General features: G+C 51.1%; 63 protein-coding genes, 5 tRNA genes and 1 pseudogene (1 of these 69 cut by a window edge). 2 read left to right on the forward strand and 67 right to left on the reverse strand.

Annotation, left to right across the window (positions count from 1 at the left end):
* The first annotated feature begins 642 nt into the window (after positions 1–642).
* On the forward strand, positions 643–2,853 hold the full coding sequence (rlmKL, locus tag JWG43_RS02110) for a bifunctional 23S rRNA (guanine(2069)-N(7))-methyltransferase RlmK/23S rRNA (guanine(2445)-N(2))-methyltransferase RlmL (RefSeq protein ID WP_205241166.1): 2,211 nt from the start codon (positions 643–645) through the stop codon (positions 2,851–2,853).
* Positions 2,850–3,368 carry an NUDIX hydrolase YfcD gene (gene yfcD, locus JWG43_RS02115; protein ID WP_205241167.1) on the forward strand — a complete coding sequence of 173 codons (519 nt, stop codon included), beginning with the start codon at positions 2,850–2,852 and terminating at the stop codon, positions 3,366–3,368. The genes rlmKL and yfcD overlap by 4 nt, the downstream gene beginning before the upstream one ends.
* Positions 3,369–3,430: 62 nt before the next feature.
* Here yfcD and rph read toward each other — a convergent pair whose 3' ends face one another.
* From rph to JWG43_RS02450, 67 genes and pseudogenes are all read right to left on the reverse strand, one after another.
* Entirely contained in the window at positions 3,431–4,147 is a 717-nt protein-coding gene (gene rph, locus JWG43_RS02120) for a ribonuclease PH (RefSeq protein ID WP_205241168.1), read from the reverse strand.
* 144 nt (positions 4,148–4,291) lie between these two features.
* Positions 4,292–4,741 carry a hypothetical protein gene (locus JWG43_RS02125; protein WP_205241169.1) on the reverse strand — a complete coding sequence of 150 codons (450 nt, stop codon included), beginning with the start codon at positions 4,739–4,741 and terminating at the stop codon, positions 4,292–4,294.
* 273 nt (positions 4,742–5,014) lie between these two features.
* Positions 5,015–7,180 carry a RelA/SpoT family protein gene (locus JWG43_RS02130; RefSeq protein ID WP_205241170.1) on the reverse strand — a complete coding sequence of 722 codons (2,166 nt, stop codon included), beginning with the start codon at positions 7,178–7,180 and terminating at the stop codon, positions 5,015–5,017.
* A 176-nt stretch (positions 7,181–7,356) separates the two neighbouring features.
* Positions 7,357–9,066, reverse strand: coding sequence for a proline--tRNA ligase (locus JWG43_RS02135; protein ID WP_205241171.1), 1,710 nt, complete (start codon positions 9,064–9,066; stop codon positions 7,357–7,359).
* Positions 9,067–9,113: 47 nt separating this feature from the next.
* Entirely contained in the window at positions 9,114–10,211 is a 1,098-nt protein-coding gene (gene ispG, locus JWG43_RS02140) for a flavodoxin-dependent (E)-4-hydroxy-3-methylbut-2-enyl-diphosphate synthase (protein WP_205241172.1), read from the reverse strand.
* Positions 10,204–10,938, reverse strand: a complete 735-nt coding sequence (gene tsaB, locus JWG43_RS02145) for a tRNA (adenosine(37)-N6)-threonylcarbamoyltransferase complex dimerization subunit type 1 TsaB (protein ID WP_205241173.1) — start codon at positions 10,936–10,938, stop codon at positions 10,204–10,206. Before tsaB ends, ispG begins: the two co-directional genes overlap by 8 nt.
* Positions 10,923–12,008: an RIP metalloprotease RseP gene (gene rseP / locus JWG43_RS02150; RefSeq protein ID WP_205241174.1), complete on the reverse strand. Its 1,086-nt coding sequence runs from the start codon at positions 12,006–12,008 to the stop codon at positions 10,923–10,925. The genes tsaB and rseP overlap by 16 nt, the downstream gene beginning before the upstream one ends.
* Before the next feature lie 360 nt (positions 12,009–12,368).
* Positions 12,369–13,526: a 1-deoxy-D-xylulose-5-phosphate reductoisomerase gene (locus JWG43_RS02155; RefSeq protein ID WP_205241175.1), complete on the reverse strand. Its 1,158-nt coding sequence runs from the start codon at positions 13,524–13,526 to the stop codon at positions 12,369–12,371.
* Complete coding sequence (locus JWG43_RS02160) at positions 13,523–14,320, reverse strand: phosphatidate cytidylyltransferase (protein WP_205241176.1); 798 nt, start codon at positions 14,318–14,320, stop codon at positions 13,523–13,525. Before JWG43_RS02160 ends, JWG43_RS02155 begins: the two co-directional genes overlap by 4 nt.
* A 6-nt stretch (positions 14,321–14,326) precedes the next feature.
* Entirely contained in the window at positions 14,327–15,067 is a 741-nt protein-coding gene (gene uppS / locus JWG43_RS02165; RefSeq protein WP_205241177.1) for an undecaprenyl pyrophosphate synthase, read from the reverse strand.
* Positions 15,068–15,099: 32 nt separating this feature from the next.
* Positions 15,100–15,657, reverse strand: coding sequence for a ribosome recycling factor (gene frr / locus JWG43_RS02170; RefSeq protein WP_205241178.1), 558 nt, complete (start codon positions 15,655–15,657; stop codon positions 15,100–15,102).
* Positions 15,658–15,757: 100 nt separating this feature from the next.
* Positions 15,758–16,465, reverse strand: coding sequence for a UMP kinase (pyrH, locus tag JWG43_RS02175; RefSeq protein ID WP_205241179.1), 708 nt, complete (start codon positions 16,463–16,465; stop codon positions 15,758–15,760).
* Positions 16,466–16,508: 43 nt separating this feature from the next.
* Positions 16,509–17,111 (reverse strand): annotated as a pseudogene (gene tsf / locus JWG43_RS02180) (translation elongation factor Ts); the annotation flags it as partial.
* Positions 17,112–17,569: 458 nt separating this feature from the next.
* Positions 17,570–18,346, reverse strand: a complete 777-nt coding sequence (gene rpsB, locus JWG43_RS02185; protein WP_205241181.1) for a 30S ribosomal protein S2 — start codon at positions 18,344–18,346, stop codon at positions 17,570–17,572.
* Positions 18,347–18,702: 356 nt separating this feature from the next.
* On the reverse strand, positions 18,703–19,503 hold the full coding sequence (locus JWG43_RS02190) for a YkgJ family cysteine cluster protein (protein ID WP_240193326.1): 801 nt from the start codon (positions 19,501–19,503) through the stop codon (positions 18,703–18,705).
* Positions 19,504–19,542: 39 nt separating this feature from the next.
* Positions 19,543–19,938, reverse strand: a complete 396-nt coding sequence (gene rplQ, locus JWG43_RS02195; RefSeq protein ID WP_205241182.1) for a 50S ribosomal protein L17 — start codon at positions 19,936–19,938, stop codon at positions 19,543–19,545.
* 56 nt (positions 19,939–19,994) lie between these two features.
* A complete protein-coding gene (locus JWG43_RS02200) occupies positions 19,995–21,035 on the reverse strand; it encodes a DNA-directed RNA polymerase subunit alpha (protein ID WP_205241183.1) in 1,041 nt (346 codons plus the stop codon).
* Positions 21,036–21,055: 20 nt separating this feature from the next.
* Positions 21,056–21,685 carry a 30S ribosomal protein S4 gene (gene rpsD / locus JWG43_RS02205; RefSeq protein ID WP_205241184.1) on the reverse strand — a complete coding sequence of 210 codons (630 nt, stop codon included), beginning with the start codon at positions 21,683–21,685 and terminating at the stop codon, positions 21,056–21,058.
* Positions 21,686–21,745: 60 nt separating this feature from the next.
* Complete coding sequence (gene rpsK / locus JWG43_RS02210) at positions 21,746–22,144, reverse strand: 30S ribosomal protein S11 (RefSeq protein ID WP_205241185.1); 399 nt, start codon at positions 22,142–22,144, stop codon at positions 21,746–21,748.
* 44 nt (positions 22,145–22,188) lie between these two features.
* Entirely contained in the window at positions 22,189–22,557 is a 369-nt protein-coding gene (gene rpsM, locus JWG43_RS02215) for a 30S ribosomal protein S13 (protein ID WP_205241186.1), read from the reverse strand.
* A 49-nt stretch (positions 22,558–22,606) separates the two neighbouring features.
* A complete protein-coding gene (rpmJ, locus tag JWG43_RS02220) occupies positions 22,607–22,720 on the reverse strand; it encodes a 50S ribosomal protein L36 (RefSeq protein WP_205241187.1) in 114 nt (37 codons plus the stop codon).
* Between the two features lie 24 nt (positions 22,721–22,744).
* On the reverse strand, positions 22,745–22,981 hold the full coding sequence (gene infA, locus JWG43_RS02225) for a translation initiation factor IF-1 (protein ID WP_205241188.1): 237 nt from the start codon (positions 22,979–22,981) through the stop codon (positions 22,745–22,747).
* A 119-nt stretch (positions 22,982–23,100) separates the two neighbouring features.
* On the reverse strand, positions 23,101–23,895 hold the full coding sequence (map, locus tag JWG43_RS02230) for a type I methionyl aminopeptidase (RefSeq protein ID WP_338033216.1): 795 nt from the start codon (positions 23,893–23,895) through the stop codon (positions 23,101–23,103).
* A 7-nt stretch (positions 23,896–23,902) separates the two neighbouring features.
* On the reverse strand, positions 23,903–25,207 hold the full coding sequence (secY, locus tag JWG43_RS02235; protein ID WP_205241189.1) for a preprotein translocase subunit SecY: 1,305 nt from the start codon (positions 25,205–25,207) through the stop codon (positions 23,903–23,905).
* Between the two features lie 3 nt (positions 25,208–25,210).
* A complete protein-coding gene (gene rplO / locus JWG43_RS02240) occupies positions 25,211–25,645 on the reverse strand; it encodes a 50S ribosomal protein L15 (RefSeq protein ID WP_205241349.1) in 435 nt (144 codons plus the stop codon).
* A 5-nt stretch (positions 25,646–25,650) separates the two neighbouring features.
* Entirely contained in the window at positions 25,651–25,830 is a 180-nt protein-coding gene (gene rpmD / locus JWG43_RS02245; RefSeq protein WP_205241190.1) for a 50S ribosomal protein L30, read from the reverse strand.
* A 27-nt stretch (positions 25,831–25,857) separates the two neighbouring features.
* Positions 25,858–26,370, reverse strand: coding sequence for a 30S ribosomal protein S5 (gene rpsE, locus JWG43_RS02250; protein WP_240193340.1), 513 nt, complete (start codon positions 26,368–26,370; stop codon positions 25,858–25,860).
* Positions 26,371–26,407: 37 nt separating this feature from the next.
* Positions 26,408–26,773, reverse strand: a complete 366-nt coding sequence (rplR, locus tag JWG43_RS02255; protein ID WP_205241192.1) for a 50S ribosomal protein L18 — start codon at positions 26,771–26,773, stop codon at positions 26,408–26,410.
* A gap of 33 nt (positions 26,774–26,806) precedes the next feature.
* Positions 26,807–27,346 (reverse strand): 50S ribosomal protein L6, encoded by a 540-nt coding sequence (gene rplF, locus JWG43_RS02260; RefSeq protein WP_205241193.1) that lies wholly within the window; start codon positions 27,344–27,346, stop codon positions 26,807–26,809.
* 32 nt (positions 27,347–27,378) lie between these two features.
* The gene (gene rpsH, locus JWG43_RS02265) at positions 27,379–27,777 is read right to left on the reverse strand and encodes a 30S ribosomal protein S8 (RefSeq protein ID WP_205241194.1); all 399 of its coding nucleotides are present in this window, start codon (positions 27,775–27,777) and stop codon (positions 27,379–27,381) included.
* A gap of 71 nt (positions 27,778–27,848) precedes the next feature.
* Positions 27,849–28,034: a type Z 30S ribosomal protein S14 gene (locus JWG43_RS02270; protein ID WP_205241195.1), complete on the reverse strand. Its 186-nt coding sequence runs from the start codon at positions 28,032–28,034 to the stop codon at positions 27,849–27,851.
* Between the two features lie 43 nt (positions 28,035–28,077).
* Positions 28,078–28,620 carry a 50S ribosomal protein L5 gene (gene rplE, locus JWG43_RS02275; RefSeq protein WP_205241350.1) on the reverse strand — a complete coding sequence of 181 codons (543 nt, stop codon included), beginning with the start codon at positions 28,618–28,620 and terminating at the stop codon, positions 28,078–28,080.
* Between the two features lie 26 nt (positions 28,621–28,646).
* Positions 28,647–28,982: a 50S ribosomal protein L24 gene (gene rplX, locus JWG43_RS02280; RefSeq protein ID WP_205241196.1), complete on the reverse strand. Its 336-nt coding sequence runs from the start codon at positions 28,980–28,982 to the stop codon at positions 28,647–28,649.
* Positions 28,983–29,016: 34 nt separating this feature from the next.
* Positions 29,017–29,385: a 50S ribosomal protein L14 gene (rplN, locus tag JWG43_RS02285; protein ID WP_205241197.1), complete on the reverse strand. Its 369-nt coding sequence runs from the start codon at positions 29,383–29,385 to the stop codon at positions 29,017–29,019.
* A 61-nt stretch (positions 29,386–29,446) separates the two neighbouring features.
* Entirely contained in the window at positions 29,447–29,701 is a 255-nt protein-coding gene (gene rpsQ, locus JWG43_RS02290) for a 30S ribosomal protein S17 (protein ID WP_205241198.1), read from the reverse strand.
* A gap of 34 nt (positions 29,702–29,735) precedes the next feature.
* Entirely contained in the window at positions 29,736–29,924 is a 189-nt protein-coding gene (gene rpmC, locus JWG43_RS02295; RefSeq protein WP_205241199.1) for a 50S ribosomal protein L29, read from the reverse strand.
* Positions 29,921–30,337 (reverse strand): 50S ribosomal protein L16, encoded by a 417-nt coding sequence (gene rplP, locus JWG43_RS02300; RefSeq protein ID WP_205241200.1) that lies wholly within the window; start codon positions 30,335–30,337, stop codon positions 29,921–29,923. The genes rpmC and rplP overlap by 4 nt, the downstream gene beginning before the upstream one ends.
* Positions 30,338–30,360: 23 nt before the next feature.
* Entirely contained in the window at positions 30,361–31,029 is a 669-nt protein-coding gene (rpsC, locus tag JWG43_RS02305) for a 30S ribosomal protein S3 (RefSeq protein WP_205241201.1), read from the reverse strand.
* A 59-nt stretch (positions 31,030–31,088) separates the two neighbouring features.
* Positions 31,089–31,421, reverse strand: coding sequence for a 50S ribosomal protein L22 (gene rplV / locus JWG43_RS02310; RefSeq protein WP_205241202.1), 333 nt, complete (start codon positions 31,419–31,421; stop codon positions 31,089–31,091).
* Positions 31,422–31,465: 44 nt separating this feature from the next.
* Positions 31,466–31,738, reverse strand: a complete 273-nt coding sequence (gene rpsS / locus JWG43_RS02315; protein WP_205241203.1) for a 30S ribosomal protein S19 — start codon at positions 31,736–31,738, stop codon at positions 31,466–31,468.
* A gap of 17 nt (positions 31,739–31,755) precedes the next feature.
* The gene (rplB, locus tag JWG43_RS02320; protein WP_205241204.1) at positions 31,756–32,577 is read right to left on the reverse strand and encodes a 50S ribosomal protein L2; all 822 of its coding nucleotides are present in this window, start codon (positions 32,575–32,577) and stop codon (positions 31,756–31,758) included.
* A 51-nt stretch (positions 32,578–32,628) separates the two neighbouring features.
* The gene (gene rplW / locus JWG43_RS02325) at positions 32,629–32,919 is read right to left on the reverse strand and encodes a 50S ribosomal protein L23 (protein WP_205241205.1); all 291 of its coding nucleotides are present in this window, start codon (positions 32,917–32,919) and stop codon (positions 32,629–32,631) included.
* Positions 32,916–33,539, reverse strand: a complete 624-nt coding sequence (gene rplD / locus JWG43_RS02330) for a 50S ribosomal protein L4 (protein ID WP_205241206.1) — start codon at positions 33,537–33,539, stop codon at positions 32,916–32,918. Before rplD ends, rplW begins: the two co-directional genes overlap by 4 nt.
* A 29-nt stretch (positions 33,540–33,568) precedes the next feature.
* Positions 33,569–34,201 carry a 50S ribosomal protein L3 gene (gene rplC, locus JWG43_RS02335; protein ID WP_205241207.1) on the reverse strand — a complete coding sequence of 211 codons (633 nt, stop codon included), beginning with the start codon at positions 34,199–34,201 and terminating at the stop codon, positions 33,569–33,571.
* Between the two features lie 78 nt (positions 34,202–34,279).
* The gene (rpsJ, locus tag JWG43_RS02340; RefSeq protein ID WP_205241351.1) at positions 34,280–34,591 is read right to left on the reverse strand and encodes a 30S ribosomal protein S10; all 312 of its coding nucleotides are present in this window, start codon (positions 34,589–34,591) and stop codon (positions 34,280–34,282) included.
* A 13-nt stretch (positions 34,592–34,604) separates the two neighbouring features.
* Positions 34,605–35,795: an elongation factor Tu gene (gene tuf / locus JWG43_RS02345; protein ID WP_205241208.1), complete on the reverse strand. Its 1,191-nt coding sequence runs from the start codon at positions 35,793–35,795 to the stop codon at positions 34,605–34,607.
* A gap of 29 nt (positions 35,796–35,824) precedes the next feature.
* Complete coding sequence (fusA, locus tag JWG43_RS02350; RefSeq protein WP_205241209.1) at positions 35,825–37,906, reverse strand: elongation factor G; 2,082 nt, start codon at positions 37,904–37,906, stop codon at positions 35,825–35,827.
* Positions 37,907–38,021: 115 nt separating this feature from the next.
* Entirely contained in the window at positions 38,022–38,495 is a 474-nt protein-coding gene (gene rpsG / locus JWG43_RS02355; protein ID WP_205241210.1) for a 30S ribosomal protein S7, read from the reverse strand.
* Positions 38,496–38,524: 29 nt separating this feature from the next.
* The gene (rpsL, locus tag JWG43_RS02360) at positions 38,525–38,896 is read right to left on the reverse strand and encodes a 30S ribosomal protein S12 (protein ID WP_205241211.1); all 372 of its coding nucleotides are present in this window, start codon (positions 38,894–38,896) and stop codon (positions 38,525–38,527) included.
* Positions 38,897–39,006: 110 nt separating this feature from the next.
* Positions 39,007–43,071 carry a DNA-directed RNA polymerase subunit beta' gene (gene rpoC / locus JWG43_RS02365; RefSeq protein ID WP_205241212.1) on the reverse strand — a complete coding sequence of 1,355 codons (4,065 nt, stop codon included), beginning with the start codon at positions 43,069–43,071 and terminating at the stop codon, positions 39,007–39,009.
* 86 nt (positions 43,072–43,157) lie between these two features.
* Entirely contained in the window at positions 43,158–47,234 is a 4,077-nt protein-coding gene (rpoB, locus tag JWG43_RS02370) for a DNA-directed RNA polymerase subunit beta (RefSeq protein ID WP_205241213.1), read from the reverse strand.
* Positions 47,235–47,431: 197 nt separating this feature from the next.
* On the reverse strand, positions 47,432–47,809 hold the full coding sequence (gene rplL / locus JWG43_RS02375; RefSeq protein ID WP_205241214.1) for a 50S ribosomal protein L7/L12: 378 nt from the start codon (positions 47,807–47,809) through the stop codon (positions 47,432–47,434).
* Positions 47,810–47,875: 66 nt separating this feature from the next.
* Positions 47,876–48,394, reverse strand: a complete 519-nt coding sequence (rplJ, locus tag JWG43_RS02380; protein ID WP_205241215.1) for a 50S ribosomal protein L10 — start codon at positions 48,392–48,394, stop codon at positions 47,876–47,878.
* Positions 48,395–48,642: 248 nt separating this feature from the next.
* Entirely contained in the window at positions 48,643–49,353 is a 711-nt protein-coding gene (gene rplA, locus JWG43_RS02385) for a 50S ribosomal protein L1 (RefSeq protein WP_205241216.1), read from the reverse strand.
* Between the two features lie 62 nt (positions 49,354–49,415).
* Positions 49,416–49,841: a 50S ribosomal protein L11 gene (gene rplK, locus JWG43_RS02390; RefSeq protein WP_205241217.1), complete on the reverse strand. Its 426-nt coding sequence runs from the start codon at positions 49,839–49,841 to the stop codon at positions 49,416–49,418.
* 27 nt (positions 49,842–49,868) lie between these two features.
* On the reverse strand, positions 49,869–50,432 hold the full coding sequence (gene nusG / locus JWG43_RS02395; RefSeq protein ID WP_205241218.1) for a transcription termination/antitermination protein NusG: 564 nt from the start codon (positions 50,430–50,432) through the stop codon (positions 49,869–49,871).
* Positions 50,433–50,454: 22 nt separating this feature from the next.
* Entirely contained in the window at positions 50,455–50,730 is a 276-nt protein-coding gene (secE, locus tag JWG43_RS02400; RefSeq protein ID WP_205241219.1) for a preprotein translocase subunit SecE, read from the reverse strand.
* A gap of 35 nt (positions 50,731–50,765) precedes the next feature.
* Positions 50,766–50,841, reverse strand: a tRNA-Trp gene (locus tag JWG43_RS02405).
* 3 nt (positions 50,842–50,844) lie between these two features.
* Positions 50,845–50,994, reverse strand: coding sequence for a 50S ribosomal protein L33 (rpmG, locus tag JWG43_RS02410; protein ID WP_205241220.1), 150 nt, complete (start codon positions 50,992–50,994; stop codon positions 50,845–50,847).
* 82 nt (positions 50,995–51,076) lie between these two features.
* Positions 51,077–52,267, reverse strand: a complete 1,191-nt coding sequence (tuf, locus tag JWG43_RS02415) for an elongation factor Tu (protein WP_205241221.1) — start codon at positions 52,265–52,267, stop codon at positions 51,077–51,079.
* A gap of 66 nt (positions 52,268–52,333) precedes the next feature.
* Positions 52,334–52,408, reverse strand: a tRNA-Thr gene (locus JWG43_RS02420).
* 54 nt (positions 52,409–52,462) lie between these two features.
* Positions 52,463–52,537 (reverse strand) — tRNA-Gly (locus JWG43_RS02425).
* A gap of 53 nt (positions 52,538–52,590) precedes the next feature.
* A tRNA-Tyr gene (locus JWG43_RS02430) sits at positions 52,591–52,675 on the reverse strand.
* Between the two features lie 82 nt (positions 52,676–52,757).
* Positions 52,758–52,833 (reverse strand) — tRNA-Thr (locus JWG43_RS02435).
* 227 nt (positions 52,834–53,060) lie between these two features.
* The gene (gene qmoC / locus JWG43_RS02440) at positions 53,061–54,263 is read right to left on the reverse strand and encodes a quinone-interacting membrane-bound oxidoreductase complex subunit QmoC (RefSeq protein WP_240193328.1); all 1,203 of its coding nucleotides are present in this window, start codon (positions 54,261–54,263) and stop codon (positions 53,061–53,063) included.
* Positions 54,264–54,393: 130 nt separating this feature from the next.
* On the reverse strand, positions 54,394–56,643 hold the full coding sequence (locus JWG43_RS02445; protein ID WP_205241223.1) for an FAD-dependent oxidoreductase: 2,250 nt from the start codon (positions 56,641–56,643) through the stop codon (positions 54,394–54,396).
* An 11-nt stretch (positions 56,644–56,654) separates the two neighbouring features.
* Positions 56,655–57,415: the 3' portion of an FAD-dependent oxidoreductase gene (locus JWG43_RS02450; RefSeq protein ID WP_205241224.1), read on the reverse strand. It continues 493 nt past the right edge of the window; the window shows 761 of its 1,254 coding nt (coding positions 494–1,254); the start codon falls outside the window, past its right edge; the stop codon is at positions 56,655–56,657.

Here is a 57,415-nt window from a genome sequence, read left to right on the forward strand (position 1 = left end):
TGTCTCGACCACGGCATCAAGGGCTTCAAACGCTACGTCGCCATGGCGGTATTGGCACGGAACATACAGCGCCTGGGTGCGGTGTTGCGCCAGCAGGAGCAAGAAGCCGCTCAACGAAAGCGCGGCCAGTACAAAAAAGCGGCCTGAGTTGAACAGGCTGCCCCGGCTTTGCAGACGACGGGAGAACTCTGTCCTCTGATCGCTCTACATGGGAACCGTTCTCATTTTTAGCGCGTTAAAGCTAAAAACCAACACCAGAAAGAAAACCATTCTCATTAGCGATGACCCCGCCGAGGCGCCGTTGGGTAAAAAATGGGGGTTTTCTTTCAGGCACTAATTATCGACGACCGGCTTGCAACCACCAAACGGGGACAAATGAAGCAGTCCGGGAAGAAACGATGGCAAAGCACGTTGTTCCTGTTTACTTCCCCCGGGAGAGTGGCTATTGTGCGCCGCGTAGTCGCAAGACTGCTGATCAGCCGAGCGGTTCAACCTTTCACGGGATAAACAGGTTCTACGCTGTCTTCTTCCATTTTCATTGCGTACCAACGGTTTCCATCCGACTCAGCTCATGTGCTGCCGTATTCGGATTATCCATCCGCTCAATCCCTCGGATTTGCTGTCAGAACTGAGACCAAACCCATGTACCCACCACGCCCTCTCCCCAGAAAGAAAAAACGCAGCCCACTACAATTCACCGCCACCTGTGCCATTGGCCTGGAAACTCTGGTCAGTGAGGAGATCACGGCTTTCGGCGGAGAGGCGCTGCTGTCCCGTGCCGGGGCGGTCTCATGGTCAGGCAATCTGGAAACCGGTTACCGGGCATGCCTATGGTCACGTTTCGCCTCACGCATTCTCCTTGAACTCAGCCAATTCGATGCCCCTGATACCGACTCCGTGTACAACCATGCCGGCGATATTCTCTGGGATGACCATTTTACCGCGAGTTCGACCTTTGCCGTCCATACCACTCTGGTGGACGCAACCCTCAGTCACAGCCAGTTTGCCTCATTACGGGTCAAGGATGCCATTGTCGACCAATTCCGTAAACGATTCGGCAAACGGCCGGACGTCAACCCACAACAGCCTGATATCCGTATCAATCTTCATGTTCGGGGCAGCGAAGCATCCCTGTCCCTCGACCTCTCGGGAGAAAGCTTGCATCGGCGTGGATATCGCACCGGTAGCGGCGAGGCCCCTCTCAAGGAAACTCTGGCAGCTGCTCTTGTCCGCCTATCCGGCTGGCCGGATCGGGTCGCGAGTGAACCGGTCCTCCTCGACCCGATGTGCGGTGGCGGCACCCTGTTGATTGAGGCTGCCCTCATGTTCAGCAACAGCCCCCCGGGCCTGCTTCGCAAAACCTTTGGCTTCATGGGCTGGAATAAGCATGACCACCAGCTCTGGGAACGCCTGGTTCAGGAGGCCCTGGAGCTGGAAGGCCAATCGATTCCGGAATGCTGGCCACGGTTCATCGGTTACGATGCCGACCCCAAGGCCGTGGCCGCGGCTCGAAAAAACGTGATCGCCGCGGGCCTCCGTGACGTGGTGATCATCAAACAAGGCCAATTGGCGCACCTGCGGAGCCCTGCACCCAGGGGTTGTTTGCTCACCAATCCACCTTATGGGGATCGGCTCTCGGAAAAGGAAACGGTCAAGTATCTGTACCGCTGTATAGGACGTATCTTCCGTGAACAGTTCCAGGACTGGACCCTGGGGGTTTTCACCGCCAACCCCGATTTAGCCGATGGCATGGGTATGGTCTGGGAGCAGCGCCACCGGCTGTTCAACGGTCCGATTCCATGCCGGCTGCTGACCGGCAGAAAAAATCATTTGGTTGAACGACCACCTGCCGTATGGATACCAAAACCGCTGCAGAGTACCGAACCAGGCCAGGATCTGGCCAACCGACTCCTGAAAAATTGCGCCGCTATCCTGCCTTGGGCACAACGGGAACAGATCACCTGTTTCCGCGTCTACGACGGCGATATCCCTGAATTCAATCTGGCCGTCGATCTGTATGAGGAATGGGTGCACGTCCAGGAGTATGCCCCACCGTCCTCCATCAATCCGCAAAAAGCCCGGGAGCGATTCAGCCTGGCGCTGCAGGTGATCCGCACAGTGTTCGATGTGCCCCGCAGCCGAGTTTTCATCAAAACCAGGCAGAAGCAGAAAGGCTCCCAGCAGTATCAGAAAAAGCCGGGATCCGGCACCCTGTATGAAGTTCGCGAAGGCGGCGCTCGGTTTCTGGTCAACTTCACCGATTATCTGGACACCGGTCTCTTTCTTGATCACCGGATCACCAGGGCCAGGCTTGGTATGCTTTCCCGGAGCAGGAGCTTTCTCAATCTGTTTGCCTATACTGGCTCGGCCACGGTCTATGCCGCCCTTGGCGGAGCCATCGGTACAACCACGGTCGATATCTCCGAGAGCTATCTTGGTCGAGCCCGTGCCAATCTGGCGCTCAACGGTTTTGGCGGCCCCCTGCATCAGACCGTTGCCGCCGATTGCCTGGAATGGCTTAAAAGCAACCGGGAACGCTATGGTGTTATCTTTCTCGATCCACCCACCTTTTCCAACGCCCGCCACCGCAAGCAGACCTTCTCTGTCCAGAACGATCACAGCACGTTGATACGTCTGGCCATGCAGCATCTGTCCCGAAGTGGTGTGCTCATCTTTTCTACTAATTATCGTCACTTTACAATGAACGAACACCTTTTTGACCAATATGAGGTGGTGGAGATAAGCGACCAGACCCTGCCCCGCGATTTCCAACGCAACCGTCGTATCCACCGGTGCTGGGAATTCAGGCATCAGCAGCAGCAAGTGCTCGAAGCGGAGCAAGAACAGCTATGAACATCGATCCCGGTGCGGAATCCGTTGTCATCGTTGATCAAGAAAACCACATCATCGGCACGGTTTCCCGCCGGATCATGCGACAGCAGCGGCTCATTCACCGGGCCGCATACATCTTTGTCTTCAACAGTGAAGGAGAATTGTTCGTGCAGAAACGGACAGCCAGCAAGGACATCTATCCGGGGTACTGGGATCTGGCAGCCGGCGGCGTTGTCCTTGCCGGAGAGAATTATGAAGATTCAGCCCGACGTGAACTGGCTGAAGAACTGGGGATCAAAGGTGGACGTCTGCGCCGTCTCTTTGATCACTATTATGAAGACGCGGACAACAGAGTCTGGGGCCGTATTTTTGTCTGCACCCACAACGGCCCGTTCAGCCTCCAGGCGGAGGAGATCGATGAAGGCTGCTTCATGCCCCTCACAGACATTGTCAGCCTGCAGAACACCGAACCGATCACCCCGGACGGGGTGCAGATTCTTCACCGTTTGACACAATTCGGTGGCGATATTGATTGATACGTTGGAACGAGATACCTAAAGCACAGGACCCACTGTTCAGGTCGGCAGTGATCAACGGATCAAAGCATGCTTGCCGGCGTCTTCCATAAACTCAGGAGTTCTCTGACGCCTTTGTCCGCCAGCTCCGCCATGGAGGTAAATAACTCCGGGTGAAACGGCTTCCCCTCGGCGGTCGTCTGCACCTCAATCCAGCGGCCATCGCCGCTCATGACAAAATTAGCGTCAACATCGGCGGATGAATCTTCTCCATAATCAAGATCAAGCAGCGGTCGACCGGCAACCACCCCGGCGCTGACCGCGGCTACCGGAAGGAGTGCGGGCGAGAAAGAGAGCTGTTGCCGCTCCACCATGTTAGTCAGCGCCTGTCGAATTGCCAGGGCACCGCCGGTGATGGCCGCGCAACGGGTACCGCCGTCGGCATTGATGACATCGCAATCAACCCGCAGTGTATACTCCCCCAGCAGGTTCAAATCGAGCATCATCCGCAGAGATCGGCCGATCAGCCGCTGGATTTCATAGGTTCGGCCGCTCCGGCCGGAAATGGCCTCCCTTCTCCCTCGACTGTGTGTTGCACAGGGGAGCATACCGTACTCAGCGGTGATCCAACCCTGACCCGTTCCCTTGAGAAAAGGAGGGACCGTCTCTTCGACGGTCACCGCGCAGAGTACATGGGTCTGACCCATTTTGATAAGGACCGAACCCTCGGCTGCGGGTTGCACCCCGTATTCGACCTGTACAGGTCGCAGGCCATCTTCGCGACGTTGATCACGGCGCATACCTCCTCCTTTATCAATAAACCTGGATCCGTGAGGGTTTCTCCGGACGCCCCGAAAGACGGCGGGCGACGCTGCATTACAAGAGATTGCGCCACATTTATAAGGAAACTACAGTAAAATATATCCCAAAACCAATTTCTGCCGTTACGGATTCAGGAGTATAACCAGGGTGATGCCAGGGTTGCCGCGGTTGAGGTCACGGTGAGCAGCCAGCACAGGAAAGCGGCGGAGCAATTGCCGGCCACGACCGGAACGGCCTTCAAACTCCTCGCCATAGACAACTTCCTGGATTTTTCCCTGATGGCGGAAAAAATCCAGCTGATGGCGCACCGCGGCCTTAATGGCACCACCGGCCCCGCTGGACCCGTACCCATGGATCAGGGTCAGCACTTTGAAACCCTGGCTTGCGGCGATCTTGAGCTCCATGTCCATCCTGGCCAGGGCCTGACGAACCATTGGTCTGCCTTTTTCCAGGTTGACCAGACGATGAACCGGTCCGGTCCACAATGGGGGCTCGACAGGCTTTTCAATCCGACAGTGGGGACAGAAAGTCGGTATTTCCTCTATTTCATTGCCGCACACACGGCACAGCATCACCCCCATCCTAACCGGACCCACCCAGCCATGTTGTCACCCCTGAATCCGTGAGCGTTTGTCCATACGTCAGTTTCGCTGTTGGTGGCCGTCCGATTACAGTTCATTTTATCGGACGGGTACAGGCGATGAAGATGAGGTGAGGACAGATGCCCCGAAGGACGGCCGGTGAGACGAAGTGTCAAAGATGACGTCACAAGTATCACCTGAGCACAGCACCATCCATCAAAAACAAGCGTCCTGTCGTCACGGATGCAGGGTCACCCTCACCTGTCATCGCCTGCGGACTTCAATGACCTCGGGCATCTGCAGCAGGTGCTGCTGAACCACCTGCAGATGCTTGAGGTCCACCACCTTGAGGATCACATCCAACTCGGCGATATTCTCGACCGTTGTACGCGCATTGAGTTCAACAATGTCGGCATCGTCGGCGCTGATCGTACCGCTGATTTCCGTCAGCAGACTTTTGCGATCCTCGGCCCGGATCAATAAAGCAGCCCGATGCGTTCTTTGCGGCGAGGAGGTCCAGGAAACATCCAGCCAGCGGTCGGGATCAGTGGCAAGGAGATTGGCACAGTCGGCCTTGTGGATGGAAATTCCCGAGCCAGTGGTAATGAATCCGATGATGGCATCACCCGGCACTGGACGACAGCACTGGGAAATTTTAACCAGCATGCCCTCCACTCCCTGAATATCAAAGGACTCGCTCTTGGCAACGTGCACCTTGCTCTCCTGAGCCGCATGCTGAGCCCTTTCCACCATCTCTGCTGCCCGCCGCTTTTCTTCGGCATCACGAAACTCCTCCGGTTGCAGGGCGCGCATCAACTGAGGTATAGTTAATGAACCGTTCCCCACCCGGATAAGCATATCATCCAGGGAGGCACAATGAAGCTGCTTGAGCAGCAATCGGAGATGGCCCCCCTTGAGCAGGCCTCGCAGATTGATATTGTATTTTTTCAGTTCCTTTTCGCAGATCTCCCGCCCGATTTTCAGCGATCGTTCCTTTTCTTCCAGCCGGAGATACTGACGAATCCGGTTGCGGGCCCTGCTGGTCTTGACCATCTGCAGCCAGGCCCGGCGGGGATGCTGCTGCTTTTGCGTAAGAATTTCGACAATATCGCCGTTTTGGAGTTCATATTTCAGTTGAACGATCTGTCCATTGACCTTGGCCCCGACACAGGTATCACCAACAGCGGAGTGGATGGCATAGGCAAAATCAATGGGCGTGCTGCCCCGGGGCAGTTCCCGGACTTCTCCGGTGGGCGTCAGGGCATAGATATCCGGTTCAAACAATTCGCCCCGCAGCGACTCCATAAATTCGGAGGGGTCTTCGACATCCTGGAGAGTTTGCACCAACTGCTTCAAGCTGTTGACCAGACGGGCATCACCACTGCTGATTTTCTGTCCTTCCTTATAGGCCCAATGGGCTGCCACCCCCTCCTGGGCGATGCGATCCATTTCCTCGGTGCGGATCTGAATTTCGATGAAATGACCACGGGGACCAGATACGGTGGTATGCAGGGATTGATAATTGTTCGACTTGGGTGCGCTGATGAAATCCTTGATCCGACCAGGAACCGGTGTCCATTCGGCATGCACCGTACCCAGAGCCTGGTAGCAATCCTTAACCGTGCCGACAATTATCCTGAAGGCCACCTTATCGTACACCCGCTCCAGCGGGATCTTCTGGACCACCAGCTTTTTATAGATCGAATACATATGCTTGGGACGGCCGATAATCCGGATCGGGACAACATTGCTGGTCTTGAGTTTTTCGTGCAGAATTGCGATGACTTCATCGACATAGGCCCGACGCTCAGCCAAGGTACTTTCAAGGTGCCTGTTAAGGTCAGCATATTCGACCGGAAACAAGTACTTGAAGGCGAGATCCTCCAACTCACGCTTGAGCCATTCGATGCCGATGCGACTGGCCAGCGGTGCATAGAGATCCATGGTTTCTCTAGCCTTGGCCCGCCTTTCCTCTTCGTCAAGAGCATCCAGGAAGAGCATGTCCTGTAACCGGTCTGCGAGCTTAACCAACAGTACCCGGATATCAGCCCCCATGGCCAGGAGAAGTTTACGAATATTTTCAGCCTGATGCGTCAGCTTGGAATTATAGCGGACATTGGTGATCCGAGTTGCCCCGTCCACGATATGAGCAACATCATTGCCGAATTTCTTGCGTACTTCCTCAAGGGTGGCCACGTTTTCCTTAAGGGTGCCATGGAGCAATCCGGCAATAATGCTGTCAAGGTCCAGCCTCATGGCGGCCAGACTTGAAGCCACCATCAACAGGTGGTCGACATAGGGTTCGCCGTTGACAAATTCCTGTCCGGCGTGCCGCTCGACCACAAATTCGTAGGCCTCGGTCAACGGGGCCAGATCAACGCCCTGGAGATGCCCGGAGGCCAGGGACAGAAGATGCTTGATATCCGACATCTTTTTCTTTTGTTTGCAGGGAGACGTCTGTCTCCTTTCTGTTCAAAAAAACAACGTGCGCAGTTACCACCAGTTCCGGGGTTGCAGTTGTGTGCCTTGCCGCGAATCTCCATCGTAAGCAGTCACAGGTACCCAGGCTGGTGGAACCTTGCAACGGAGCCCCAATAAATCGAGGATCAAAGGGCGGATTGTATCAGGTCGGCAAGGTATGCTCCGCTTCCTTCAAGGGCCAGAACCTCCATTGCCCCCGTTTTTCTGGACCGCAACTCGACCTTCCCCTCTTCCGCAAATATTTTTCCCACCGTAAGACGATAAGGAATGCCGAGCAGATCGGCGTCGTTGAACTTGGATCCCGGCCGCTCGTCACGATCATCGAGAAGAACATCCAATCCGTGGGAGCGCAAATCAGTATACAATTGCTCCGCCGCCTGACAGTAGCGTTCATCCTTGGGGCCGAGATTGAGGATAATCACCTGGAAAGGGGCCAGGGGCAGAGGGAAAATAATTCCTTTACTGTCATGATTCTGTTCAATGGCCGCCGCCACCACTCGACTGACGCCGATGCCGTAGCACCCCATAACAAAGGATTTTTCCTGCCCGTCGCTGTCCTGAAAAGTAGCATGCATGGCATCTGAATAGCCGGTGCCCAGTTTAAATATATGCCCGACCTCGATGCCTTCTTTGAGTTCCAGATCGCCGCCACAGGAAGGACAATGGTCGCTGGTGTCGATCTGGCGCAGATCTCCCACAACCTCGGGCTGAAAATCTCGCCCCGGATTGACCCCGGTGAAATGGTGTCCTTTTTCGTTGGCCCCGGCAATACTGTTGACCATCCCCATGATCTCCTGATCCGCCACCACTTTCACCGCAAGACCCACAGGACCCAAATAACCGGCTGGCAAACGAAGCTGTTCCCAGATCTGTTCTTCGTCCAAGGGTGCAATATCGGTGGCGCCAAGCAGATTTTTCAGTTTCACGGACTGGACCACGCGATCACCCCGGACCAGAACCGCTACGGGGGTCTTGTCAACATGATAGAACAGGGTTTTGATCACCTCGCTGGGACGCACCTTGAAAAACTCCGCTACTTTTTCCACCTTTTTTATTCCGGGGGTCTCCGCGCGGACAAGATTGTCCACAGGCTTCCGGGTCGATTCAATTGGTTTGGCGGCAATAGCGGCTTTTTCGACATTAGCGGCGTAACTGCAGGAACGACAGATCACCAGGGTATCTTCGCCGGTCTCGGCCAGGACCATGAATTCATGGGAAAAAGAACCGCCGATGGCACCGCTGTCTGCCTCAACCGCACGGAAATCGAGGCCACAGCGGGTGAAAATACGATGATACGCATCGCGCATGGTTTCGTAACTCTGACTGGCTCCGGCATCGTCGACATCAAAGGAATAGGCGTCCTTCATCACAAACTCCCGACAACGCATCAATCCGAACCGGGGGCGGATTTCATCGCGAAACTTCGTCTGAATCTGATACAGGTTCACCGGCAGTTGCCGGTAGGACTGCATCTCGCGGCGGGCAATATCAGTGACCACCTCTTCGTGCGTGGGACCAAGACAATACTCACGCTCATGACGATCCCGAAAACGAAGCAATTCCGGTCCATACTTCTGCCAGCGGCCCGATTCCTGCCAGAGATCACCTGGCTGAACCATGGGCATGAGAATTTCCTGGGCGCCGGCACGGTTCATCTCCTGGCGGACAATGTCCGTTACCTTCTGCAAAGCCATGAATCCCAGAGGCAGGAAGGTATACATCCCCGAAGTCAGTTTGCGGATAAAACCGCCGCGAACAAGGAGTTGATGACTGACAACCTCGGCCTCGGAAGGGGTCTCCTTCGCAGTTGGCAACAGCATCTGTGAATAACGCATTTCATTTCTCCATTGGCGAGTGCAAGTAAAGCAGGTATGCGGCCGAGTCATGAACCATGACGGGCGCGTCCGGTTTTTTCGGCTTCCAGTTTATCCAGTTCCTCAAGAAAGACGGACAGCAGTTCAGCTTCCGGAACTTTCCTGAAGATTTCACCTTTTTTGAAAATAATGCCAACGCCGTGTCCACCGGCAATGCCGATATCAGCCTCGCGAGCCTCTCCAGGGCCATTGACCACACATCCCATCACCGCAACCTTGATCCGGGCCTGCATAGTCTGCAGGTGCTGTTCGACCTTCTCCGCCAGGGAAAAAAGATCAATCCGGGTTCGGCCGCAGGTTGGGCAGGAGATCAATTCCGGGCCACGCTGACGGATATGCAGGGCGCGCAGCAGTTCGAATCCGACCCTGATTTCCTCCACCGGATCACGGGTGAGGGATATGCGAAAGGTGTCACCAATGCCCTCGAAGAGCAAAATACCGAGGGCAACGCTCGACTTGACCGTGCCGGGGATGAGCCCGCCGGCCTCGGTGACACCAAGATGGAGCGGATAATCGGTGCGTTGGGCCAGTTGCCTGTATCCGGCAATAGTGGTCAGAGGATCAGCGGATTTGATTGAAATCTTGATCTCGGAAAACCCTTCTGCCTCAAGAAGACCCACCTTGTTCAGGGCACTTTCGATGAGGGCGTTTGGGTGGGTTGGCGTTGGATAGCCGTACTGCTTGAGCACCTCTTTTTCAATCGAGCCAGAATTGACACCAACCCGGATAGGTACCCCGTGCATCCTGGCTGCCGCCACCACCCGGGCAAGCTTATCCGGACCACCAAGATTGCCGGGATTGATCCTGATTCCCTGAGCACCATGCTCCATGGCCGCCACCGCCAACCGAGAATCGAAATGAATGTCAGCAACCAGAGGCAGGGTGATGGCCGCTCTGATGGCCTTGATGGCTTGCGCGGCATCCATGTCAGGAACAGCCACCCGAACAAGCTCACACCCGGCCAGCGCCAGCCGCTGAATCTGTGCCACTGTTGCCGCCACATCAGCAGTGTCGGTATTGGTCATTGATTGTACCGAAACAGGGGCGCCTCCGCCAATGGCCAGACCACCAACATGAATGCGACGGGTTTTCCTACGTTCAATCATGGGTTGTGTTCCTGTTTGGTCCAGGAGAAATACGCAGATTCAGTTCTGCCTCCGAGGCCCGGACATAGAGCGGTTGACGATCCGTAATACCGTCCCCGCCCCCTTCCGTCAGTCGTTGGGCAGCACAAAAACCAACCAGCGCCGCCCGGGGATGCACAGGGCCTGCCGGCAGTATGCGGATCATCCCGATTCCCTCACACCAGGGTTGACAAACCCGTACTCCAGGTCCGGCCAAGAGCGTCGGTTCCCGGATACTCCGGAGAAGCTGTTCCGGGGTCAAAGCCAGATAGCCGCTGATGCGAACCGGAGCGCAGTCGCTGTTGTAGCGATAAAACGCGGCATACACCTGCTGTTTGCGGGCATCCAGCACCCAGCAGACCTGCAGGTCAACAGCCATGCCCGCGGCTGCCATGCCGTCAAGAGTGGCCACCCCAACCAGGGGCACAGCTGCCGCCATGGCAACCCCCTGTGCCGCGGCCATCCCAATACGCAGCCCAGTAAAGGAACCCGGCCCTCTGCTCACAGCCACCGCATCCAGATCCTTCCAGTCGGTCCGGGCAGCGGACATCATGGTCTCGATGACACCGAGTAACCGCCGCGAGTGAGTCAGTTCAGGTTGAAGGGTATACTCGGCCAGAACTCTGCCATCGCGAATACACCCTCTGGTCAACGCGACACTGCCACAACCCGTTGCCGTTTCGATGGACAGGATCAGGGCATCAACCATCGCCTAACCAAGCGAATAATATCATTATAAAAAACAAAAATCATCAAGGTGCCGAGGATGGCGATACCGATTCGCTGACTGATCTCCATGGCCCGTTCACTGAGGGGTTTACGCCGAATCGCCTCCAAGGAGAGAAAAACCAGATGGCCTCCGTCAAGAATCGGAATGGGCAGCAGATTGAGGATACCGAGATTGATACTCAGCAGTCCCATGAAAAAGAACAGGTTCATCCAACCGGCCTCAAGTTGCTGACCGGCGATTTCCGCGATGCGGATCGGTCCCCCGAGTTCGCTGGCGGGTATGATCCGCTGCACCATCTTGACGATCCCAACCATCGTCAAATAGCCAAGATTCCAGGTCTGTATCAACGCGGCCTGACCGGACTCGACCAGGGAAACTTGAGCGTAACGGACCTCATCGCTGCGCACGATACCGAGCATATAGCGCTCCCCCACGGTCTCGCCAAACAGATTGGTGACACTCTGAATGGTGGGTTGGGCGGTGAAGGTCAAGGTTTCCCCTTGGCGATCCACGAGAAGCGTCAGAGGCTCCCCTCCACTATCGCGGATGGAATCCGAGACATGGGTCCAGGATTCCGTGGGCTGGTCATTGATGGCCAGGAGGACATCACCCTTCCTGAGCCCAACCTGCTCGGCAACTGACCCTTCGCTGACCTGTCCGATTCTGGTGGAGTCCACCGGCTCTGGAAGTCCGGCGAAAAAGAACATGAGAAAAAACAGGAGCACGGCGAACACCAGATTGAAAAACGGTCCGCCGAAAACAATAGCAAAACGCTGCCAAACCGGCTTGTGAGAAAAAGAAAAACGTTGTTCTTCCGGGTTGATATCCTCGCCTTTGTGATCACCGAACATTTTCACATATCCACCGAGAGGAAAGGCGCTGATGATATATTCAGTATCTCCCCACTTTCTGCTGATCAACTTGTTGCCGAAACCAAGGGAAAATTTTAGAACCCGGACCCCAAAGGCCTTCGCGAGCAGAAAGTGACCCAGTTCATGAACAAAGATGAGGACACCAAGGACAATTGTGAAAGAAAGAATGGAATTCATGAAAATTCTATGGACTCATTTTGAAAAAACTGTTGACCGGATGCAAGTGGTCGATAGTCACATCAGGCCACTGTACCCGTTGACCAAGGTAGCATATAGGGACGATCGGGCAGCAGCGCTCTTTTCCCTCTTTCCTGGATCCGTGAGCGTTTCGTCCGCACGCCCCGAAGGACGGCTGGTGAAGGTTCTTTTTAAGAATTTTGATGAAATTATAATATAATTACAGCAAGATATACCCAAAAAATCGTCCAGCCGTCACGGAATCAGGCCTTTGCGTACCAGCCCGGTTGTCCACAGATGGAATGCTGGTGAAGGAACATGGAACAACAGGGGCCAACCATCCGGCGGTCACTGTCAAGTTCAGGTGGCCGGAATTTCCTGGCCGGCGATGATACGGGCTTCGCCATCGGCAGCCAGGATCGCTTCAAGATCCAATTCATCTCCCTGTGCGGTTTTCTCCAGGGTCGTGCCGACAATTTCAGCGATCCGGGGAAAAGCTATCCGGCCGGCTAAGAAAGCCTCCACCGCCACCTCATTGGCGGCATTGAGCACTGCCGGCTTGACACCACCCATTGCCAGAGCCCGATAGGCCAGCGCCAAGGCGGGAAATCGATCCGAGGCCGGTTGTTCAAAGGCCAGATGACCGCACTGGGAAAGAGATAAAGGGACCAATCCCAGATCAAGGCGTTCCGGATACGTCAGCGCATAGGCTATGGGAATACGCATATCCGGCACACCAAGCTGGGCAACAACCGCACCGTCCCGGAACTCAACCAGAGAGTGGACAATGGACTGCGGATGCACCACCACCTCAATACGTTCCGGGTCCATGTCAAACAACCAACGGGCCTCGATCACCTCCAGGCCTTTGTTCATCAGGGTAGCCGAATCGATGGAAATCTTTCGGCCCATATCCCAATTCGGATGGGCCAGAGCCTGGTCGGGGGTCGCTGTCTCCATCGTTTCCCGACTCCAGGTACGAAATGGCCCTCCTGACGCGGTCAGAATGATTCTAGCCACATCCTGACGCCGGCCGGCTTCCAGGGCCTGAAATATGGCGCTATGTTCAGAATCGATGGGGAGCAGCCGTACCTTTCGTTGACGCGCGGTGCTCATGATCAATCGACCGGCCATGACCAGAGTCTCTTTATTGGCAAGGCCGATGTCCTTGCCGGCTTTGATGGCGGCCAGCGCGGGGAGAAGGCCAACGGCTCCAACAACGGCTGAAACCAGCATGTCCGCGGACGGCAGGGTCGCGATGGTGCAGTTGCCCTCCATTCCGTGCAGGATACGGGTTCGATAGTGCACGGGCAGTTTTTCAGCCAGGGAAGGCACCAGAGAGGCATCGGCCACGGAAACAAACTCCGGTTCGAACTCAAGGACCTGCTGAGCAAGCAGGTTAATCTGCCGACCTGCTGCAAGGCCGATGAGGCGAAAACGGTCAGGGAACTGGCGGACTACGGCCAGTACATTTCTGCCGATGGAGCCGGTTGAACCCAGCAAGGCGAGCGTTTTCATGGCAGAATCCCGAAATGCAGCAGATAATACAGCACCGGGCCGGTCAGCAGTAAACTGTCGATGCGGTCAAGAATCCCCCCATGACCAAATAAAATGGTCCCGGAATCCTTGACCCCCATGGATCGCTTGATCATTGACTCGGTCAGGTCACCGGCGATACCAACAACGACAAGGAGTGCAGCCGAGGCGACCAGCACCAGGAAACCTGTATCTGCTGGAGCGAAAAAATACAACAGGCCAGCGACGTTGAGGCCTGCCAGCAGGCCACCCACGCTACCGGCGATGGTCTTTTTGGGACTGATCTGAGGAAAAAGCTTCCGTTTCCCGAAGGCTCTGCCGGCGTAGTAGGCGCCGGTGTCAGACCCGGCAACCACGGCTGTGAGCAGGATCAGCCAGAAGGAACCATGATCATGAAACCGAAGCAACACCACATGGGCAATGCACAGAGAAATATAGAGAATAGCAAACCCGGTACAGCTGATATTGGCAAAAACATCTTCGCGTACGCTGTAGCGACTGAGGGCGACAAAAACCGTTGCCAGCAGACTGAAAACAACACCAGCAAGGACAAGGTCTTCTCTGCCTGTGCAGGCGGCCAGGACCGGTATGAGACTGAAAACTATGGCGCTTGACAGGAAGGAACCGGAAAGCGAAGGCCTGGTCATACGAAAAAATTCGTGCAGCGCCACTCCCGCCGCACCAAGAAGAACCACCCCGAACAATAAAGGGGCTCCATAGAGCAAGAGCAGCAGCCAGCCGCCAGCCATGAGAATCCCGGGAATTACTCGGCTCATGACTGATCACTCCGCATCCAAGTGGACAACAATCCTGCCGAACCGGCGCTGACGGCTTTGGTAGGTTTCCAGGGCCTTGAAGAATTGATCTTTTCTGAAATCAGGCCATTTAACATCGGTGAAATACAGCTCGGCGTAGGAAAGTTGCCAGAGAAGAAAATTGGACAAACGGCGTTCTCCACCAGTACGGATGAGCAGGTCTGGATCGGGTTGACCGGCAGTAAAGAGATGGTCGCTGATGGTGGTTTCGGTCAAGTTTTCCCAGGCGAGGTCGCCTCGACAGCATTTTTCCGCCATGGCCTGCATGGCGTGAACCAGCTCACTGCGGCCTCCATAACTCAGCGCCAGGTTCAGCGTCATACCCGCACAGGCCCGGGTATCGTCGATGGTTTTCACCAGTGTCTTGCGAACTTCCTTGGGCAGCCTGTCCGGATCCCCAAGACAACAGAGGCGAATATCGTTCTTCAGCATGGTTTCCAGTTCAGACTGGAGATACCTCTGGAGTAAGTTCATCAATCCGGAGACTTCATGAGCTGGCCGATTCCAGTTCTCGGTCGAAAAAGCGTACAGGGTAAGATACCCTATCCCCAGGGACCGGGTTGTTTCAATAATCTCCCGAACCGAATCAACTCCTGCTTTATGGCCAAAAAGACGGGGACGTTTCCGTTCCTCCGCCCACCGGCCGTTGCCATCCATGATGATGGCAACATGGGAGGGCAAGGGTGTGTTTTTTTCAGTATCTTCCACGTCTGCACGCCCTGGCGCTGTAAATAAGGAGGCTACACCTCCATAACTTCCTTTTCCTTGCCACTGACGATCTCATCAATCAGACTGACAAAAGTATCTGTTTCCTTTTGGGCGCTGTCCTGGAGAGTAAACATTTCGTCCTCTGAAATCTCCTTCTCTTTTTTTAGTTTTTTCAGAGTATCATTGGCCTCCCTGCGAACGGCACGAATCGCTACTTTATATTCTTCACCGGTCTTTTTAACCTGTTTGACCAACTCTTTCCGCCTGTCACCGGTCAGTGGAGGTATGGTCAGACGGATGACATTACCGTCACTGCTGGGAGTTAAGCCAAGATCGGAGGCTAAAATAGCCTTTTCAACCGCAGGTAACACCTGTGGGTCCCAGGGTTTTATGATTATCAGATTATTTTCCGGTACAGTCAGGGCCCCAACCTGATCCATAGGGAGCAGAGAACCGTAGGCCTTGACTTTAATACCGTCCAGGAGTGACAGTGAGGCCCTGCCGGTTCTGATCTTCACCAGTTCGCGTTTCAGTGCCTCAACACTTGATTCCATCTTCTCTCTTAACTGCTCTATGATAGCGTTTGTCATATCACCCTCGCAATAGTGTGCTTGCCGTGGCAGAACGTCGCTGTATATGAACAAGCAATCATTACTCGACCATTCTCGGGCGGATTGCCGCCATGGCTTCTCAGTTTGTGATCAGCGTACCGACATCCTCACCTTGCACCGCTCTAACGATGTTTCCCGGAACGGTCATATTAAAAACAAGTGTGGGCAGGCCATTATCCCGGGCCAGAGAAATACCGGCTGCGTCCATGACTCGCAGGTCTTCACGTAAGACCGTCTTGTAGGTGAGAGTGGTGAACCGGACCGCGTTTTCATCCTGTTCAGGGTCGCGGTCATAGACACCGTCAACCCGCGTGGCTTTCATGATCACATCAGCTTTGATCTCGAGCGCCCGAAGGACTGCGGCGGTGTCCGTAGTAAAATAGGGATTCCCGGTACCGGCAGCAAAAATAACCACTCTGTTGTTCTCCAGATGTTCCAGAGCCCGCAACCGTTCATACGGTTCGCAGACATTGTGCATGGCGATGGCTGACATGACCCTGGTGGGGATCCCAAGAGTTTGGAGACCATCTTGAACAGCAAGGGAATTCATCACCGTTGCCAGCATCCCCATGTTATCAGCTGAACTGCGATCCATTCCGCTGGCAGCCCCGGCCACCCCGCGGAAAATATTGCCGGCCCCGATGACAAGCGCCAACTCAATCCGGAGTGTGCGCAGAACCTGGACCTCCTGAGCAACATAACGGACAACATCGGTACTGATTCCATAGGCCCCACTCCCCATCAGCGCTTCACCGCTGATTTTCAGGAGTACCCTTTTAAACTTCATGTCAGTGGTTTCCATAATTCAGAACGGCCTTGCTGATAGACCATCAACCAATCTGGAACCGGGCAAATTTCTTGATCGAAATATTCTCACCCATTTTGGCCACTAATTCGTTGAGCAGATCTTGTACGCTTAAATCCGGATTTTTGACATATTTCTGTTCAAGGAGACAGATTTCACTCAGATATTTCTCAATTTTGCCGCCAACCATCTTTTCGACGATCTGTTGTGGTTTACCGGATTCAAGAGCCTGGTTGACGTAAATGTCCTTCTCCCTCTGCAGGATTTCAGCCGGAACCTCTTCCCGACTGACCGCGACTGGATTCATAGCCGCAATGTGCATGGCCACAGCCTTGGCAAAGGCCTTGAAATCATCGGTTTTAGCGACAAAATCAGTTTCGCAGCCCACCTCGACCATCACTCCCAACTTACCACCGGCATGAATATACGATTCGACAACCCCTTCCCGGGTTTCCCGCCCGGCACGCTTTGCCGCGACCGCCAACCCTTTCTGCCGCAAAAAATCCACGGCTTTTTCCATGTCACCGGCGGTTTCGGCCAAAGCCTTCTTGCAGTCCATCATTCCGGCATTGGTTTTATCACGAAGTTCCTTTACCATTTGGCTTGTAATATTCACGTTGTCCTCTCCTTGAGTACAGAAATTATTTCAATCTTAACAACCACAATGCAGTGGAGCAGGTTCTGCAAACATACCGCTCGGGATTCTTAATCGTTCGATTCAACAGCAAACGAGAGTATCTTTCATGAGCTTGAATCCGTAACGGCTGGACTTTTGTTTTGGGTATAGCTTGCTGTCATCAATTATAATTGAGGCAGAACTATTGATAATAACCTTTACCAGGCGCCCTTGGGGGGGGTCCGACCGTACGTTATCTTCATTGCCCGTCTCCGCCCGATAACGTGTTTTTTCATCGAACGGTCACAGACTATAAAACTGACGAACGAACGAACGTTCTCGGATCCAGGTTGAGAATAAAGGATAAATCTGGTCGATATAACATCCGTCCGCACTGAACTGCCGATACCGGTGCAGACGGATGTAATCAGACTGGACGTGGACAAGCGGGTGAGACGAACAATATAAAACTACTCCTCTTCCACCTTGGCTGTCATTTCCTCGCTGATGTCCTCGGTCATGGCAGCTTCAAGGTCTTCCACGTTTGGTTCGGTCTCCTCACCCCGTTGCGCCTTGCCTTCAAGGACGGCCTCCGCCATCATCGAAGTGATTAAGCGAATCGCCCGAATCGCGTCGTCATTGCCAGGGATGACGTAGTCGATGCCATCAGGGTCACAGTTGGTATCAGTCAGAGCAATGACAGGGATACCCAACTTACGAGCCTCACCCACGGCAATATCTTCATTTTTGGGATCAACCACAAAAAGAAGATCCGGGAGAGTGCGCATATTTTTTATTCCACCGATATTTCGATCTAATTTAATTCGCTCTTTTTCCATCTTGAGAATTTCCTTTTTGGGGAAACGGTTGATGGATCCATCGGTTTGCATGTTTTCTATTTTTTTCAGGCGGTCAACTGAGTTTTTAATGGTCTGGAAATTGGTCATCATGCCGCCGAGCCAACGATGATTGATAAAATACATGCCACATCGTTCAGCTTCTTCGCGAATAATGGTCTGTCCCTGCCTTTTGGTGCCAACAAACAAAACAGATCCACCCTTGGCCACGGTATCAACCATGGTGGCGTAGGCTTTTCTGAAGAGCTTCATGGTGATGTCGAGATTGACGATATAGATACCGTTTCTCGGCCCGTAAATGTACGGTTTCATTTTCGGGTTCCATCTTCTCGTCTGATGACCAAAGTGCAGCCCGGCTTCAAGCATTTGTCGCATTGTCACAGTTGCCATGTTCTTCTCCTTGTTCTGGTTAAGCCTCCATCCCGACGCCGATTTCATCGTAGCGATAAAACACCAGGGCCTCAAAAAGGGATGTGCGAAATAAGGCGCAGTTTGCGCGCCGTTGATAAACAGTGCATGGTATCATACCCTGGAAAAAACATCAAGCATGTCCCTCGTATCAACAGGTATACCCCGTCCGCCAGACAATCATTGTCCCTGTTTACCGGAGGGAAGAAATAGACGCTATGGCCTGGGAACTCGAACCATTTGCCAGCGTTTCATAGACGGATAAACAGCCTGACGACCTCTGGTAATCCCAAGGCGTCTGCCTGATAACCTGCGGGTGAAGCACAGAAGAACGGTTTCTATTTCTTTACCAGATTGGTTTTCCTTCCAAGAACATGCATGATCCATTGGAAACCAAAACGGAGCAGATGGGCATCGTCCCGGCTGATACGTCGACGCTCGTCTTTAGAAAAATCGAACTGCTGGACCAATCTATTCTGTTCAACATACACTCGGAACGAATCGATATTATAACACACCATGAACGCCAGTTGCTGATATGGCCCGGCCTTGCCCTCCCCTGCCCAGGGATTGGTCGAGAAAAATGCGTCAACTTCGGCCCAGAGATCATTGTAGTAATTATATTCATCCAACCCCTGTTCACGTTCCCACTGTTTGATAGTATAGGTGTGTTTTTGTTCATGCCCAAGGCAGTAGGGGTGCCGGGTCATGAAATAGTGAATCCTTAATGGAGAACCTTCACCTGTCTGCTCAACACCCCTTTCAAGTGGATAGGTTCTGCAGGCAGATGGCCGATGCTGATACACTGTACACCCGTCGACTCCGAGAAAAGGGCAAGGATGATCATCCTCCTCGGCTAACAGCAACTTCAAACCCGGGAAAAAAGGATGGCTCCCTTCGCAGAGTCGGGTATGTTTTTTGAGAAAATCGGATGAATGCATTTGCCGGCACTGTTTCAATCGCACTATATCATAGGGAAACAGCAGCATATCAACATCACGACAGCAGGTCTGGAAGCAGGGAACCTCGGAATGGCAGTGAAAGGTAAAGCCCTGAGGGTCAATGGGGGATCGACCCGGAAGCGAAAAGAATTTGGATGACATGGCGAAAGAAAAATTGAGGAAAAAAAAGGCCGGCATGAATTCTCATACCGGCCTTGCACAAATCAAAAAAGGTCATTATTGAACTTGAGTGGTTGCTACCTCTCCAGATTGCTCAGAAAAATCGACAAGTTCAATGATCGCCATCGGAGCCGCATCGCCTAACCTGTTTCCTGTGCGAATGATCCGCGTGTATCCTCCCTGCCGATTCGCATAATGGACACTGATTTGATCAAACAGTTTGGCGACAATATCCTTGGATCGAATATAGGACAGAGCCTGTCGGCGGGCATGCAGGTCCCCCCTCTTTCCAAGGGTGATCATCTGCTCTGCAATACGCCGCGCTTCCTTGGCTTTTGGCACGGTTGTCACTATTCTTTCCTGATCCAGCAGGGAAGTAACCATATTTCTCAGCATGGCCTCACGATGTGCAGTGGTGCGACCGAGTCTGCGTCCGGTTTTTCTGTGTCTCATGGTCGGGTCCTTTTCTTTATGCAGTATTCCATTGCAGGATAATTGCTCCGGTGCGGTTATTCGTCAGCTGTTTCCTCTCGCTGATCGGGTGCTACCCACCCATCGTATTTCATACCGAGACTGAGGCCATGTCCTGAAAGGAGTGCTTTGATTTCATTCAATGATTTACGACCGAAATTTTTAGTTTTCAGCATTTCGGCGTCGGTTTTATTAACCAGTTGCCCTATATACTGAATTTGAGCATTTTTCAGGCAATTTGCCGAGCGGACAGAAAGCTCAAGGTCTTCGACATTTTTATCAAGAAAAGGTGGATAGTTCTTATCGTCATCACCACCTTCGACGCGCTCTGGGGGTTTTGCTATCTCTTCGTTGAAATTGATGAATATAGTCATCTGTTCCTTGAGGATTTTAGCTGCATACGCAAGGGCGTTCTGTGGCTCGACACTGCCGTCTGTTTCAATTTCCATGGTCAGGCGATCGTAATCTGTCTGTTGCCCCACCCTGGCTTGGCTGACGACATACTGAACCCGAATAATGGGAGAAAAAGCAGCATCAATAGGAATGACGCCTATGGGTTGCCCTTCTTTTTTGTTCTGGTCGGCCGATATATATCCTTTCCCCCACTGCACCTCAAGTTCAGCTTGAAACACCGTATCACTGGTGATTGAGCAGATGTGAAGATCAGGGTTCATCACTTCAACTGCGGTTCCGCCTTGAATATCTCCTGCTTTCACTTCACCAGGACCTTTTGTTTCAATCATGACGGTCCTTGCGTCTGGGTCGTTGAGTTTCAACCGAACCTGTTTCAGATTGAGAATGATCTCGGCAACATCTTCATGGACCCCGTCAATGGTTGTAAATTCATGCTGAGCATTATTGATTCGGACGGAAATGATGGCAGCGCCGCGAATAGAGGAAAGCATTATCCGGCGCAGTGAATTACCTATTGTCGTTGCGAATCCTCGCTCTAAAGGATAGCAGACAAATTTTCCATACCGTTCTGTCAGACCACCTTCATCGACCTCCAGTTTTTCTGGATATATGAGGGTGTGCCAGTTTTTGTAGAAGGGATTTTCATCCCGTATTTCCTGTACCATGCGATACCCGACGATAGAAGTTACTTGGAATACAGCTCGACAATCAGCTGTTCCTGGATCGGCATCGTTATCTCTTCTCTGTTCGGTAATGCTTTGACAGTTCCTTGAAATTTAGTCTGATCAAGTTCGAGCCAGCTGGGTACCCCTCTGCGCACAGCACCTTCAAGATTGTCAGCGATCACCGCGTTTTTTAGATTTTTCGGGCGTAAAGCGATGACATCTCCAGGTTTGACCTGGTACGAGGGTATATTGACTTTTTTTCCATTAACTGTGAACAGACCATGGCGCGCCATCTGCCGCCCCTGATTTCGTGAACTTGCAAATCCCATTCGATACAGGGTGTTGTCAAAGCGTCTCTCCAACATGAACAGCAAAATTTCTCCTGTTACGCCTGTTCCTGCATCGGCATTCTTGAAGAAACGATGGAACTGTGCCTCGAGCATGCCATACATTTGCTTGACTTTTTGTTTTTCACGTAGCTGAAGAGCATAGTTGGAAACTTTCCGAAATCGGTTTTGTCCATGCTGTCCAGGAGCAAAAGAGCGTCTTTCAAAGGCGCATTTGTCTGAGTAGCAGCGATCGCCTTTGAGGAACATTTTCAGGTTTTCGCGTCTGCAGAGCCTGCAGGATGCACCAGTATATCTAGCCAATGTGTACCTCCACGTATGAGCCTGATTTTATATGAAATAGAGGGTAGAACCAGGACACACTCAGACTCGCCGTCGTTTTGGCGGTTTACATCCGTTGTGCGGCAAGGGAGTGACGTCAACGATGCGACTGACTTCAAGTTCAGCGCTGATCAAGGCACGCAGAGCAGCTTCACGCCCTGGTCCGGGTCCCTTGACCCTGACTTCGACCTTGCGCAGTCCGTGTTCCTTTGCCTTGGTAACGGCATCAGTTAATGCATTCTGGGCGGCAAATGGGGTGGATTTTCTTGAACCTTTGAAGCCGAGAACTCCAGCACTGGACCATGAAAGCGTATTGCCTTGCCTGTCTGAAATCGTTATCACTGTGTTATTGAAGGTCGAATAGATAAAGACAACTCCTTCCGGGATATTCTTTTTATCTTTTCTTTTTACTTTTACGTTTCCTTTGCCTGCCTTTGCCATACCTGCTCCTGGTTCTCTCTGTTATCAGGATGAATCACTTGGAATTATTTCTTACGCACTGCAGCGCCGCGTCTGGGACCTTTCCTGGTCCTGGCATTGGTTTTCGTTCTCTGTCCATTGCAGGGAAGCCCGCGCCGATGGCGACGACCGCGGTAACACCCCAAATCCATCAGTCGTTTGATATCCATCGAGACTTCACGCCGTCGATCTCCCTCGACGACATATTCATTTTCAATGATAACCCTGATCCTGTTGATATCATCGCTACTCAAATCATCACTGTTCATCTGGTACGGCAAATCGGCCTTATCCAGGATCTGACGCGAGGTGGTGATGCCAATGCCATATATATAGGTCAACGCCCGATCCATGTGTTTGTTGCGTGGAAGATCCACACCTGCTATACGTGCCAAGTCTATGCTCCTTAATCTGAATCCTGCGAGTTCGTTGTTTCAGGTGGGGTTAGCCCTGTCGCTGTTTGTGTTTTTTATTGGGGCAGTTGACCCTGACAACACCATTGCGTTTGAAAACTTTGCAGTCGCTGCATATTTTTTTTACTGACGAACGCACTTTCATGACACTCTCCTGACTCGTCTCGTGTTATTTTCTGCTTTTACCGCCTTTCGCACGGAAAGTAACCCTTCCTCTGGTCAGATCATATGGCGACAGTTCAACGGTCACTCGATCGCCAGGCAGTATTTTAATGTAATGCATTCGCATTTTTCCGGAAATATGGGCAAGAACCTTGTGACCATTGTCAAGCTCTACCTGGAACATGGCATTCGGCAGTGGTTCAACAATGGTTCCTTCTACTTCAATGGCCTCTTCCTTTGCCATACATTCACCTGCGCATTAAACAAAACGAAAAGATGATTATTTACAAAAAAAACAAGATTTTTTCAACCCTTTTCTTTCTGAACTAGGATCTTGCCAGTGATTTCGGTACATTCTGCCTTTCAGCAACTTCCGTTCAGGTCGTTTCTTTGGCTGAGGACAAGAGGACCACCCGCAGTAGCCGCTACTGAGTGCTCGAAGTGTGCCGATGGTTTTCTATCCGCGGTCACTACGGTCCACTGATCATGCAAGATTTTTACTTTGGCGCCACCAAGATTAATCATCGGCTCAATGGCAAGAACCATACCGTCAAGAATACGTGGAGAGGCCTGCCGTTGAACATAGTTAGGCACTTCGGGTGCTTCATGAAGTTGACTGCCGATTCCGTGACCGACAAACTGCCGGACAACGGAATAACCATGGCCTTCAGCGCACTCCTGGATAGCTCTGGAAATATCGGAAATCCGGTTACCGACTTGAACCTGCTCAATCCCCCTGTATAATGATGTGCTGGCTACTTCAAGCAAGTGGGCGAGTTCCGGTCGCACCTCGCCAACAGGAACAGTAATAGCGGCATCACCATAGAAACCTTTGTACAAGGTGCCGAAGTCCAGGGAAATTATATCCCCAGAGCGAAGATAACGCTGCTTGGAAGGAATTCCATGCACAACCTCTTCGTTGATCGATGCACAGAGACTGGCTGGAAAACCACGGTATCCCTTAAAAGCCGGCACAGCATGGTGATCACGACAATAGGTCTCGGCAGCTTTATCAAGTGTATATGTAGTGACGCCGGGTGCGATTTCGCCTTCAAGCAGTGCAAGTACCCCAGCGACAATCTGGTTTGCCTGATGCATCAGGGCAATTTCATCTGGTGTTTTGACCGTAATTGCTTTGCCGTTCTCTCCCTTGTTCACCTGGTCCTCAATGACGTCCTCGTATTTTTCCAGCTTTCATGAATCCATCATAATTTCGCATGATCAGGTGGGATTCGATTTGTGAAATGGTATCGATGGATACAGCAACAACAATGAGCAATGCGGTCCCGCCAAAATAAAATGGTACATTAAGTTGGGTGATCAGGAGATCCGGCATGACACATATGGCACTTAGGTAAATAGCACCGACTACCGTTAAACGGACCAGAGCTTTGTCGAGAAATTCTGCGGTTTTCCTTCCTGGTCGTATCCCCGGTATGAATCCACCATTTTTCTTGAGATTTTCAGCCACATCATCGGGCTTGAAGGTGATCGCCGTGTAAAAAAAACAGAAGAAAACGATCATGGCGACGAAAATGATGTAATAGTAGATCGAGCCGGGAGCGAGCGCGGCAGAAGCCCGCTGGACCCAGTCAACCTGGATAAACGTTCCAATCGTTGCGGGAAACATCATGATCGAAGAGGCAAAGATCGGAGGAATGACACCTGCAACATTGATTTTCAAGGGTAGATGGGATGATTGTCCCCCATATACACGCCGACCGACGACCCGTTTGGCATATTGAACCGGAATACGCCTCTGTGACGTTTCAACAAAAATAATGAAGGCAACAATCGACAGCATCATTATCAGAAGAACTGGCAGGAACAGCATCGCCAGCTCACCGGCTTTGGCAAGTTGCAGGGTATTGCCGATAGCGGCAGGCATCCGGGCGACAATGCCGGCGAAAATGATAAGAGATATTCCGTTACCTATGCCTCTCTCGGTTATCTGCTCACCGAGCCACATGAGAAAGGCCGTGCCGCAAGTCAGAGTGAGCACCGTCATCAGTTTAAACTGAATTCCGGGCTCAAGGACAATCGGGGCGCCTGTGGGCCCGGTCATCCCCTCGATGCCGGTCGCGATAAAGAACCCCTGAATAACAGCAAGAAGAATAGTACCGTAGCGTGTGTACCGGATTATTTTACGTCTTCCTGCTTCTCCCTCCTTTTTCAGAGTTTCCAATTGGGGAATGACGACAGTCAGCAACTGCATGATAATCGATGCAGAAATATAGGGCATGATGCCCAGGGCGAAAATTGAAAAATTTTCAAGAGCGCCGCCGGAAAACATGTTGAACATGCCAAACAGTGTCCCTGCATGCTGCTCAAAAAAAGCTGCTAATGCTTCACTGTTGATTCCGGGTGTGGGGATCTGGACCCCCATCCTGTACACAAAAAGCATCAAGAGAGTGAATATCACTCTCTTGCGTAATTCAGGGATGCTGGCAGCGCTGACTAGTCCGCTCATTCATTACTCCTCGACTGTACCACCTGCGGCAACAATTTTTTCTCTGGCGCCTTGACTGACCTTGTCCACCCGCACATGAACAGCTTTGGTTACCTCTCCATTTGCCAGTATTTTTACAGGTCCATCTTTTTTGACAACTCCTGCGGCAGTCAGCGACGCAAGGTCGATTGTGGTCCCACTGTCGAATCGATTCAGGTCATCGAGTGAAACAATATTGTATTCGACCTTGAAAATGTTATTGAATCCTCGCTTGGGCAACCTCCGCTGCAATGGCATCTGACCGCCTTCGAATCCTGACGCCTTGCTGTAGCCGGATCTGGCCCGGGCCCCCTTGTGGCCGCGAGTAGCAGTTTTTCCCATTCCGCTGCCAGGGCCTCGGCCAACACGTTTTTTCGCCTTGCGCGCCCCATCATTAGGAGCAATGGTGTTCAACTTCAGCACTTTTATTCCTCCACCCTGATGAGATGCTGTACTTTTCTCAGCATGCCCTGTATTTCCGGTGTGTTTTTTCTGGTGACAGTTTTATGCATTTTAGTAAGTCCCAGACCTATAAGTGTTTTTCGTATAGGATCCGGACTGCCGATTCCGCTTTTGATTTGAGTAAACGTTACAGTTTCATTCATGAAATCATATCCTCTTCTCGCAGGCTATCAGGCAATCATTTCTTCAGTTTTCATGGAGCGCAATTTTGCGACCTGATCGGCGGTCCGCAAATGCCGCAGACCTTGCAGGGTCGCTTTGACAAGGTTGTGAGGATTGTTGGAGCCAAGACATTTGGTCAATATGTTCTGAATGCCTGCTGCCTCAAGAACGGCTCGGACCGCACCTCCGGCAATGACACCCGTACCATCGGAAGCGGGTTTCAACAAGACACTCCCGGACTTGAATTTCCCGATAATCTCATGTGGAATCGAAATGTCTGTCAAGGCTACCTGTTGCATGTCTTTCTTGGCATGCTCTATCCCTTTCCTGATTGCCTCGGGAACCTGATTGGCCTTGCCCAGTCCATATCCAACCTTGCCGTTACCATCACCAACAACGATAATGGCACTGAAGCTGAATCTTCGGCCGCCTTTCACTACCTTAGCGACTCGATTGATAAACACTATCTTTTCGATGAGCTCTTCCTGAATTGCTTCTTTTGCTCGTTTAAATTCAGCCAAGAAACACCCCCGTCTAATATCAGATTTTAATGTTGTCCTAGAACTGCAGCCCGCCTTCGCGGGCACCATCGGAAAGGGCTTTCACTCTTCCATGGTACAGGTTTCCACCACGATCAAATACAACTTTTTCAATCCCGGCGGCTTTCGCTTTTTGAGCGACAAGGCTGCCGACCTTTTTCGCTTGTTCGCATTTCCCCTTGAGATCGGTGCCATCAAAGTCCTTATCCCCGGATGACATGGCAACGAGGGTCCTTCCTTTGGTGTCGTCGATAATCTGGACGTATATATACCGGTTGCTCCGGTACACCCTCATACGCGGCCGTTCTGCAGTCCCGAAAATTTTGGTGCGGATACGTTGGACCCGTTTACTGCGGGCGGCAAGTTTTGACTGTGTTTTCGACATGATGCAATACTCTCAACAATAATCTCAATTTAGTTACTTCCCGCCGGCTTTACCAACTTTACGTACGATACGTTCATTGAAGTACCGGATTCCCTTGCCCTTATAGGGTTCAGGTTTACGGATATCGCGAATTTGCGCGGCAACCAGACCAACCAGTTCTTTGTCAATCCCCTCAATGGTAATGGAATTGTCTTTCCCCACGGTGGCGGTAATGTTTGCCGGTAGTCTGTATTCAACAGGGCTTGAATACCCGACATTCAAGGTCAGCACGGAGCCGTTGACGGCGGCGCGATAGCCGACACCTTCGACTGCGAGCTTTTTGGTAAATCCCTGATCAACACCCATGACCATGTTACTGATCAGGGATCTGGTCATTCCCCAGAAGGCCATCACTCTCTTACTGCTCCCCTTCGGTGAGCACAGCAGAGTGTTGTCATGCTCCTGCACTGTTATCTCCGGTCGAATACTCCGCTCGAGGGAGCCTTTCGCGCTACTGACCTTAATTGTCGTTCCCTGTATTTCGACCTTCACTCCAGGGGGGACGGGAATTGGCTGCTTGCCTATTCTGGACATGAAAATTCTCCTTGATATCAATGACCGGACAGTTACCAGACTTCGCAGAGCAGTTCACCGCCGATGTTCTGCTGGCGTGCCTGTCTGTCGGTAATGACGCCCTGCGAGGTTGACAGAATGGCTATACCGAGTCCACTCAACACCTTAGGTATATTGGTACTTCGTTTATACTGGCGAAGACCGGGCTTGCTGATCCTGCGCAACCCGGTAATGACCTGCTCATTGTTGGGCCCGTACTTTAACTCAAGTTTTAACGTACCCTGAGGTCCTTGCTGGATGATGTGATAATTCGCTATATATCCCTCTTCCACGAGAACTTTGGCGACGTTGACCTTCAGCTTGGACAACGGCATTTCAACGACGGGGAAGTACGCTCTTGTTGCATTTCTGATTCGAGTCAGCATATCAGCCAACGGATCATTCATGGACATCGATTATTCCTCAATTATGTGCGAAGATGATATCAACAAGCTGTGCAAAGCTGTTCAGCGAACAGTGTCGTTTACCAACTCGACTTGGTTACGCCGGTGATTTCACCCTGCGATGCCAATTTGCGAAAACACAGGCGGCAAATTCCGAATTTTCTATAAAATGCTCTGGCTCTTCCACACAAGGGACAGCGGTTGTACGCTCGAACCGAAAATTTCTGTTGACGTCCTGCCTTGGCAATAAGTGATTTTTTTGCCACAGCATCCTCCTAAAGATATAGAAATATTGATGGGGAGTCGGATTTATTTTTTCCTGAAGGGCATGCCGATAGCCTCCAGTAAGGTATGAGCTGCTGCATCAGTTTTAGCGGTGGTAACTATGGTGATGTTGAGACCACGTATCTGATCGACCTTATCGTAATCAATTTCAGGGAAAATGATATGTTCGGTAATCCCCATGGAAAAATTACCCCGACCATCAAATCCTTTTGCGCTGACACCTCGGAAATCTCTGACGCGGGGCAGGGCAACATTGATCAGTTTCGACAGGAAGTCATACATTTTCTTACTGCGTAAAGTCACCCTGCTTCCAATGGGCATACCGGCACGCAATTTAAAGGTAGCAATGGATTTCTTTGCCTTGGTCATCACGGCTTTCTGCCCGGATATAGCTGTAAGCTCTTCAATGGCCTTATCAATGATTTTTGGATTCTGGACTGCTTCACCCAGGCCCATGTTAAGAACTATCTTCTCAATTTTGGGGATATCCATCACATTGGTGATACCGAGCTGTTGTTGCAACTTACCCTTCAATTCCTTTTCGTACTGTTCCTTTAATGTGCCCATCATATACTCCGTAACCTGCTGGATACCTATTTGGATGTTAGTATAGTCGCCTGACATTTTTTGCAGGTTCTCGTCTTGGTACCATCTTCAAGAATTGTTTTTCCTGTTCGTACCGTCTCAGCGCATTCAGGACATACCAGTTTGATATTGGAAAGATGAATTGCAGCTTCCTTGTCGATGATTGAACCGGCTTTGGTTGCATCTTTGGCTTTCTGGTGCCGTTTGACCATATTGATCCGTTCGACGACAACACGATTATTTTCTCTGTCAATCTTAAGGATTTTGCCGACCCGACCCTTGTCTTTACCGGCAATAACTTCGACTTTATCGTTCACTCTGAATTTTGTATGTCCTTGACGCATTGCAGTTCCTCGTCTTTAAATAAGACCCGACGGATTATAAGACTTCAGGGGCAAGGGAAATAATTTTCATGAATCCCAGGGTACGTAGTTCTCGTGCAACCGGTCCAAAAATTCGCGTACCGATTGGATCACCGCCTCCGGTAAGAAGCACAGCCGCATTGTCATCGAATTTGACCGTTGTGTCTTCCGGACGACGTAATGATTTGGCCGTTCGAACCACGACGGCATCAAGGACGTCTCCCTTCTTCACCTTGGCATGAGGGATAGCCTCTTTCACTGTCACAACAATGATGTCGCCAATACCGGCATATCGTTTACGGGTACCACCCAACACTCGTATACAGAGTACTTTCTTTGCCCCGGAATTATCGGCGACATTTAACATGGTTTCAGTTTGGATCATGACCTCACCCGCTTAGTATCTGATTTCCTAATTCCAAAATTTTGTCACAGCCATGCAGAGATCAAACAGCTCTCTGGATGATTGACCGTAACAGCCATCGTTTTCTCCTGGACAGCGGTCTGCATTCTTCAATAAGGACGAGGTCTCCAATCTGACATTCATTGGCAGCATCATGGGCCATGTACTTCACCTGTTGCCGGATGAATTTACCGTAGAGTTTATGTGGGAATTTTCTTTCCACGGCGACGACTATAGTTTTATCCATCTTATTGCTGACGACAGCACCTTGGCGAATTTTTTTTACATTAGCACTCATCTCATAATCCTTTTGTAATGAAAAATAAGGAATTTCAGCTTAATTTTTCTGTCAAAATTGTCTGAATCTTAGCAATATCCTTCCTTAATTGGGCCAATTTTGCTGGATTTTCAAGCTGACGAATGCCATGTTGAAATCGTAATTTGAAGAGATCTTCTCTGGTATCCAGGTCCTTTTTCCGCAGATCTTCAACTGATAAATTTCGCAGGTCTTTTGCTTTCATATCGTATTGCTCTTGCAGACTACTGTCGTGGGGAAGGGAAGTTTAAAGCTGGCAAGGCGCAATGCCTCGACCGCAAGTTCTTCCGGTATACCTTTTAATTCGTATAACACGCGCCCAGGTCGAATGGTTGCAACCCAATACTCGGGCGACCCTTTCCCTTTTCCCATCCTGGTTTCAGCAGGTTTTTTGGTGATAGGTTTATCTGGGAAAACGCGAATCCATAATTTACCGCCACGTTTGATCTTTCTGTTGATGGCTATACGGGCGGCCTCAATCTGTTGAGCAGTCATGCGTCCGCATCCTACAGCTTTGAGAGCGTAATCTCCAAAAGAGATGTCCGATCCGCGCAGTGCTTCTCCGCGCATCCGCCCTTTAAATTGTTTTCGATGTTTTACCTTACGAGGACTTAACATTGTATCGTACCTTTAGTGGAATATCATGTCGTGCTTGGCACCGCCTGCTCGGCCGCAATCTGAGCATCAGCCAGCACTTCTCCTTTGAAAATCCAGACTTTCACCCCAATGATGCCATAGGTTGTCTTCGCTTCAGCAGTGCCATAGTCAATGTCGGCGCGGAGGGTATGCAGAGGAATTCTTCCCTCTTTAAACCACTCGGTTCGCGACATTTCCGCTCCCCCAAGACGTCCGGAACAGGATATTTTAATTCCTTGAACTCCAAATCGTAAGGCAGAGTTGATTGATTTTTTCATGGCACGCCTGAAAGCAATCCGGCGCTCGAGCTGGGTTGCTATATTCTCAGCGACCAGCTGTGCATCAGCTTCTGGCCGGCGCACCTCTTGGATATCGATAAAGCAGGTTCGCTTGAATTGATTTTCAAGATCTTTTTTCAGACCTTCTATCTCGGTTCCTTTTTTTCCAATGACAATGCCAGGACGTGCGGTAAAGAGTTTAATTTTTACCTTTTCTCCAGTCCTTTCAATGACAATCCTGGATATTCCGGCGTGATACAGCCGCTTCTTAAGGAATTTTCGAATAAGTTGATCCTGATAGAGATTCTCAGCATAATCCTTATCCGCATACCAGATAGATTCCCAGGATCGCGTAATGTTAAGACGCAGCCCAATAGGATTGACTTTTTGTCCCAAGATTGTCCTCCGTTTCCTCTGCTAGTTTTTCAATGAAAATCTGTTCAATTCAATTGCGATCAGGCTTCGTCAACGATGACCGTTATGTGACTGGTCCGCTTTAATATACGTGTTGCCCTCCCCATGGCGCGTGGACTGAAACGCTTCAGCATGGGCCCCCCGTCAATGTATATTTTTTTGACATAGAGGGAATCGACATCGACGGAGGTCGTCTGGTCTGCGTTTGCCACTGCGGACTCCAGTACTTTCCGGATGATTCGAGCAGCTTTTTTGGGCATGAAGCGCAAGGTCGTCACTGCCTGATCTGCTTTCATACCGCGAATGATATCGGCAACCAGTCGGGCTTTCTGTGGTGAAATGCGAATGTATTTGGCGACGGCTTTGGTTTCCATCGTGTTACTCCTCAATTGGGCTTGCTCAAATTACCAGCTTGATCCTATCGACCTTTTTTATCGGAGGCATGCCCATAATATGTTCGAGTTGGCGAAAATTCACCGAGCTTATGCCCGACCATGTTTTCGGTCACATACACAGGTATGAATTTATTACCGTTGTGAACGGCAAAAGTCAGGCCGACCATATCCGGCAATATGTCTGAACGTCGCGACCAGGTCTTAATGACCTTGCGTGACCCGGTATTCTGCGCTTCTTCGACTTTTTTCAGCAAATGACTATCAACGAAAGGTCCTTTTTTTACGGAACGGGACATAGTAACTACTCCTGTTGTTATTTCCGTTTATTGACAATATCACGGTCGGAGGCCTTGCGTTTTCTGGTCTTGAATCCCTTGGCAGGCATTCCCCAGGGTGAGCATGGATGTCGTCCACCGGAACTTTTTCCTTCACCACCACCCATGGGGTGGTCAACGGGGTTCATGGCGACACCACGAACAGACGGCCTGATCCCCTTCCATCTGGCCCGTCCAGCCTTGCCAAGTTTCTGGCTGGCATGTTCGGGGTTACCGACTTGACCGATACACGCTCGACAGTCTTTGTGAAAGCGACGAACTTCACCGGATGGTAATTTAACCAGGACTTGATGTCCATCTTTGGCCATCAACTGGGCAGAAGCTCCGGCGGATCGAACCATCTGAGCTCCTTTACCGATTTTCATTTCGATATTATGAATAACTGTTCCCAGTGGGATATTGATCATCGGCAGACAGTTTCCCAGTTTGATGTCGGCATTGGCACCAGACAGGACCGTGTCACCGACTGCAATGCCGTTGGGAGCGAGAATGTAGGCTTTTTCACCATCAGCATAGATCAACAACGCGAGATTTGCCGACCTGTTAGGATCGTATTCAATGGCGGTGACTTTTGCCGGGATTTCAGTTTTGCTTCTTTTCCAATCGATAATCCGATATTTCCGCTTATGACCACCGCCCCGATGTCGCACGGTTATGCGGCCATAGACGTTTCGACCGCCGCTTTTTTTCAAGGGAGCGAGCAGATTCTTTTCAGGAGCTTTATCAGATATGATGTCCTGGTGGACAGATACATGATGCCGTTTACCAGGTGATGTCGGTTTGTGAATTTTTATAGACATGGTTATTCCTGTAATCTAGTCTCGTCAGAGGGCAATCAAAAATAAACAGGCTTAAAGCTCTTCAAGAAAATTAATTTTTCCTTCTGAAAGAGTGACATAGGCTTTTTTCCAATCACTGGTTTTTCCAGCAGAACGTATGCCGACTCTTTTCTGTTTTCCAGTCATGTTACAGACAGCTACTTTTGATACTTTGACCTGGAAAAGCTGTTCAACAGCCTTTTTGATTTCAATTTTATTGGCCCTCGGGTCAACCTTGAGTACGACTTTGTCTTCTGTTTCCTGCAGACGGTTTCCCTTTTCAGTCAAACGTGGGCTCTTGATGATGCTATAAATTTCTTTCATACCAGTAGCCTCTCTTCCAGCTTGGCCAGACTTGATTGCGCCAGCATTAATTTCGAATATTTGAGGATATCGTAGACGTTTAATCCAGCTACAGGCATAACCTTGAAACCCACTGCATTCTTGGCGGAAAGATACAGCTTCTCTTCCTTCTCACCGGTTATGATAAGGCAATTATCATAGGCGAAAGTATCCATGACTCGGATAAATTCCTTGGTTTTGATCTCAGGCAAGTCGAAAGAGTCAATAATGACCAGGTTACCCTCCTGACTGCGAGCACTTAAAGCCATCTTTAATGCCAGTCTCTTTACTTTTTTCGGTAGAGAGTAGCTGTAGTCGCGAGGCTTGGGGCCAAAAATTGTCCCTCCACCTCGCCATAGGGGCGAAGTTCTGCTGCCCGCTCTGGCACGACCGGTCCCCTTCTGCCGCCAGGGTTTTGCACCGCCCCCCCTGACTTCACCGCGGGTTTTCGTACTTGCAGTCCCCTGACGTTGATTGGCGCGTTGCATACAAACGACTTCATGCAGAATGCCAGTTTTGACTTCAACCGCAAACAGCGCATCATTGAGATTGACTTCGCCAACCTTCTCGGCTCGAGTATTTAAGACATCACAAACTGCCATGTGTATCTCCTTAAAAGCAGTCCTGGTGGCTACGCTTTTGTATAAATATTGAGTAATCCATTTTTAGCACCTGGTACGGAGCCACGAACAAGGACAACATTTTCTTCGTTACGAATATCGACAATTTTCAAGTTTTTCAGCGTGGTTGTATCATTGCCCATTCGGCCAGGCATTTTTTTGCCTTTCATGACCCGTGATGGCCAGGCGCTACAGCCAATGGACCCGGGGGCGCGATGAAAATTTGATCCGTGCGAGGCTCGACCACCTGAGAACCCATGTCGCTTTATGACCCCTTGAAATCCACGCCCCTTAGAACGTGCAGATATATCTACCGTGTCGCCAATGCCAAGAACTTCCTGAACCGTGATTCGTTGTCCAACTTCAAAATCATCAGGATTATTGACCCGGAATTCTTTGATATGATAAAATCCTTGCCCACCGGACCGTTTGCAGTGCCCAATCTCAGGTTTGGAGAGTCTCGATTGTTTTTTCTCCATAAATCCGATTTGGATAGCGTTATATCCTTCTTTTTGCACAGTCTTTTTCTGCAAAATGACACACGGTCCGGCCTCGATGACGGTAACAGGTATAGACCTGCCGTTTTCATCGTAGACCCTGGTCATGCCAATTTTCCTACCTAATATTCCATTTGTTTTCGGCATTTGTCTACCTAAACTCCATTTTGGCATTCATCGAATAAAGCTTCAGATCACTTGCCCTGCCACCCTGTCGGACGGTAATCAGGGAAGTTTTATTTCCACATCTACTCCTGCGGAAAGCTCAAGTTTCATCAACGAGTCTATGGTCTGTTGAGTAGGTTCGAGTATATCAAGCAGACGTCGATGGGTCCGCATTTCAAATTGCTCCCTGGACTTTTTGTCCACATGAGGTGAACGGAGTACGGTAAATCTGTTGGTACTGGTCGGTAAGGGGATGGGTCCCACTACCCGGGCTCCTGTTCGCCGCGCCGTGTCGACAATTTCCCTGGTTGATAAATCAAGCAGTTTGTGGTCGTAGCCCTTCAGTCTGATCCTTATTTTTTCTGTAGGAATCATGAATTTCCTCTTATTCAACAATTTCGCTGATAACGCCGGCACCGACCGTTCTTCCACCTTCCCGGATGGCAAAACGCAATCCGGCTTCCATTGCAATCGGCGTAATCAGTTCACCGGTAATGTGAATGTTATCGCCAGGCATAACCATCTCCACACCTTCTTCCAGGGTGCAGACACCAGTTACGTCCGTGGTCCGGAAATAAAACTGAGGACGGTAGCCATTGAAAAACGGGGTGTGACGACCACCTTCCTCCTTGGTCAGAATATAGGCCTCAGCTTTGAATTTCTTGTGAGGCTTGATCGAACCGGGTTTTGCCAGGACCTGACCGCGAGCGATTTCTTCCCGCTTGATGCCGCGCAACAGGGCGCCGATATTATCGCCAGCCTGGCCTTCATCGAGCAGCTTACGGAACATCTCCACCCCTGTGCAGACTGTCTTCACCGTGGGCCGGATACCAACGATTTCCACATCGTCGCCAACATGGACCACGCCCCGTTCAATCCGGCCGGTCGCAACCGTGCCGCGACCGGAAATGGAAAAGACATCTTCGACCGGCATCAAAAAGGGCTTGTCCACCGCCCGTTCAGGCTGGGGGATGTAACTGTCCACCGCTTCCAGCAGGCTCCAGATACACTGCGTCTTTTCAGCATCTTCCGGATACTCGAGAGCATGCAGGGCCGATCCCTGCACAATCGGAATATCGTCACCCGGAAAATCATATTTGTCCAGCAGTTCGCGCAACTCCATCTCCACCAGCTCAATGAGCTCCGGATCATCAACCATGTCGCACTTATTCAGAAAAACCACCATGGCCGGAACCCCCACCTGACGGGCCAGGAGGATATGCTCGCGGGTCTGAGGCATGGGTCCGTCGGTGGCCGCAACCACCAGAATGGCACCGTCCATCTGAGCGGCTCCGGTGATCATGTTCTTAATATAATCCGCGTGACCGGGACAATCGACATGAGCGTAGTGCCTGTTCTCGGATTCATACTCGACATGGGCCGTCGCAATGGTGATACCACGCTCCTTCTCCTCCGGCGCCTTGTCGATCTCGCTGAAATCAGTGAATTTCGCCAGACCTTTAGTCGACAGAACACGAGTCATCGCCGCTGTCAAGGTTGTCTTGCCATGATCAATGTGACCGATTGTTCCCACATTGACATGCGGCTTCTTCCGCTCAAATTTTTGCTTGGCCATCTTGCGCTTCCTCTATCGAAGTGAACGTGTTACACGCCCCTGATTTTGTGGATAATGATTTCCGCTCGTTTCGCTGGAATAACTGCAAATTCGTTAAACTGCATCGTGAAAGTCGCCCGCCCTTGCGTTGCTGAACGTAAGTCGGTTGAGTACCCGAACATTTCGGCCAACGGCGCCTTGGCCCGGACGACTTGAACCGCATTGCCTATGCTGACACCTATGATCTGGGCGCGTTTTTTGTTGAGATCATTCATGACCTCGCCCACGTATTCTTCGGGGGTACTGATTTCCAAATCCATGACTGGCTCAAGAAGTGCAGCTTCGGCCTGGGTTGCTGCTTTGCGGCAGGCCATGGTAGCTGCAACACTGAATGCCATTTCCGTTGATTTTTCTTCATCGTACGAGCCCCCGATCAACCTGGCGTTAACATCCAGCACCGGGTAACCGATCAATGGACCGGAATCCAGACTGTTAAGCACCCCTCTTTTCACAGCTTCAATATACTGAGGAGGTATGAGATTTTCCTGAACACTCGACTCAAACGTGTTGCCTGATCCTCTGTCTCTCGGGGTCAGCTCAATCTCCACGTGAGCATATTGCTCCTTACCGGTGCCATGCGTTTCAAACCTGGCTTCAGCCCTGGCGCCTTGCACCAGGGTTTCCCGGAAAGCCACCTGCGGGGTGCCGACATTGGCTTCGACCTTAAATTCACGAATCAATCGGTCGACTATTATTTCAAGATGCAGTTCGCCCATCCCGGAAATAATTGTCTGCCCGGTTTCTTCACTGACCGTCACCCGAAAACTTGGATCTTCCCGAACAATTTTTTCCAGACTTTCGGCTAACTTATTTTCATCCGCCTTAGTCCTTGGCTCAATGGCAATCCCAATCACAGGCTCAGGAAACACCATGCTTTCCAGGGAGATATAATCGCCGGATTGGCACAGGGTATCACCGGTTCGGGTAAACTTGAGCCCGACTATCGCCCCGATGTCACCCGGGCCAATGGATGAAATTTCTTCACGCTTATTGGCGTGAAGTTTGATCAGTTTCGAGATTTTTTCCGTTTTTTGCTTAACAGGATTATATACCTTGTCCCCTAAGCTGAGCGCACCTGAGTACACACGTATGAATGCCAGGTTGCCTATAAACGGATCGCTTTGCAGTTTGAAAACCAAACCGCAAAATCTTTCACTCCTCACTGGCTTGCGGATAAGGGGCGCACCGTTCTTATCCGTCCCCTCGATCGGGGGAACATCAACGGGTGAAGGCAAGTACTTGGCCACAGCGTCAAGTAAAGGCTGCACGCCTTTGTTCTTGAATGCCGAGCCGCATACTACTGGAACGATGTCCAGAGCAAGGGTTGCTTTTCTCAGCGCCTTGCTGATTTCACCGGGAGTGATCTCTTGGTCATTTAAATATTTATCCATGACCTCCTCATCGAAGTCGGCCAACTTCTCGAGGAGTGTCATTCTGGCGGCCGATGTCTCTGCTCTATACGCTTCTGGTATGTCCTTTTCGAGCACGACCTGCCCCTTTGAGGCTTCGTCGAACTGGAGCATTTTCTGGTTAAGCAGATCAATGACTCCGGAAAAGGTGTCTTCTTGACCGACAGGGAGCGTTATCAGGACCGGTTGTGCCCCCAGCCGGGTCTCCATCTGTTCGAGGCATCGCGGCAACGCGGCCCCCACTCGGTCCATTTTGTTCACAAACGCTATGCGCGGGATACGATAACGATCAGCTTGTCGCCAGACCGTCTCGGATTGCGGTTCTACCCCCCCTACTGCACAGAAAATGGCGACTACACCGTCGAGCACCCGAAGACACCTTTCAACTTCCACCGTGAAATCGACATGCCCTGGAGTATCGATGATGTTTATCTGCGTATTCTTCCAAACACAGGAGGTGGCAGCGGAGGTAATCGTAATGCCTCGCTCCTGCTCCTGTTCCATCCAATCCATAACAGCTGTGCCGTTATGGACCTCACCGAGTTTATGTGATTTACCGGAATAATAAAGAATTCGTTCCGTGGTGGTAGTCTTACCCGCATCGATATGCGCCATTATACCGATATTGCGCACATTGGATAATGAGTTCTCCCCGCCTGCCACCGTCGTTTCCTTTACACCCGTGTTTCATTCTTCGGCACTGAAACCAAGAAAATGTCGTTGTTCTTACAACAGGTTTAGATGCCTGTCAATTATCTGATAAGTATACTTGTCAATGCTACCATCGATAATGGGCAAAAGCCTTATTCGCCTCGGCCATCTTGTGGGTATCATCACGTTTTTTTACTGATGCTCCGCGGTTGTTGAAAGCGTCCATCAGTTCTGCCGCCAGTTTTTCAGACATGTTTTTTCCTGATCGGCCTTTTGAGAAACCAATTATCCATCGTATTGCCAGGGCATTTCTTCGCTCCGGCCGGACTTCCACCGGAACCTGGTAGGTGGCACCTCCCACACGTCGACTTTTGACTTCGACGCGGGGCCGGACCTTGTCCATAGCTTCTTCAAAGACGGTCAATGGATCCTGATCGGCCAGCTTTTCATCGATGATATCCATGGCATCATAGAAGAGGCGACGGGCCACATTCTTCTTGCCATTCAACATCAAACCATTGGTAAACTTAGCCACCAGAACTGAATTGAATCTGGGGTCCGGTGCTACCGGTCGTTTGTCCAGCAATTTCTTTCTTGGCATTTCTTCGCTCTTTTCAGATCGTATTCAATTTATTTTGGTCGCTTGGCGCCGTATTTTGACCTTCCCTGTTTGCGATCACTCACACCCAACGTATCCAACGTTCCTCTGATGATATGATACCGCACACCGGGCAAGTCCTTGACACGACCGCCGCGAATCAACACCACCGAATGCTCCTGCAGGTTGTGACCTATACCCGGAATATAGGATGTTACCTCGATGCCATTGGTCAGACGCACCCTGGCGACCTTCCGCAAGGCTGAGTTGGGTTTCTTGGGCGTGGTCGTATACACGCGCACACAGACGCCACGTTTTTGCGGGCAACTTTGCAAAGCTGGCGTATTGGATCGTTTGACGATTTTTTTCCGTCCGTTCCTGACAAGTTGATTAATAGTGGGCATGCAAGCAACTCCTGTTATAAAATGCGACCGACCTCACCTCGGGCAAAAAAAGCGAGCGTGAAGCGCTATTTATTATCCAAAAAAACCGGAAATGTCAAGGGCATTCTTTGTTATTTATCGGCATCAAGCCTATAGGTGGCCAAACCGGTCCCAGCAGATATCAAACGCCCCATAATGACATTTTCCTTGAGACCGGACAGGTCATCAATCTTCCCGGCCATGGCGGCATTGGTCAACACTTTGGTCGTCTCCTGAAAAGAAGCTGCTGAAATAAAGGAGTCGGTGGACAGGGAAGCCTTGGTGACGCCGAGCAGCAATGGTTCCGCGGCTGCAGGGTGCAGTCCCTGCCGGAGGAGCTGCTCGTTTTCTTCCTGAAATTTCCACCATTCAACCTGTTGATCCAGCATAAACCGGGAATCACCGGAATCGGTGATTCGCACCCGCTTCAGCATCTGCCTGACGATGGTCTCAATATGTTTATCGTTAATTCTCACCCCCTGCAAACGATACACTTCCTGGATTTCATTGACCAGGAAACGGGCAAGTTCCTCAGCACCCTTCACCCGAAGAATATCATTGGGCAAACGGATACCTTCCATCAACGGATCACCGGCTTCGACACGATCATTTTCATGCACGGTGATATGTTTGGATTTTGGTACCAGATACTCCTTCGGTTCACCTACTTCAGGGGTGACAATAACCCTCCGCTTCCCCTTGAGGTCCTTGCCGAAACTGACACGCCCGTCAATTTCAGAAATGACAGCCTGTTCCTTGGGTTTACGGACTTCAAACAATTCAGCAACTCTGGGGAGACCACCGGTGATGTCCTTGGTCTTGGTCGTTTCACGGGGAATTTTTGCGATCACCGTCCCGGGGCCGATGACGTCCTGTTCGTTAACGGTGATGATGGAGCCGACAGGCAGGGAGTAACGGGCGGCAAGATCACCCTCGGGCAGCTTCACAGTCCTGCCACGCTCGTCCTTCATGGAAATACGCGGATTCATCTGTTTGCCACTGCTAACCGCCGTGATGACCTTGCTGGCTTTACCGGTAATGTGGTCGACGCGCTCCTGCATGGATTCACCCTCGATGACATCCCCATACTTGACCTTACCACCGGTCTCGGCGACAATCGGTATGGAGAAAGCATCCCAATCCGCAATCACTGTACCGGGATCTATCTGGCTGCCATCACTGATGCGCAAAGTGGCACCATAGGGGACCGGAAACCGTTCCCGATCAACTCCGAGGTCATCGAGCACAGTGATTTCAGCGTTGCGATTCATCACGACCTCCAACCCTTCGCTGTTGGTCACTGAATGCAGGTTCTTGTATCGAATCTGACCACCACGCTGGGTCCGCACTTCTGCCTGCTCCACCGAGCCCCTGGCGGTCCCCCCGATGTGAAAGGTCCGCATGGTCAACTGAGTGCCTGGCTCGCCAATGGACTGGGCGGCAATGATTCCGACCGCCTCGCCGATGTTCACCATATGCCCCCGGCCAAGATCACGACCGTAGCACATGGCGCATACGCCCCGCTTGGCCTCACAGGTGAGCACCGATCTGATCTGCACGCGATCGATACCGGCGGCCTCAATGGCCTCGACCCGATCTTCGGTGATTTCTTCATCCATGCCGACAAGAATGTTGCCGGTATGCTGATCAACGATATCCTCCAGGGCGACGCGTCCCAGAATTCGCTCACCGATACGGACAATCACCTCGCCACCCTCGATCAATGGCTCGGCCTGGGTGCCGCGCATGGTGCCGCAATCGCGCATGACGATGGTCGAGTCCTGGGCGACATCAACCAGTCTCCGGGTCAGGTACCCTGAGTTGGCTGTTTTCAAAGCTGTGTCAGCCAGCCCCTTGCGAGCACCGTGCGTGGAAATGAAGTATTCGAGAACATTAAGGCCTTCCCGGAAGTTCGCTTTAATCGGTGATTCGATGATCTCTCCGGAAGGCTTGGCCATCAGTCCACGCATTCCGGCCAGCTGCCGGATCTGATCCTTGGAACCACGGGCTCCGGAGTCGGCCATGACATACACGGAATTAAAGCTTTTGATCTCCTTGACTTTGCCTTTGGCATCAGGCACGTACTCCACTGCCATCTCATCCATCATTTCCTTGGTGATCTTATCGGTGACCTTCGACCATATATCGATAATTTTGTTATATTTCTCTCCATCGGTAATCAAACCGTCCGAATACTGCTGATCCACGTCGGCCGCTTCTTTTTCAGCATCTTCGACAAATTCCTCTTTTTTTACCGGAATTTTCATATCGTTGATACATATAGATATTCCGGCGCGAGTGGCATACTCATAGCCAAGGTCCTTCAGGCGATCAGCGAGAATAACCGTTTCCTTGGTGCCGGCATGACGATAGGTGAAATCAATCAGAAACTCGGTTTCCTTCTTTGAAAGTTCCTTGTTGACCACGGAAAAAGGGATGACATCGGGAAGAAGCTCACCAACGATGATCCGGCCTATGGTTGTTTTGACCAATGATCCATTAATCCGGACCCGTACGCCGGCTTGTATATCAACCGCTCCGTGGTCGTAGGCAATTCGTGCCTCAATCGGCGAGCTAAAAACCATTCCTTCACCAGCGACACCCAGCCGTTCCCTGGTCATGTAATACAACCCCAGGACAATATCCTGACTGGGAATGATGACCGGTCCGCCGTTGGCCGGCGAAAGGATATTGTTGGTGGACATCATCAGGACCCGGGCTTCTACCTGGGCTTCCACCGATAGCGGTACATGGACCGCCATTTGATCGCCATCAAAGTCAGCGTTGAATGCCGCACAGACCAAGGGGTGCAGCTGAATAGCCTTGCCTTCGATGAGAACGACTTCGAAAGCCTGCATACCAAGCCTGTGGAGAGTTGGCGCCCGATTGAGAATAACAGGATACTCCTGAACGATATCATCAAGCACATCCCAGACTTCCTTGGTCCCCTTTTCCACCATCTTGCGGGCACTTTTGATGGTGGTTACGTATCCTTTCCGCTCCAGTTTGTTGTATATGAACGGTTTAAACAATTCCAAGGCCATCTTTTTGGGCAACCCGCACTGATGCAACCGCAGATGAGGTCCGACAACAATAACGGAACGCCCGGAATAATCGACACGCTTGCCGAGCAGGTTTTGCCGGAAACGCCCCTGTTTTCCTTTGAGCATGTCGGAAAGCGACTTCAGGGGGCGCTTGTTGGGGCCGGTTATAGTGCGACCACGACGGCCGTTGTCGAAAAGAACATCAACCGCTTCCTGCAGCATTCGTTTTTCATTGCGGATAATGATGTCCGGGGCATCCAGTTCCAACAATCGTTTCAAACGGTTATTGCGGTTAATAACCCGACGGTACAGATCATTGAGATCGGAAGTTGCAAAACGACCTCCTTCCAGGGGAACCAAAGGCCGCAAATCAGGGGGCAAAACCGGAATGACCTCGAGAATCATCCATTCCGGGCGATTCCCGGAATCCCGGAACGCTTCGACCACATTGAGACGTTTCCCATACTTGGTCCGTTTCGTTGCCGACCCTGTCTCTTTCATTTCCTGGCGCAGGCTGATGGACAATTCCTTTAGATCAAGGGCCATCAGCATTTCCCGTATGGCTTCCGCTCCGATCCCGACCCTGAATGCACCGGGGTGTTCTTCCAGCGCCTTCCGATACTGCTCCTCGTTGAGAAGGGTACCGACAGAAAGCTCTTCCACCGTTGAGGCCACCACGGCATAGGATTCAAAATAAAGGATACGTTCCAATTGTTTCAGGGTCATATCAAGTATGGCCCCGATTTTGGACGGCAGACTCTTGAGAAACCAGATGTGGGCGACAGGAGCGGCGAGCTCGATATGGCCGAGTCGCTCACGGCGGACCTTGGACTGAATGACTTCGACGCCACATTTCTCGCAGACTACGCCGCGATGTTTCATTCGTTTGTATTTACCGCAATTACATTCGTAATCCTTGACCGGACCAAAAATTTTGGCACAGAACAGTCCATCGCGTTCCGGCTTGAATGTTCGATAATTGATGGTTTCCGGCTTTTTGACCTCGCCATGTGACCACTCTTTGATTTTATCAGGAGAGGCGAGGGATATCTTAACTTTGTTAAAACTGACGGGTCCTTTCGGCTTTGCAAAGAAACTGAAAAGTTCTTCCACGAAATCACCTTTGGTATCTATTCAATCCGTTCAACGGTTCAGACAAGTAGTATACAATTCTCATAGAGTACGGAATCAGGAAATTCTTACTCCTTGAGCTCGACATCAAGGCACAGACCTTTCAGCTCCTTGACCAGTACATGAAACGACTCAGGCATACCGGTTTCAAGAAAATTGTTCCCTTTGACAATTTTTTCATACATTGTAGTCCGTCCCTCGACATCATCGGATTTAACGGTCAGAAACTCTTTGAGTGTATAAGCGGCCCCATAGGCTTCCATGGCCCAAACCTCCATTTCACCCAGGCGCTGACCACCGAACTGCGCTTTACCGCCAAGAGGCTGCTGGGTCACCAGCGAATACGGACCGGTTGAGCGGGCATGGATCTTGTTATCGACCAGATGGTGTAATTTCAGCATATACATGACGCCGACAGTCACCTGATTGTTGAAAGGCTCCCCGGTCAGGCCATCGTACAGCGTCGATTGTCCAATTTCATCCACACCCGATTCCACCAGCAGGTTGCGAATCTCGGCTTCTGAGGCTCCATCGAAAACCGGGGTTGCCACATGAATACCGTGCCCATATTTTCGCATCATATCCAGGAACTGATCATCATCGAGATCTTCGGTCAGACGTTGGTATTCCGATTCGGAATAAAGGCGCTGCAACCGTTGTTTCAATTGATCGATTTCCCCTTTTCTGGCCAGGTCCGCCATTTGCTGTCCCAGTTTTTTTATGGCAAACCCGAGGTGACATTCCAAAACCTGACCGACATTCATTCGTGAAGGCACGCCAAGAGGATTCAAGACGATATCAACGGTGGTTCCATCGGCAAAAAAAGGCATATCCTCCTCAGGCAGCAATCGGGAGACGACACCTTTATTGCCATGTCGACCAGCCATTTTATCACCAACAGCCAGCTTTCGTTTGGTTGCCACGTAAATCTTCACCATTTTAACCACACCGGGCGGGAGATCATCCCCTTTTTCCATACGTTCAACTATGCCCTGATAGCGGCGTCGTACCATAGCTGCCTGATTGGTGTAACGATTGAATATAGCTTTGATCTCGTCTTCAAACTTGGCTCTTTCGGCAAAATCGAGGTCGTGCAGATCGGCAAAACTGATTTGCTCGATGATCATTTTGGCAGTCAACTGTTTGCCGAGCTTGAGAATGACCCGCTCCTTGCGGTCTTTGATATCATTTTTCGCTGTCCGACCCGCATATATTTCGGCCAGTGATTTGCGGACCCCTTTTTTCAAACTTTTCAGCTCATCGTCCATATCCCGATTAAGCCGTTCAATCTCCAGTTCTTCGATCATCAGGGTACGTTCATCTTTATCAACCCCTTTGCGGGAAAAGACCTTGGCATCTATGACCACACCCTCCACCCCGGGAGGGACGCGCAGGGATGAATCTTTAACGTCACCTGCCTTTTCTCCAAAAATCGCCCTAAGCAATTTTTCCTCGGGAGTCAGCATACTCTCTCCCTTGGGAGTCACTTTGCCAACAAGCATATCCCCGGCCTTGACTTCCGCCCCGATTCGCACTATCCCGGATTCATCGAGATTGCGCAGCCCTTCCTCGCCGACATTGGGGATATCTCTGGTGATTTCCTCCTTGCCAAGCTTGGTGTCCCGGGCCATGGTCTCAAAGATTTCGATATGCACGGAGGTAAAGGTGTCTTCCTTGAGCAGACGTTCGTTGATGAGGATGGAGTCTTCAAAATTATATCCACGCCAGGGCATGAAGGCGATGGTCATATTTTTCCCCAGAGCCAGTTCTCCGACTTCGGTGGACGGTCCATCGGCCAAAACGGTTCTCTTGACAACTCTGTCACCGGGAAAAACAAGTGTTTTTTGGTTGAAACAGGTGTTCTGATTCGATTTCTTATACTTTGACAAGCGGTACACCCCTATACCGGTATCAAACCCATCCACACCAGGAGTGTCATAGCGGACAACTATACGGTTGGCATCGGCCTCTTCGACCACGCCATCGCCAGCGGCGAGCAGACAGGCACCAGAATCACTGGCGACGGCCTGTTCAACACCAGTCCCTACCAGAGGGGACCGGGTACTGAGCAGAGGCACAGCCTGCCGTTGCATATTGGCCCCCATGAGAGCCCGGTTGGCATCGTCATTTTCAAGAAAGGGGATGAGCGATGCAGCAATCGACACCATCTGGTTGGGTGCCACGTCCATCATGGTCACATCGTCGGCTGATACTGTCGACACTTCACTTTCATGACGGGCAATCAGATACTCGTCGCTGATTCTGTTGTTTTCAAGGCTCACTTTGGCCGGCGCAATGACATGTTCTTCCTCCTGGGAAGCAGAGAGGTAGACATAATCATCGGATATCTCACGATTGCGGACATGGCGGTAGGGAGTTTCGATAAATCCGTACGGATTGACTGTTGCGTAAGTAGCCAGGGAAACAATGAGTCCGATATTGGGGCCTTCGGGAGTCTCCACCGGACAGATTCGTCCATAGTGGGTCGGGTGGACGTCGCGAACTTCAAAGCCGGCGCGTTCCCTGGACAAACCGCCGGGGCCCAGGGCGGAAAGACGGCGCTTGTGCGTCACCTCGGAAAGCGGGTTGGTTTGATCCATGAACTGGGACAACTGACTGGTTCCAAAAAACTCCTTGATTGCGGAAGTCACCGGCTTGGGGTTGACCAGGTCGTGCGGCATCAGGGTTTCGATTTCCTGCAGGGTCATCCGCTCCTTGATAGCCCGTTCCATGCGGACCAGGCCCATGCGGTACTGATTTTCACACAACTCACCCACTGTACGAACACGACGGTTGCCCAGGTGATCAATATCGTCGCCATCTTTCAATTCATCTTTGATTCTGAACAAGTGCTTGACACTTTTGACAATATCATCGGGAGTCAGGGTGCGTTCTTCTATGGGAGTGGTCAATCCCAGTTTCGTGTTGATCTTGTACCTGCCGACTTCGGACAGGTCATAGGTGGATGCGTTGAAAAACAAATTATCGAAAAAACTCTTGGCTACCTCAACCGTTGGGGGGCTGGAGGGTCGAAGCCGCCGATAAATTTCTATCAGCGCTTCATCTGTATCCTTGATTTTGTCGATGAGCAGGGTTTTGCGGAAGGATTCACTGTAGGTGACACCGTCGATGAACAATAAGTTGAGAGAACGGCAGCCGGCGGCCACAATTTTCTCCATCAACTCAGGGGTGAGGGTGTCATGACAACTGGCAATGACTTCTCCTGTTTCTTCATGAATGATATTCGCGGCTAAAAAACGTCCATACAGTTCTTCAACATCAATGTCTAACGAGTCAATGCCGAGACTTTCAATTCGTTTGACCAGCGTTTTGGTGATCTTCTTTCCTTTGCGGCCAATGACTGAACCGTCTGCCGGGTTGACGATATCTGCCGTCAGCCGCTGATTGGCAAAAGTACTCGGGTTAAAAGCGATGCGATGGGTGTCGCCATGAATGGTTACGATATCGGTGTGATAAAATTCATTGAGCAGCTCTTCGTCAGTATACCCCAAGGCTTTGAGCAAAACCGTGACCGGTAATTTCCGTCTACGATCAATACGGACATACAGAATGTCTTTGATGTCGAACTCGAAATCAAGCCAGGAACCGCGTACGGGTATGATCCGGGCGGAGTAAAGCCGCTTTCCCGATGCATGCGATTTACCGTTGTCATGGGTATAAAACAGGCCGGGGGAACGCTGTAATTGGTTGACAATCACCCGTTCGGTACCATTAATGACGAAAACGCCATCCTGAGTCATCAGGGGGAGAGCGCCAAGGAAGACCTCTTGTTCTTTTATATCACGCACTGACTGCACCTTGGTCTCTTCGTCAATGTCAAAGGTGATCAGGCGCACCGTGATTTTAAGAGGTGCTTCGTATGTCATGCCTCTTTCAATGCACTCTGCAATGGTATACTTGGGTTCGCCGTAGGCATAACGGACAAATTCCAGGGAACACAGACCATTGAAATCGGTTATGGGAAAAATGCTGTTGAAAATGGCCTGCAGGCCATGATCCTTGCGCAGGTCAGGGGCAGTATCCCGCTGCAGAAAATGTTCGTAAGATTCCCGCTGCATAGCAATGAGATGTGGCGGTTGAAGTATCTGGCTTGTTTTCGCAAAATTCTTACGTACTCTTTTCATAGTTCCCTCAAAAACATTCCGCGCTGTTCGGACCTGAGATCATAATCACTTGATTTACAAAGAGAATATGCCCTGACCGTCCGGCCTGAAATAAACAAGTCCTACAAACACAGGAACGCTACGGGGCTGAAAGCTCCATAGCGTTACCTGATACTATGTCTGCATCGGGCTGGTTGGCCCGACAGAAACGATAGTTGTTATTTAATTTCCACGGAGCCGCCAGCTCCTTCAATCTGAGTTTTGATCGCTTCGGCTTCGTCTTTGCTGACACCTTCTTTCACCGGCGAAGGAACACCTTCAACAAGGTCCTTGGCTTCCTTGAGACCAAGAGCCGTGATGGCACGAACTTCTTTGATCACTTTGATCTTCTGGTCACCAGCTGCGGTGAGAATGACGTCGAATTCGGTTTTCTCCTCAGCCGAGGCGGTTTCGCCAGCTGGCGCTGCTGCAGCCATGGCCACCGGAGCAGCGGCGGAAACGCCGAATTTCTCTTCCAGTTCCTTGATAAGCTCAGAGAGCTCAAGGACTGTCATATTTGCAATGAAGTCGATTACGTCCTGTTTGGTTACAGCCATTGTTCATTCCTCCTGGTAAATTTCGAGTCGGTCTCCCCCGTCCGGGACGACAGGGCCGACCCTGGGTTAATTTTCTTTCTGCTCTTTGATCGCCGTCAAGGCAAATAACAATCCCTGGGGGACGGCACTGAGAACCCGGACGAAACCTGTGGGTACCGCGACCATTGTTCCAAGAACTTTGGCAAGCAGTTCTTCCCGGCCCGGCAGTTTCGACAGCGCCAGAACCTCTTCCGCACTGAGAATACTGCCTTCAAGCCCTGCCGATCGAATTGAAAAGGCGTCGAATTCTGCGGCAAAAGCTGTCAGGGCCTTGGCAGGGCCGACAGGTTCCTTGAATCCCACGGCCACGGCAGTTGTTCCGGTGAAGGACTCGCTCAGTCCTTCAAATGGGGTTCCCTTGACAGCAAGGCGCAACAGGGTATTCTTGGCGATCTGAATCCGGGCATCATTGTCGCGAAGATTTTTGCGCAATTTTTCCAATTGGGCCACTTTAAGTCCACGGTAGTCGGCAACTACAGCAAACTTGGCCTTGGAAAAGGTTTCGTTGAGTTCACTGACAGCATCTGTCTTTTGTTCGCGATTCAACGTGTACACCTCCTGATGTGTGTAGGGACCGTCAAAAAGAGCAAAGTAGAGGAATGAAGACGTGCGGGCTTACCTGTACAGGCAGCCTGTAGGGTCTCGGCAGGGTGCACTCGGAGAACCTGTGCAATTAAACTTCCGTACCTGCTGTCTCTGACCTTCCCGGTTATTGTGTTATCCTGAGATACAAGGGGTACAATACAATCATGAAGAAGGCCGGCTGAACCTGGAGAACCGCCGGCTCTAGTTCATTACGAAGATTTGACGAGGGTCCGGACCTGCAAAGGGTCGATTTTGAATCCTGGCCCCATGGTACTGGAAACAGAAATGCCTCGAAGATAAATACCTTTACTGGTGGAAGGTTTGAGTTGAATAATTTTATCTATGAAGGAAAGCACATTTTCTGTCAGCTTTTCCACTCCAAAACTGCTTTTTCCCATGACAGCATGGACAACCCCAGCCTTATCGACCCGAAAATCGACCTTACCTTTCTTAATTTCGTTGACAACTCTTTCGACATCAAAGGTAACCGTTCCGAGTTTGGCATTAGGCATCAGGTTGCGCGGGCCGAGAATACGACCGATCTTACCGACTTCACCCATCATATCGGGTGTTGCGATGGTTTTATCGAATTCCAACCATCCTTCCTTGATTTTTTCGACCAATTCGGTTGATCCGGCATAGTCTGCTCCTGCACGCAGAGCTTCACTTTCTTTTTCGCCTTTAGCAAAAACAAGAACTCGAGCAGTTTTACCCGTACCGTTGGGCAGAACGACACTGGACCGCACCATCTGGTCGGCATGGCGGGGGTCGACGCCGAGTCGTACCGCAATGTCCACGGATTCATCGAATTTTGCATAGGTACACTGCAGAACCTGGGCAAGTCCCTGCTGCAGGTCGTAAACTTTGTTTCGATCAAATTGACTGACTGCGTTGGTATACTTTTTTCCGCGCTTTGGCATGGTTTCCTCTTATATTCTCCCTGGTGCCTTCTCCGCACAGGTACAGCGAATGGAAAGACGACTTATTTAATGACTGTGATACCGCAACTTCTGGCCGTTCCTTCAATAATACGCATGGCATGATCAAGATCGTAGGCATTGAGATCTGGCATTTTAATCTCAGCGATTTCTCTGATTTTATCGCGAGACAACTCGGCAACACGTTCTCGTTTGGGGTTACTGGACCCGCGTTCCAGTCCGGCTGCTTTTTTCAACAGGACGGAGGCGGGGGGAGTTTTGGTGATGAAACTGAAAGACCTGTCTGCATAGACTGTAATCACCACTGGAATGATGGTGTCACCGGCGGATTGGGTCTGTGCATTGAAGGCCTTGCAAAAATCCATTATGTTTACTCCCCGTTGCCCAAGTGCAGGACCAACAGGTGGAGAAGGATTCGCTTTGCCAGCGGGTATTTGCAGTTTGATATATGCCTGAATTTTTTTTGCCATGAGTTACTCCTCCACAATACCCGGAGTTTAATTGGTACTGACCTGAATATATTCCAGTTCAACCGGAGTTGAACGTCCGAAAATTGAAACCATTACCTTTACCCGCCCTTTATCAGGATACACTTCCTCGACAACACCCTGAAAATTCGCAAAAGGTCCGTCTATTACCCTGACGACATCACCTTCGGCAAAAATGACCTTCGGTTTGGGCTTATTGGCACCTTCTTCAATACGACCAATAATCTTCATCGCTTCCTTTTCGGTCAGCGATGGAATCTTCTTATAAATTTCTTTGTCCAGTCCTGCCTGGCTCATGTTTATGCCAACGAAACCAGTGACTCTGGGAGTCTCCTGGACGGTGTGCCAGGTAAACTCATTCATTTCCATATGAATGAGGATATATCCGGGAAAAAATTTTCGTTCGGAGGTCTTTCTTGCTCCTTTGACCATCTCGACAACCTGTTCGGTGGGAACAAGTATCTCGCCGAAATATTCCTGTTGGCCGGCTGTCTTGATGCGGTCCTCAAGAGTTGCTTTGACTTTATTTTCAAAGCCGGTGTGCGTATGCACGATGTACCAGTTTTTTGCCATGCGACGAGTCCGGACCTGCTGCTCAATTAAGAAAATATGTGACTAATTTGCCGATCAGCAAATCTACAGAGCCCAAATAGATGGATATGATGGTGACAAGAAGGAGAACAAAACCTGTCAATCCTGCGGTCACTTTTTTTTCAGGCCAGACAATCTTTTTGAACTCGGCGATGACTTCCTGGATGAACAGCCGAATTCCCGAGGGCGTCATGTAGGAAATTTCCGTGGCGTCCCCTGGTTCCTTTCTGTTGTCCATGCCTGTCTTGCCGGACCGGATCTGTTTTTTTGTCGCCATCATGGAAAAATAATGCCTGATAGGTTCTGTAATCGTGATGGCAGGCCAGGAGGGATTCGAACCCCCAACCCCCGGATTTGGAGTCCGGTGCTCTACCGTTCGAGCTACTGGCCTGTGTTATTTTGTTTCTTTATGCAAGGTGTGGGCCTTACAAAAGGCGCAGTATTTCTTCAGCTCCAGTTTGTGGGGCACGGTCCGTTTATTTTTAGTCGTTGTATAATTTCGTCGCTTGCAATCTTGACAAGCTAACCGTATGTTATCTCTCATATTTTCTCGCCCACAGTACAAGCAGCCGGGATGTACCCGGCTGCTTGTTTCACTGTATGAAGTGGTAATTCAAGAAGTCAGTTTATTCGATTATCTCACTGATAACGCCGGCACCGACCGTTCTTCCACCTTCCCGGATGGCAAAACGCAATCCGGCTTCCATTGCAATCGGCGTAATCAGTTCACCGGTAATGTGAATGTTATCGCCAGGCATAACCATCTCCACACCTTCTTCCAGGGTGCAGACACCAGTTACGTCCGTGGTCCGGAAATAAAACTGAGGACGGTAGCCATTGAAAAACGGGGTGTGACGACCACCTTCCTCCTTGGTCAGAATATAGGCCTCAGCTTTGAATTTCTTGTGGGGCTTGATCGAACCAGGCTTGGCCAGGACCTGACCGCGGACGATTTCTTCCCGCTTGATGCCACGTAGCAGGGCGCCGATATTATCGCCAGCCTGGCCTTCATCGAGCAGCTTACGGAACATCTCCACCCCTGTGCAGACTGTCTTGACCGTGGGCCGGATACCAACGATTTCCACATCGTCGCCAACATGGACCACGCCCCGTTCAATCCGGCCGGTCGCAACCGTGCCGCGACCGGAAATGGAAAAGACATCTTCGACCGGCATCAAAAAGGGCTTGTCCACTGCCCGTTCAGGCTGGGGGATGTAACTGTCCACCGCTTCCAGCAGGCTCCAGATACACTGCGTCTTTTCAGCATCTTCCGGATACTCGAGAGCATGCAGGGCCGATCCCTGCACAATCGGAATATCGTCACCCGGAAAATCATATTTGTCCAGCAGTTCGCGCAACTCCATCTCCACCAGCTCAATGAGCTCCGGATCATCAACCATGTCGCACTTATTCAGAAAAACAACCATGGCCGGAACCCCCACCTGACGGGCCAGGAGGATATGCTCGCGGGTCTGAGGCATGGGTCCGTCGGTGGCCGCAACCACCAGAATGGCACCGTCCATCTGCGCGGCTCCGGTGATCATGTTCTTAATATAATCCGCGTGACCGGGACAATCGACATGAGCGTAGTGCCTGTTCTCGGATTCATACTCGACATGGGCCGTCGCAATGGTGATACCACGCTCCTTCTCCTCCGGCGCCTTGTCGATCTCGCTGAAATCAGTGAATTTCGCCAGACCTTTAGTCGACAGAACACGAGTCATCGCCGCTGTCAAGGTTGTCTTGCCATGATCAATGTGACCGATTGTTCCCACATTGACATGCGGCTTCTTCCGCTCAAATTTTTGCTTGGCCATCTCATGTCTCCTTGGACAAAAGTTCAACTTGACTCAATCGATCACTTTTCCCAATCGACTGATACTTGGAGCCCACGATCGGACTTGAACCGATGGCTTCCTCCTTACCAAGGAGGTACTCTACCACTGAGTTACGTGGGCGCAGATAGAATGTATCGAATTCTGCTGTAGATGCTTAACCAGATCAGTTAAAGTTGGAGCGGGAAACGAGACTCGAACCCGCAACCCTCAGCTTGGAAGGCTGATGCTCTACCATTGAGCTATTCCCGCTTTTAATCGATGCACCTGCAATCGCTCCGCAAACCCTTATGGGGAGCACTACTTGGTGGAGGGGGGAGGATTCGAACCTCCGAAGGCATCGCCGACAGATTTACAGTCTGTTCCCTTTGGCCGCTCGGGAACCCCTCCATATATTTTCAGAAGACATTGGTTGGACCCGCCACGCTCGGCCTCGAGCGTCAGTAACCGTCCAGTACCTTGCAACCGCTCCTGGAGCTGGCGATGGGACTTGAACCCGCAACCCCCTGATTACAAATCAGGTGCTCTGCCAATTGAGCTACGCCAGCATGAACCAAAGGAATATACACTTTTATTTTCACAAGTCAATCAAAATTTTTATTTGCAACCTGCACCCTCTAATGAAGCTTTCCCTTGTGCCTGCTGGAGCAAAATCAATTTTCTGAAGAATGTTTCTGCATGGTACGAAACAAAAAAACACCTGAATATCAAATTCTCAAAAAAAAACCGGAAGCACAATGGCTTCCGGTTTCAAGACAGGCAGATGGTTGCAGAATCAATCGTTCAATGGGTTCCTGACAAAGCTTGATTCACGATATCGTTCAAAGGCCATGGCAAAAGTTCGGTAAATGATGTGAGCGAACTTTGTATACGGCAGATACAGGAAAAGCATGAGAACCGACACCAGGTGGAGATAGTACGAAATATACCCAAGGGACGGAATCCCGATCAGACGCAGAACCTGGGCTAGCATTCCAGTGACACCCACGGCCATGATAACCCAGATGAAAAACCAGTCATAAAAGGTATTGGACGCCCGGCCTTCAGCTTCCATTTTGGTCCTGTTCATCCACAGGATACCGATACCGACAATCATGGCGATGGCGGACACGTTAGCCAATAGTTTAATTGGGTTCCACATGGAAATCGGCCCATGCATGGAGGGAATGAAGATACCGATCACATCCTGGGTGAACGCCGAATAGATGGTAACAATGAACAGACCAATGAAACCAAGTACCAGGGGCAGGTGCCCTTTGACCCGATCAGTATTGACTGTGCACTCTTTAAAACGATTATGCTTGACGATTTCAACCAGGGCCGGCCACAGGAACAGTTTGACAAACTGCACCACCGAGGGTCGATAGGCAACATCCTTATTATCCAGAGTCGCAACCATTCCACTCCACAGCTTAGTCACACCTTTGTACAGGGAGATGACGGCTATCGCCACGGCACTGAGAAAAATAATGTCGATGAAAAGAACATTTTTAGAAAGCCAACGAAAATCCCAATGACCAAAGAAGTGCCCATACCCTACATTGGCGAATTTTTCGGTGGAAGGGATATGCATGCCTCCGGATATCAGCCAGAAAACAAAAATAACAGCTGCGGGAATCCCGATAAGCAGCGGCAAATTTTTCGCTGAACTGCAAAGATCGGCAAGTGCCGTAGGCCAGCTCAACGCCTTGTAGGCATAAGCGCGAATGGCACCGAGAACCTCGCCGGGCCTGGCGCCTCGAGGACAGATTTCGGTACAATCGCCGCATTGATGGCACAGGTAAACATTGGGGTCGGTTATGAGTTTGTCTTTCTGACCCCATTGGGCAAGAATCATTTCCCGACGAGGAAATGGATTGCCATCAGAAGAAAGCGGGCATGCGACCGAACAAGTCGCACATTGATAACACTTTTTCAAAGTGTCGCCCCCTGCCTCCTTCATGGCCCTGATAAATTCAAGATCTGGTTGCACGTTCATAGACATTCTTTCCTCCTGTCATGAAAGGTGGTGGTCAACATGTCGAGCGGGTGTACTGCCACGCAGCGGCTAGAGGGAATCACCGCCATTTCCCCAGGGGAAAATGGCGGTGTGCTGCACTGAAACAGAATTAAAAACCTTTGAAGGGATTGGGACCCATTTCGATTATTTCCTCGACAAATTCGTCGATGATAGCGGGAACTTTATCGTAGTCGGATATGGCTATTTCTCTGACTGCGCATCGTTCCGGTTCGAGTCCGAGCGAGCCAAGAGTTTCGCCGATATTTTCCATACGCTTGGTGGCGATCTCGGAACCTCTGACAAAGTGACACTGATAATCGTCACCATACCTGCAGCCGAGCAAGAGGGCTCCGTCCATTCCGGAGGACATGGCATCCTTGATCCAGACCATGTTCATGGATCCGAGGCAGCGGACAGGGATAAAGCGCACCAGCTTATTCATCTTGTTACGATGCATGCCGGACATGTCAAGTGCTGGATAGGCATCATTTTCACAAACAAAAACAATGACTCGCAGCTTGTCTTCGTCATCATCGGGCACTTCAATGGATTTAACCATCGAACCGATCATATCGATGCTATAATCCGCGAAATTGATGATCCGTTCCGGACAGGCGCCCATGCAGGTGCCACAACGGCGGCAACGGGTCGGATTCGGTAGAGGCGTACCTTTCTCATCGTCATCCAGGGCCCCGAAAGGACACTCTTCCGTACAGCGTTTACACTGGGTGCAACGGGAGAAGAAGAAATCCGGATAGGTCTGGTCGCCTGATCGTGGGTGCACGGCCACGCCCCGGTTGGCCGATTCGATACACTGAATTGCCTTGAGAGCCGCTCCGGTGGCATCGTCCATGGTCTCTTCCATGGTCTCTGCCTTACGGACACCGCCGCAGGCATAGACACCGGTTCGCCGGGTTTCGTAAGGAAAGCAGATGAAATGGGAATCCGCATACCCGTCGAAAAGGTTGAGATCCATGAATGCCGGACCCTGGCGATAAGCGAGATTAATGACTGCCTGGGAAGCAGTGGTGGGCACCATGCCGGCGGCAAGAACCACCATATCCACTTCAATCTGCAGATCATCACCAAGAAGGGTGTCTTCCACCGTCACCGCCAGGCCACTGCCGGCGGCGGCAACCTTGGTGACCGAGCCCTTGGTCATGAAGACTCCATCCTTGGCCTGCATCCCCTTGTAGAACAATTCGGCATTGCCCGGCGTGCGCATATGCTGATACAGGATATACGCCTGGCCATCAACAGGATTATCTTCAATGACATAGTTGGCCTGCTTCAGGGTGACCATGGAGGTGACCGAGTTGCAGTAGGGGAAATCCTGATCGTTGTCTTTCCCTCCTGGGCTCTGCACAAAAGCCACACGCGCGGGAACTTTGCCGTTTTTGGCGAGTTTTTCAAACTCGGCATTGGTGACAACATTGGTCAGGCTGCCGTGTCCCAGATGCTCGTACTGGGAGACATCCGCCGGCTTCCAACCTGTGGCCAGCACGACGGCACCAAAGGTTTCCCCATCCGGGTTGAGTACGGTGTATTTTTTAAACCCTTTATTGGGGTCTTCCATCTCGCCTTTGGCGATGAGATCCTGCTCTTCCACGGTGACCCGGGCCGGAGCGTCCCATTCGGTCGCATGGCCGGCATCTTTCAGGGTGACATTGAATTGCCCGGGAGAACCGGCGATGCGGGCGACCTCGGTTTCAGTTTTCACCGTAATGCGGCTGTCGGCCTGCACCTCGGCGATAAGCTGCTCGATGGTGGGTGCCTCAAGCTCGGCATAAGGATAGGCGGTGGGAAACATTTTCCGCCAGCCAAGAGCCTTGCCACCCAGTTGAGCTTCTTTCTCCACCAGGGTCACTTCGTATCCTGCTTTGGCGGCCTCTTTTGCCGCGGTTAAGCCGGCAAGGCCACCACCCATGACGAGAATTTTTTTATTGATAGTTTCCAGTTGATAAGGCACGGGTAACTCCGCTTTCTTGGCTCGGACAATGCCCATGCGGACGTAATCAGTGCCCATCTCCTGGAGAAAATCATCGATGGAACCATCCTCCTTGCGTTCTCCGATCCAGGCAACCTGTTCGCGGAGATTGGCGCGAACAGTGATGGTCTGCTCACCGAATTGGAAGTTTTCCTGCATAACACGCGGCGAACAGGCACAGACAATGACGGTGTTGATGCCATTTTCGCTCATATCTTTTTCGATGAAGGACCTGCCATCAGCCCCGCAGAGGCAGGCATGCTCCTTCATGTCTACGCCAGCTTCGGATGCCGTGTCCTTCAACCCTTCGACATCGAGGACGTCGCCGATGCCACAACCAGTACAGAGATATGCACCATATACTTTTTTCATTGACTTTCCTCCTACCGTCCGATCTGAATTGCTTTGAGGGCAGCTGCCGTGGAGGACTGTCCACTGGTGTAGACATCAACGGCGGATTTTGCACAACCAGCCGCCATCATCCCTTTCTCCGGTTCCGGGACGATAAAACCGTTTCCATCCATAGTCACGCCCAAGGCTTTGCCGGTTGTACCGAGAGCGGGTTCCATACCTGTGGCGAGAATACACAGATCGACTTTCTGATGCACTTTCGAGCCGGTGACGGCGTCTTCAGCCACCACGGTGACGCCACCGTCACGTTCGTCGACGATATCGGCAACTTTTCCTTTAATGAAGGTCGCATTAGCGTCAGCCATATATTTGGCCCGAAATTTTTCATATTTTCCTGGGGTACGCAGATCTATGTAAAAGACATAGATTTTGGCCTCAGGATACTGATTCCGTATGTAGGAGATGTGTTTGAAGGTTGCTCCACAACAGACGGAGGAACAATATTCGAGATGATTCTCGTCCCGGGACCCGGCACATTGCACAAAAGCAAAGGACTCAGGTTCCTTATGGTCCCCAGGACGGAGAATTTTGCCTTGGGTGGGGCCATTTTCAGCGGCAAGGCGTTCCATCATCATGTTGGTGATGACTGCCGGAGACGATTCGATTTTAAGATTGGCGATTTTTTTAGCATCATACGGGTTCCAGCCTGTGGACCAAATGATGGAGCTGACCTTGACAGTAAACGTTTTGGCCTGCATCCCAAGATCAACGGCATTGTACTTACAGGCGGTCT

Origin of the sequence: Desulfobulbus alkaliphilus, from assembly GCF_016918545.1 — a bacterium.
Classification (GTDB): domain Bacteria; phylum Desulfobacterota; class Desulfobulbia; order Desulfobulbales; family Desulfobulbaceae; genus Desulfobulbus; species Desulfobulbus alkaliphilus.

Bases quoted from the DNA above. Each gene is read 5' to 3' on its own strand.
- rpsL (WP_205241211.1), bottom strand. From the start codon at position 38,896: ATGCCCACTATTAATCAACTTGTCAGGAACGGACGGAAAAAAATCGTC.
- qmoC (WP_240193328.1), bottom strand. From the start codon at position 54,263: ATGAACGTGCAACCAGATCTTGAATTTATCAGGGCCATGAAGGAGGCA.
- rpsH (WP_205241194.1), bottom strand. From the start codon at position 27,777: ATGTCCATGAATGATCCGTTGGCTGATATGCTGACTCGAATCAGAAAT.
- rlmKL (WP_205241166.1), top strand. From the start codon at position 643: ATGTACCCACCACGCCCTCTCCCCAGAAAGAAAAAACGCAGCCCACTA.
- ispG (WP_205241172.1), bottom strand. From the start codon at position 10,211: ATGATTGAACGTAGGAAAACCCGTCGCATTCATGTTGGTGGTCTGGCC.
- rplC (WP_205241207.1), bottom strand. From the start codon at position 34,201: ATGCCGAAAACAAATGGAATATTAGGTAGGAAAATTGGCATGACCAGG.
- rplQ (WP_205241182.1), bottom strand. From the start codon at position 19,938: ATGAGACACAGAAAAACCGGACGCAGACTCGGTCGCACCACTGCACAT.
- JWG43_RS02130 (WP_205241170.1), bottom strand. From the start codon at position 7,180: ATGTCGGATATCAAGCATCTTCTGTCCCTGGCCTCCGGGCATCTCCAG.
- rpsB (WP_205241181.1), bottom strand. From the start codon at position 18,346: ATGGCAACTGTGACAATGCGACAAATGCTTGAAGCCGGGCTGCACTTT.
- rplW (WP_205241205.1), bottom strand. From the start codon at position 32,919: ATGAAAGAAATTTATAGCATCATCAAGAGCCCACGTTTGACTGAAAAG.
- frr (WP_205241178.1), bottom strand. From the start codon at position 15,657: ATGACAAACGCTATCATAGAGCAGTTAAGAGAGAAGATGGAATCAAGT.
- rplA (WP_205241216.1), bottom strand. From the start codon at position 49,353: ATGCCAAAGCGCGGAAAAAAGTATACCAACGCAGTCAGTCAATTTGAT.
- JWG43_RS02190 (WP_240193326.1), bottom strand. From the start codon at position 19,503: ATGCCGGCCTTTTTTTTCCTCAATTTTTCTTTCGCCATGTCATCCAAA.
- rplE (WP_205241350.1), bottom strand. From the start codon at position 28,620: ATGGGCACATTAAAGGAACAGTACGAAAAGGAATTGAAGGGTAAGTTG.
- JWG43_RS02125 (WP_205241169.1), bottom strand. From the start codon at position 4,741: ATGCTGTGCCGTGTGTGCGGCAATGAAATAGAGGAAATACCGACTTTC.
- rplN (WP_205241197.1), bottom strand. From the start codon at position 29,385: ATGATCCAAACTGAAACCATGTTAAATGTCGCCGATAATTCCGGGGCA.
- rpmG (WP_205241220.1), bottom strand. From the start codon at position 50,994: ATGAGAGATAACATACGGTTAGCTTGTCAAGATTGCAAGCGACGAAAT.
- rpsG (WP_205241210.1), bottom strand. From the start codon at position 38,495: ATGCCAAGAAAGAAATTGCTGGACAAACGACCGGTAGCACCGGACCCC.
- JWG43_RS02200 (WP_205241183.1), bottom strand. From the start codon at position 21,035: ATGGTACAGGAAATACGGGATGAAAATCCCTTCTACAAAAACTGGCAC.
- JWG43_RS02135 (WP_205241171.1), bottom strand. From the start codon at position 9,066: ATGCGTTATTCACAGATGCTGTTGCCAACTGCGAAGGAGACCCCTTCC.
- infA (WP_205241188.1), bottom strand. From the start codon at position 22,981: ATGGCAAAGGAAGAGGCCATTGAAGTAGAAGGAACCATTGTTGAACCA.
- rplP (WP_205241200.1), bottom strand. From the start codon at position 30,337: ATGTTAAGTCCTCGTAAGGTAAAACATCGAAAACAATTTAAAGGGCGG.
- rpmJ (WP_205241187.1), bottom strand. From the start codon at position 22,720: ATGAAAGTGCGTTCGTCAGTAAAAAAAATATGCAGCGACTGCAAAGTT.
- rpmC (WP_205241199.1), bottom strand. From the start codon at position 29,924: ATGAAAGCAAAAGACCTGCGAAATTTATCAGTTGAAGATCTGCGGAAA.
- rph (WP_205241168.1), bottom strand. From the start codon at position 4,147: ATGCGCCGTGATCAACGTCGCGAAGATGGCCTGCGACCTGTACAGGTC.
- rpmD (WP_205241190.1), bottom strand. From the start codon at position 25,830: ATGAATGAAACTGTAACGTTTACTCAAATCAAAAGCGGAATCGGCAGT.
- rplD (WP_205241206.1), bottom strand. From the start codon at position 33,539: ATGGCAGTTTGTGATGTCTTAAATACTCGAGCCGAGAAGGTTGGCGAA.
- JWG43_RS02160 (WP_205241176.1), bottom strand. From the start codon at position 14,320: ATGAGCCGAGTAATTCCCGGGATTCTCATGGCTGGCGGCTGGCTGCTG.
- rplF (WP_205241193.1), bottom strand. From the start codon at position 27,346: ATGTCCAGAATAGGCAAGCAGCCAATTCCCGTCCCCCCTGGAGTGAAG.
- JWG43_RS02445 (WP_205241223.1), bottom strand. From the start codon at position 56,643: ATGAAAAAAGTATATGGTGCATATCTCTGTACTGGTTGTGGCATCGGC.
- tsaB (WP_205241173.1), bottom strand. From the start codon at position 10,938: ATGGTTGATGCCCTGATCCTGTCCATCGAAACGGCAACGGGTTGTGGC.
- secE (WP_205241219.1), bottom strand. From the start codon at position 50,730: ATGATGGCGACAAAAAAACAGATCCGGTCCGGCAAGACAGGCATGGAC.
- tuf (WP_205241208.1), bottom strand. From the start codon at position 35,795: ATGGCCAAGCAAAAATTTGAGCGGAAGAAGCCGCATGTCAATGTGGGA.
- rpoB (WP_205241213.1), bottom strand. From the start codon at position 47,234: ATGAAAAGAGTACGTAAGAATTTTGCGAAAACAAGCCAGATACTTCAA.
- nusG (WP_205241218.1), bottom strand. From the start codon at position 50,432: ATGGCAAAAAACTGGTACATCGTGCATACGCACACCGGCTTTGAAAAT.
- tuf (WP_205241221.1), bottom strand. From the start codon at position 52,267: ATGGCCAAGCAAAAATTTGAGCGGAAGAAGCCGCATGTCAATGTGGGA.
- rplX (WP_205241196.1), bottom strand. From the start codon at position 28,982: ATGCGTCAAGGACATACAAAATTCAGAGTGAACGATAAAGTCGAAGTT.
- secY (WP_205241189.1), bottom strand. From the start codon at position 25,207: ATGAGCGGACTAGTCAGCGCTGCCAGCATCCCTGAATTACGCAAGAGA.
- pyrH (WP_205241179.1), bottom strand. From the start codon at position 16,465: ATGAAGTTTAAAAGGGTACTCCTGAAAATCAGCGGTGAAGCGCTGATG.
- yfcD (WP_205241167.1), top strand. From the start codon at position 2,850: ATGAACATCGATCCCGGTGCGGAATCCGTTGTCATCGTTGATCAAGAA.
- rplK (WP_205241217.1), bottom strand. From the start codon at position 49,841: ATGGCAAAAAAAATTCAGGCATATATCAAACTGCAAATACCCGCTGGC.
- rseP (WP_205241174.1), bottom strand. From the start codon at position 12,008: ATGAATTCCATTCTTTCTTTCACAATTGTCCTTGGTGTCCTCATCTTT.
- rpsQ (WP_205241198.1), bottom strand. From the start codon at position 29,701: ATGAGTGCTAATGTAAAAAAAATTCGCCAAGGTGCTGTCGTCAGCAAT.
- rpsS (WP_205241203.1), bottom strand. From the start codon at position 31,738: ATGTCCCGTTCCGTAAAAAAAGGACCTTTCGTTGATAGTCATTTGCTG.
- JWG43_RS02155 (WP_205241175.1), bottom strand. From the start codon at position 13,526: ATGAAAACGCTCGCCTTGCTGGGTTCAACCGGCTCCATCGGCAGAAAT.
- rplV (WP_205241202.1), bottom strand. From the start codon at position 31,421: ATGGAAACCAAAGCCGTCGCCAAATACATTCGCATTTCACCACAGAAA.
- rplB (WP_205241204.1), bottom strand. From the start codon at position 32,577: ATGTCTATAAAAATTCACAAACCGACATCACCTGGTAAACGGCATCAT.
- rplR (WP_205241192.1), bottom strand. From the start codon at position 26,773: ATGTCGAAAACACAGTCAAAACTTGCCGCCCGCAGTAAACGGGTCCAA.
- rpsK (WP_205241185.1), bottom strand. From the start codon at position 22,144: ATGGCAAAGGCAGGCAAAGGAAACGTAAAAGTAAAAAGAAAAGATAAA.
- rplL (WP_205241214.1), bottom strand. From the start codon at position 47,809: ATGGCTGTAACCAAACAGGACGTAATCGACTTCATTGCAAATATGACA.